The 57,671-nt window shown below is 45.2% G+C and carries 55 protein-coding genes and 5 pseudogenes (2 of these 60 running past the window's edge); 13 read left to right on the top strand and 47 right to left on the bottom strand.

Annotation, left to right across the window (positions count from 1 at the left end):
• From ABHN01_RS04750 to ABHN01_RS04710, 9 genes and pseudogenes are all read right to left on the bottom strand, one after another.
• Nucleotides 1–205 carry the 5' end (the start) of an iron-hydroxamate ABC transporter substrate-binding protein gene (locus ABHN01_RS04750; RefSeq protein ID WP_429874586.1) on the bottom strand. 737 nt of this gene lie to the left of the window's left edge, so the window shows 205 of its 942 coding nt (coding positions 1–205); it begins with the start codon at nt 203–205; its stop codon lies beyond the left edge, outside the window.
• A gap of 68 nt (nt 206–273) precedes the next feature.
• A pseudogene (locus ABHN01_RS04745) lies at nt 274–1,075 on the bottom strand (ABC transporter ATP-binding protein).
• A 98-nt stretch (nt 1,076–1,173) separates the two neighbouring features.
• Nucleotides 1,174–1,629: an SRPBCC family protein gene (locus tag ABHN01_RS04740; protein WP_429874585.1), complete on the bottom strand. Its 456-nt coding sequence runs from the start codon at nt 1,627–1,629 to the stop codon at nt 1,174–1,176.
• A 169-nt stretch (nt 1,630–1,798) separates the two neighbouring features.
• Complete coding sequence (locus ABHN01_RS04735; protein ID WP_429874612.1) at nt 1,799–2,995, bottom strand: PDZ domain-containing protein; 1,197 nt, start codon at nt 2,993–2,995, stop codon at nt 1,799–1,801.
• Nucleotides 2,996–3,397: 402 nt separating this feature from the next.
• Complete coding sequence (locus tag ABHN01_RS04730; protein ID WP_429874584.1) at nt 3,398–4,852, bottom strand: S41 family peptidase; 1,455 nt, start codon at nt 4,850–4,852, stop codon at nt 3,398–3,400.
• Nucleotides 4,853–5,003: 151 nt separating this feature from the next.
• On the bottom strand, nt 5,004–6,209 hold the full coding sequence (locus tag ABHN01_RS04725; RefSeq protein WP_429874583.1) for a murein hydrolase activator EnvC family protein: 1,206 nt from the start codon (nt 6,207–6,209) through the stop codon (nt 5,004–5,006).
• Between the two features lie 47 nt (nt 6,210–6,256).
• A complete protein-coding gene (gene ftsX, locus ABHN01_RS04720; RefSeq protein ID WP_290398204.1) occupies nt 6,257–7,150 on the bottom strand; it encodes a permease-like cell division protein FtsX in 894 nt (297 codons plus the stop codon).
• Nucleotides 7,140–7,826 carry a cell division ATP-binding protein FtsE gene (gene ftsE, locus ABHN01_RS04715; RefSeq protein WP_290398203.1) on the bottom strand — a complete coding sequence of 229 codons (687 nt, stop codon included), beginning with the start codon at nt 7,824–7,826 and terminating at the stop codon, nt 7,140–7,142. The genes ftsX and ftsE overlap by 11 nt, the downstream gene beginning before the upstream one ends.
• A gap of 593 nt (nt 7,827–8,419) precedes the next feature.
• Complete coding sequence (locus tag ABHN01_RS04710; protein ID WP_429874582.1) at nt 8,420–9,292, bottom strand: YitT family protein; 873 nt, start codon at nt 9,290–9,292, stop codon at nt 8,420–8,422.
• 281 nt (nt 9,293–9,573) lie between these two features.
• Here ABHN01_RS04710 and ABHN01_RS04705 point away from each other — a divergent pair, with 281 nt between their 5' ends.
• Nucleotides 9,574–9,834: a hypothetical protein gene (locus ABHN01_RS04705; RefSeq protein WP_429874581.1), complete on the top strand. Its 261-nt coding sequence runs from the start codon at nt 9,574–9,576 to the stop codon at nt 9,832–9,834.
• Nucleotides 9,835–10,186: 352 nt separating this feature from the next.
• On the opposite strand, the gene prfB is transcribed toward ABHN01_RS04705, so the two are convergent.
• From prfB to ABHN01_RS04675, 6 genes are all read right to left on the bottom strand, one after another.
• Nucleotides 10,187–11,285, bottom strand: a protein-coding gene (gene prfB, locus ABHN01_RS04700; RefSeq protein ID WP_429874580.1) for a peptide chain release factor 2 whose coding sequence is annotated in 2 segments (ribosomal slippage) — nt 10,187–11,221 and nt 11,223–11,285 — 1,098 coding nt in all. Because the reading frame shifts where the segments join, the coding sequence is not laid out codon by codon here.
• A gap of 130 nt (nt 11,286–11,415) precedes the next feature.
• Nucleotides 11,416–13,932, bottom strand: coding sequence for a preprotein translocase subunit SecA (gene secA / locus ABHN01_RS04695; RefSeq protein ID WP_429874579.1), 2,517 nt, complete (start codon nt 13,930–13,932; stop codon nt 11,416–11,418).
• A gap of 367 nt (nt 13,933–14,299) precedes the next feature.
• Nucleotides 14,300–15,553 (bottom strand): dicarboxylate/amino acid:cation symporter, encoded by a 1,254-nt coding sequence (locus ABHN01_RS04690; RefSeq protein ID WP_429874578.1) that lies wholly within the window; start codon nt 15,551–15,553, stop codon nt 14,300–14,302.
• A 77-nt stretch (nt 15,554–15,630) separates the two neighbouring features.
• Nucleotides 15,631–16,458, bottom strand: a complete 828-nt coding sequence (locus ABHN01_RS04685) for a GNAT family N-acetyltransferase (protein ID WP_429874577.1) — start codon at nt 16,456–16,458, stop codon at nt 15,631–15,633.
• A gap of 146 nt (nt 16,459–16,604) precedes the next feature.
• Nucleotides 16,605–17,162, bottom strand: coding sequence for a ribosome hibernation-promoting factor, HPF/YfiA family (gene hpf / locus ABHN01_RS04680; protein WP_429874576.1), 558 nt, complete (start codon nt 17,160–17,162; stop codon nt 16,605–16,607).
• A 233-nt stretch (nt 17,163–17,395) separates the two neighbouring features.
• Nucleotides 17,396–17,593, bottom strand: coding sequence for a cold shock domain-containing protein (locus ABHN01_RS04675; protein WP_061971922.1), 198 nt, complete (start codon nt 17,591–17,593; stop codon nt 17,396–17,398).
• Nucleotides 17,594–17,927: 334 nt separating this feature from the next.
• Here ABHN01_RS04675 and ABHN01_RS04670 point away from each other — a divergent pair, with 334 nt between their 5' ends.
• Nucleotides 17,928–18,200: a YqhV family protein gene (locus ABHN01_RS04670; RefSeq protein ID WP_290398193.1), complete on the top strand. Its 273-nt coding sequence runs from the start codon at nt 17,928–17,930 to the stop codon at nt 18,198–18,200.
• Nucleotides 18,201–18,272: 72 nt separating this feature from the next.
• On the opposite strand, the gene ABHN01_RS04665 is transcribed toward ABHN01_RS04670, so the two are convergent.
• The 5 genes from ABHN01_RS04665 to ABHN01_RS04645 form a co-directional block, all read right to left on the bottom strand.
• Entirely contained in the window at nt 18,273–20,285 is a 2,013-nt protein-coding gene (locus ABHN01_RS04665) for a methyl-accepting chemotaxis protein (protein ID WP_429874575.1), read from the bottom strand.
• Nucleotides 20,286–20,446: 161 nt separating this feature from the next.
• Entirely contained in the window at nt 20,447–21,694 is a 1,248-nt protein-coding gene (locus ABHN01_RS04660; RefSeq protein ID WP_429874574.1) for a site-2 protease family protein, read from the bottom strand.
• 426 nt (nt 21,695–22,120) lie between these two features.
• Nucleotides 22,121–22,288 (bottom strand): Fur-regulated basic protein FbpA, encoded by a 168-nt coding sequence (locus ABHN01_RS04655; RefSeq protein ID WP_290398189.1) that lies wholly within the window; start codon nt 22,286–22,288, stop codon nt 22,121–22,123.
• Nucleotides 22,289–22,307: 19 nt separating this feature from the next.
• On the bottom strand, nt 22,308–23,009 hold the full coding sequence (locus tag ABHN01_RS04650) for an LrgB family protein (RefSeq protein WP_290398188.1): 702 nt from the start codon (nt 23,007–23,009) through the stop codon (nt 22,308–22,310).
• The gene (locus ABHN01_RS04645) at nt 23,006–23,368 is read right to left on the bottom strand and encodes a CidA/LrgA family protein (RefSeq protein WP_429874573.1); all 363 of its coding nucleotides are present in this window, start codon (nt 23,366–23,368) and stop codon (nt 23,006–23,008) included. Before ABHN01_RS04645 ends, ABHN01_RS04650 begins: the two co-directional genes overlap by 4 nt.
• Nucleotides 23,369–23,579: 211 nt before the next feature.
• On the opposite strand from ABHN01_RS04645, the gene ABHN01_RS04640 reads away from it, so the two are divergent.
• The 5 genes from ABHN01_RS04640 (at nt 23,580) to dhaM (ending at nt 26,698) form a co-directional block, all read left to right on the top strand.
• Complete coding sequence (locus ABHN01_RS04640; RefSeq protein ID WP_290398186.1) at nt 23,580–23,909, top strand: MerR family transcriptional regulator; 330 nt, start codon at nt 23,580–23,582, stop codon at nt 23,907–23,909.
• Between the two features lie 149 nt (nt 23,910–24,058).
• A complete protein-coding gene (locus tag ABHN01_RS04635) occupies nt 24,059–24,547 on the top strand; it encodes a hypothetical protein (RefSeq protein ID WP_429874572.1) in 489 nt (162 codons plus the stop codon).
• Between the two features lie 199 nt (nt 24,548–24,746).
• The gene (gene dhaK / locus ABHN01_RS04630; protein WP_429874611.1) at nt 24,747–25,733 is read left to right on the top strand and encodes a dihydroxyacetone kinase subunit DhaK; all 987 of its coding nucleotides are present in this window, start codon (nt 24,747–24,749) and stop codon (nt 25,731–25,733) included.
• A 1-nt stretch (nt 25,734) separates the two neighbouring features.
• Nucleotides 25,735–26,337: a dihydroxyacetone kinase subunit DhaL gene (gene dhaL / locus ABHN01_RS04625; RefSeq protein WP_429874571.1), complete on the top strand. Its 603-nt coding sequence runs from the start codon at nt 25,735–25,737 to the stop codon at nt 26,335–26,337.
• The gene (gene dhaM / locus ABHN01_RS04620; RefSeq protein ID WP_429874570.1) at nt 26,330–26,698 is read left to right on the top strand and encodes a dihydroxyacetone kinase phosphoryl donor subunit DhaM; all 369 of its coding nucleotides are present in this window, start codon (nt 26,330–26,332) and stop codon (nt 26,696–26,698) included. The genes dhaL and dhaM overlap by 8 nt, the downstream gene beginning before the upstream one ends.
• 115 nt (nt 26,699–26,813) lie before the next feature.
• On the opposite strand, the gene ABHN01_RS04615 is transcribed toward dhaM, so the two are convergent.
• The 4 genes from ABHN01_RS04615 to ABHN01_RS04600 form a co-directional block, all read right to left on the bottom strand.
• Nucleotides 26,814–27,248: a hypothetical protein gene (locus ABHN01_RS04615; RefSeq protein ID WP_429874569.1), complete on the bottom strand. Its 435-nt coding sequence runs from the start codon at nt 27,246–27,248 to the stop codon at nt 26,814–26,816.
• 356 nt (nt 27,249–27,604) lie between these two features.
• Nucleotides 27,605–28,252, bottom strand: coding sequence for a pre-toxin TG domain-containing protein (locus tag ABHN01_RS04610; protein ID WP_429874568.1), 648 nt, complete (start codon nt 28,250–28,252; stop codon nt 27,605–27,607).
• 72 nt (nt 28,253–28,324) lie between these two features.
• Nucleotides 28,325–28,510, bottom strand: a complete 186-nt coding sequence (locus ABHN01_RS04605; protein WP_429874567.1) for a hypothetical protein — start codon at nt 28,508–28,510, stop codon at nt 28,325–28,327.
• A gap of 210 nt (nt 28,511–28,720) precedes the next feature.
• The gene (locus ABHN01_RS04600; protein ID WP_429874566.1) at nt 28,721–29,896 is read right to left on the bottom strand and encodes a styrene monooxygenase/indole monooxygenase family protein; all 1,176 of its coding nucleotides are present in this window, start codon (nt 29,894–29,896) and stop codon (nt 28,721–28,723) included.
• Between the two features lie 269 nt (nt 29,897–30,165).
• On the opposite strand from ABHN01_RS04600, the gene ABHN01_RS04595 reads away from it, so the two are divergent.
• Complete coding sequence (locus ABHN01_RS04595) at nt 30,166–31,404, top strand: tetratricopeptide repeat protein (protein WP_429874565.1); 1,239 nt, start codon at nt 30,166–30,168, stop codon at nt 31,402–31,404.
• 108 nt (nt 31,405–31,512) lie between these two features.
• Here the strand turns inward: ABHN01_RS04595 and ABHN01_RS04590 are convergent, their stop codons facing one another.
• The 3 genes from ABHN01_RS04590 to ABHN01_RS04580 form a co-directional block, all read right to left on the bottom strand.
• Entirely contained in the window at nt 31,513–32,280 is a 768-nt protein-coding gene (locus tag ABHN01_RS04590; protein WP_429874564.1) for an SDR family oxidoreductase, read from the bottom strand.
• Nucleotides 32,281–32,396: 116 nt separating this feature from the next.
• On the bottom strand, nt 32,397–35,765 hold the full coding sequence (locus ABHN01_RS04585) for a hypothetical protein (protein WP_429874563.1): 3,369 nt from the start codon (nt 35,763–35,765) through the stop codon (nt 32,397–32,399).
• A gap of 487 nt (nt 35,766–36,252) precedes the next feature.
• The gene (locus ABHN01_RS04580; protein WP_429874562.1) at nt 36,253–36,546 is read right to left on the bottom strand and encodes a hypothetical protein; all 294 of its coding nucleotides are present in this window, start codon (nt 36,544–36,546) and stop codon (nt 36,253–36,255) included.
• Nucleotides 36,547–37,030: 484 nt separating this feature from the next.
• Between ABHN01_RS04580 and ABHN01_RS04575 the strand changes: the two genes are divergently transcribed.
• Nucleotides 37,031–38,884 (top strand): acyltransferase family protein, encoded by a 1,854-nt coding sequence (locus ABHN01_RS04575; protein ID WP_429874561.1) that lies wholly within the window; start codon nt 37,031–37,033, stop codon nt 38,882–38,884.
• Between the two features lie 237 nt (nt 38,885–39,121).
• On the opposite strand, the gene ABHN01_RS04570 is transcribed toward ABHN01_RS04575, so the two are convergent.
• The 18 genes and pseudogenes from ABHN01_RS04570 to ABHN01_RS04485 all read right to left on the bottom strand — a co-directional run bounded on the left by ABHN01_RS04570 (nt 39,122) and on the right by ABHN01_RS04485 (nt 54,442).
• On the bottom strand, nt 39,122–39,472 hold the full coding sequence (locus ABHN01_RS04570; protein ID WP_429874560.1) for a hypothetical protein: 351 nt from the start codon (nt 39,470–39,472) through the stop codon (nt 39,122–39,124).
• Entirely contained in the window at nt 39,472–39,870 is a 399-nt protein-coding gene (gene fliS / locus ABHN01_RS04565; RefSeq protein WP_429874559.1) for a flagellar export chaperone FliS, read from the bottom strand. The genes ABHN01_RS04570 and fliS overlap by 1 nt, the downstream gene beginning before the upstream one ends.
• Nucleotides 39,871–39,909: 39 nt before the next feature.
• Nucleotides 39,910–41,958, bottom strand: coding sequence for a flagellar filament capping protein FliD (gene fliD, locus ABHN01_RS04560; RefSeq protein WP_429874558.1), 2,049 nt, complete (start codon nt 41,956–41,958; stop codon nt 39,910–39,912).
• Nucleotides 41,959–41,973: 15 nt separating this feature from the next.
• Nucleotides 41,974–42,312, bottom strand: coding sequence for a flagellar protein FlaG (gene flaG / locus ABHN01_RS04555; protein ID WP_429874557.1), 339 nt, complete (start codon nt 42,310–42,312; stop codon nt 41,974–41,976).
• A gap of 486 nt (nt 42,313–42,798) precedes the next feature.
• Nucleotides 42,799–43,335 carry a hypothetical protein gene (locus ABHN01_RS04550; protein ID WP_429874556.1) on the bottom strand — a complete coding sequence of 179 codons (537 nt, stop codon included), beginning with the start codon at nt 43,333–43,335 and terminating at the stop codon, nt 42,799–42,801.
• Between the two features lie 465 nt (nt 43,336–43,800).
• Nucleotides 43,801–45,026: pseudogene (locus tag ABHN01_RS04545) on the bottom strand (flagellin).
• Between the two features lie 149 nt (nt 45,027–45,175).
• Nucleotides 45,176–45,400, bottom strand: a complete 225-nt coding sequence (csrA, locus tag ABHN01_RS04540; protein ID WP_290398171.1) for a carbon storage regulator CsrA — start codon at nt 45,398–45,400, stop codon at nt 45,176–45,178.
• Nucleotides 45,401–45,402: 2 nt separating this feature from the next.
• The gene (gene fliW, locus ABHN01_RS04535; protein ID WP_429874555.1) at nt 45,403–45,846 is read right to left on the bottom strand and encodes a flagellar assembly protein FliW; all 444 of its coding nucleotides are present in this window, start codon (nt 45,844–45,846) and stop codon (nt 45,403–45,405) included.
• A gap of 11 nt (nt 45,847–45,857) precedes the next feature.
• Complete coding sequence (locus tag ABHN01_RS04530) at nt 45,858–46,433, bottom strand: DUF6470 family protein (protein WP_429874554.1); 576 nt, start codon at nt 46,431–46,433, stop codon at nt 45,858–45,860.
• Between the two features lie 48 nt (nt 46,434–46,481).
• Nucleotides 46,482–47,396, bottom strand: a pseudogene (gene flgL / locus ABHN01_RS04525) (flagellar hook-associated protein FlgL).
• A gap of 10 nt (nt 47,397–47,406) precedes the next feature.
• A pseudogene (gene flgK, locus ABHN01_RS04520) lies at nt 47,407–48,923 on the bottom strand (flagellar hook-associated protein FlgK).
• Between the two features lie 15 nt (nt 48,924–48,938).
• Nucleotides 48,939–49,397, bottom strand: a complete 459-nt coding sequence (locus tag ABHN01_RS04515; RefSeq protein ID WP_429874553.1) for a flagellar protein FlgN — start codon at nt 49,395–49,397, stop codon at nt 48,939–48,941.
• A 9-nt stretch (nt 49,398–49,406) separates the two neighbouring features.
• A complete protein-coding gene (flgM, locus tag ABHN01_RS04510; protein WP_429874552.1) occupies nt 49,407–49,667 on the bottom strand; it encodes a flagellar biosynthesis anti-sigma factor FlgM in 261 nt (86 codons plus the stop codon).
• A gap of 103 nt (nt 49,668–49,770) precedes the next feature.
• Nucleotides 49,771–50,163, bottom strand: a complete 393-nt coding sequence (locus ABHN01_RS04505) for a TIGR03826 family flagellar region protein (protein WP_429874551.1) — start codon at nt 50,161–50,163, stop codon at nt 49,771–49,773.
• A gap of 77 nt (nt 50,164–50,240) precedes the next feature.
• Complete coding sequence (locus ABHN01_RS04500; RefSeq protein WP_429874550.1) at nt 50,241–50,954, bottom strand: ComF family protein; 714 nt, start codon at nt 50,952–50,954, stop codon at nt 50,241–50,243.
• Nucleotides 50,951–52,480, bottom strand: a complete 1,530-nt coding sequence (locus tag ABHN01_RS04495; RefSeq protein ID WP_429874549.1) for a DEAD/DEAH box helicase — start codon at nt 52,478–52,480, stop codon at nt 50,951–50,953. The genes ABHN01_RS04500 and ABHN01_RS04495 overlap by 4 nt, the downstream gene beginning before the upstream one ends.
• Nucleotides 52,481–52,496: 16 nt before the next feature.
• Entirely contained in the window at nt 52,497–53,345 is an 849-nt protein-coding gene (locus tag ABHN01_RS04490; RefSeq protein ID WP_429874548.1) for a DegV family protein, read from the bottom strand.
• A gap of 122 nt (nt 53,346–53,467) precedes the next feature.
• On the bottom strand, nt 53,468–54,442 hold the full coding sequence (locus ABHN01_RS04485) for an ROK family protein (protein ID WP_429874547.1): 975 nt from the start codon (nt 54,440–54,442) through the stop codon (nt 53,468–53,470).
• 207 nt (nt 54,443–54,649) lie between these two features.
• Here ABHN01_RS04485 and ABHN01_RS04480 point away from each other — a divergent pair, with 207 nt between their 5' ends.
• The 4 genes and pseudogenes from ABHN01_RS04480 to ABHN01_RS04465 all read left to right on the top strand — a co-directional run bounded on the left by ABHN01_RS04480 (nt 54,650) and on the right by ABHN01_RS04465 (nt 56,453).
• Nucleotides 54,650–55,018 (top strand): hypothetical protein, encoded by a 369-nt coding sequence (locus ABHN01_RS04480; protein ID WP_429874546.1) that lies wholly within the window; start codon nt 54,650–54,652, stop codon nt 55,016–55,018.
• An 11-nt stretch (nt 55,019–55,029) separates the two neighbouring features.
• Complete coding sequence (locus tag ABHN01_RS04475; RefSeq protein WP_429874545.1) at nt 55,030–55,944, top strand: PAS domain S-box protein; 915 nt, start codon at nt 55,030–55,032, stop codon at nt 55,942–55,944.
• 4 nt (nt 55,945–55,948) lie between these two features.
• A pseudogene (locus ABHN01_RS04470) lies at nt 55,949–56,305 on the top strand (ATP-binding protein); the annotation flags it as partial.
• A gap of 13 nt (nt 56,306–56,318) precedes the next feature.
• Entirely contained in the window at nt 56,319–56,453 is a 135-nt protein-coding gene (locus ABHN01_RS04465) for a hypothetical protein (RefSeq protein WP_429874544.1), read from the top strand.
• A gap of 58 nt (nt 56,454–56,511) precedes the next feature.
• On the opposite strand, the gene ABHN01_RS04460 is transcribed toward ABHN01_RS04465, so the two are convergent.
• Both ABHN01_RS04460 and ABHN01_RS04455 read right to left on the bottom strand, forming a co-directional pair.
• A complete protein-coding gene (locus tag ABHN01_RS04460; protein WP_290398158.1) occupies nt 56,512–57,252 on the bottom strand; it encodes a response regulator in 741 nt (246 codons plus the stop codon).
• Nucleotides 57,249–57,671 carry the final stretch of a sensor histidine kinase gene (locus tag ABHN01_RS04455; protein ID WP_429874543.1) on the bottom strand. The gene runs 738 nt beyond the window's last position, so the window shows 423 of its 1,161 coding nt (coding positions 739–1,161); the start codon falls outside the window, past its right edge; it ends in the stop codon at nt 57,249–57,251. Before ABHN01_RS04455 ends, ABHN01_RS04460 begins: the two co-directional genes overlap by 4 nt.

Here is a 57,671-nt window from a genome sequence, read left to right as displayed (position 1 = left end):
ATGTAGCAGCCATCATCGCAATACGCTTTGGTTTGGCTGGAACTTTAACATCACCATTTTCACCTTTATAAATTCTTGTTTCTTTTTTCGAATCTTTTTCACCAGAACTTGCACCGTCTTCTGATTTATTGCCACATGCTGCAAGTGCAAATATTAGAAGCATTGTCATAAAGCTGATTAAAAGTTTCTTTGTGCGTTTATTCATGATTGTATCCCCCTATATTTGACAATAAAAATCATTCTTAATTAACTGTAAAAAAGAAAGGCGTTTGATTACGCCAAGTTCTCTACTAATTGAACACTTTTGATAAGATCGTACGTTAGACATACGGGCTTCCTTGTTCTCGGATCCACACCAATCTCAGCATCAATACTGAAAACATTTCGAAGCACCTGGCGTGTCATCACTTCCCTCTTTAAGGATGGCACCGTCTTTCATCGCAACCATATGGTGAGCAAACCGCGCCGCATGATTCAAATCATGAATGACCATCACAATTGTCCGCTTTTGATCACGATTCAGTTGGTATAACAGCTCGAGTACCTCTAACTGATGAGACAAATCCAAATATGTAGTCGGCTCATCCAGCAGGATAATATCTGTTTCTTGTGCCAATGCCATGGCGATCCATACACGCTGGCGCTGGCCACCTGACAGGGCATCCACCGCTCGATCTTTAAACTCATAAATTCCAGTTACCTCAAGAGCCCAGTCGATAACCTCGAAATCTCTTCTCGTAAGTTTTCCAAGACCTCTTTGGTAGGGAAATCTTCCGTAAGAAACGAGTTCACCAACCGTAAGTCCTTCTGGTGAATCAGGGGACTGCGGCAAAATTGCCATCTTTTGAGCAATTTGCTTTGTCGGTTCCTTGCTGATGCCTTTACCATCAAGATAAACAACGCCGGATTTCGGATTAAGTATGCGCGACAACGTTTTCAAGACCGTTGATTTTCCGCAGCCGTTTGGACCGATAATCGTGGTAATTTGCCCATCCGGAATGGAGATATCCAGATTTTTGACGATGTCTCGCTCACCATAAGCAATCTTCAAATTCTTAGCATAGAGCCTGGACATCATTCACCCTCCTTTAAACCATAATAAATGTATGTGTACCATTTTTCATTGTATTGAATCATCTGGGTAGTGTCAATAGGTTTTGTTGAAAAAACCAGCTACCGCTTATCACTTTCTGTCATCCGAAGGTCAAGATTCTCCAGTACGATTGGCCAAGCTTGTTCATGCTGATCTCTCGATTCCGCATCGGGGAATCCTGCGTGCGTAAGCCGGAGTATCGTACCGTTTGCATGAGGACTAAGCTCAACGGTAACCAATGTTTCAGATCCCTTTGTTCCCCAAGCCCCAGTCACCCAAGTGATTTCAACGAGCCGGTCTTTCTCAAGCCTCAAAAAACGCCCGTAATGCGGATGCCGTTTCCCCTCAAAAAATGTATAAAAGAAAAAGGCAGTATTTACCTCTCCCTTCATTAAGACTGTCCCAGGTTCTGCAAACCAACGGTCGAATTTCTTCGTCCATGCTTGGAAAAGGACATCGGGTGACGCATCCATCTGTCGCTCGACTGTCAGGCTAAACGGTCTTGTTGAAAGGTCGGGGGCCGTGATAGGCTTCATCTTATTTTCCTCCAGTTCCATGATTAAGAATGTCCCCATTATTATATCATTGCTGTTGATTGCTTAAACTCAGCAGCCCGTTCGTTGAATTAGGAATGTGATCATCGTCCCGGCTGTACAATTTTTCGGACTAAAAAAGAGTGGGTTTTAGAACCACTCTCAAACATCGTTATGAAACTTCTACACTCTTCTTTTCCGTTACTTCATGCACGAACAGCAAACCGAGCTCGTGGTGCTCGTTCTCATAGAGCGATCGTTGGGAAAAACGGATTTCCCCTTTATGATCCAAAACCTCAAGCTTGCAGAAAGCAGCATTAATCTGCAGGGCTCGGTAGAACTCACGCTCATTATTCAAGGTGACTCCGTTCACCTTCATGATGACTTCCCCTACCTGAATGCCCATCTTAGCGGCCGGGGTGCCAGGCACCACACCTAGCACGACAAGTCCCTCATTCCTGCGTGTGAAGAAAGGCTTGCCATTGTCATCACGCTGGCTGTTAATGACCGTAATCAGCTCACGGCCGAGCGTACCGCCAAATATGGAAATAACGGTAAGAAGCGGAAGGCTCGTATAGATACCGACAAGCGTAATGGCTGCGATGAGTACTCCAAGAGCCAGTACTTGTTTTCCGGTCGCTTTAATCGCTTCCTGTGGAAGACAGTGAGAATTGAGCTGGCGGAAGCCTACAGCAAACGGAACGAGCAGGATGGAATATCCGACAACCTGCAGTCCGAAGATCGGCCAGTCTCCCTGGGCTGGAATGGCACCGATCGGTATCAAAAAGAATTGCGGAACAAGCCAGAACCTCGTGGCCTCATGTGCGCCCACATACTGCCCCCTCTTGCCTTTCAGCAGGCGGGGAGACGTTCTTTTTGCGCCTTTCCAGATGATCAGGATACCCTCTTGAATAAGGAGGAGCGACATGAGAATACCAAGTGCATCAAGAGGTGTGTTGCGGATATCCCTAAGCCATATATCGAGAAAATCGACATTTGTCGTTACATGAGGAAGGACAAGTGCGACTACTGAAGCTAGTCCGATCGCATAGGCCGGGTTCAAAAATCTTGTTTTCAGGGTTAAACCAAGTAAAGCGTACATCACACCGATCAAGGCTACCATTCCCATTGGTACAACCACACCGGCTCCGAGAAGCACAGCCGAAAAGATGACCCCGATCAGAAGTCCGGGAAAAAACGATTGAATCAAGTTATCAATGACCGGGTGGACTTTTACTTTAAATTCTTTCCGCTCCCGTTTTACCCGCTTAAAACCAATCACAAAAGCAACAATCACAAACACGTATGATAGTGGATGTAAAAAAAGAGCTGCTATCCCATGAAGCAGTTCCTTTACAAAAATATCCATCACGCAAATCTCTCCTTAATGCTTCTTTTCTCAACGTTGGTTATCGATTCTAAGTATGAATTCCGGCCCTTGCCAGGAATGTAAATTTACACAAGCTTTATATGTTGAATATTTTTAAGTATAACCCGAAAAGAACCGGGAGTGTAAAAAAATGTGCAGCATTTTATAAAGAAAAGCATTTTTTGCGGGATTAGTAGAAATAGAGGATGGTTCTTTTGCGTTTACATGCGGGTTTTGGTGATTTACGTGCCAGTTTTTGTCGATTACATTCGGGTTTTCATCGTTTACATGCCAGTTTAGGGGCATTACGTGCCACTTTTCACCAGTTACGTGCCAAACACCGCATCTCCCGATAAACAAAAAAATTCCGCAGGAAAGAACCTGCGGAACCCAATTTCAGTTTTACTTTTCTGCCGCCATCTCCAAAGCGGTTTGGAGCTGGACGTCGTTTTTCTTATTTCTGATTTCTGTGATGATCTTGCTTTCCAGCTTGCCGGCTGTTTTTTGATCAACTTTGCCTGATGGGCTGAGCTTGTTGGCTTTTTGGAAGGCGGTAACAGCCATTTGTGTTTTTTCGTCAAAATAGCCGTCGGTGCGTCCCGGATCAAAGCCTAGACCCTGTAGCATTTTCTGTGCATTTTTTACTTGCTCGCTGTTCATGTCATAAACAAGCGGTTTGTCAATGGTAAGCGGGCTTGTGTAGAAATAAGCCGGCTGTTTCACCGCATAATTGGGTTTGATGCCTTTTTTGTGGATCCAGTTGCCGTCAGGCGTCAGCCATTTAGCAAGAGTCAGCTTCACGTTGCTGCCGTCTCCAAGATCGATGGTCTGCTGCACCGTTCCTTTACCGAAGGTCTTTTCACCAACAAGCGGGTACCCTCCGGCTTCTTTTAAGGCCGCTGCCATGATTTCAGAAGCGGATGCACTTCCCCCGTCCACAAGGCCGACGATTGGATAATCCTTTTTCTCTTTTAATTGAGAAGCGTAGCGCTCTTTGCCCCCTTGTCGGTTTTCAATCTGGACAAAAGGTTTGCCTGCCGGAATAATTTCCTTCAGCATGCTGTCTACCGCATTCAGGTAACCGCCCGGGTTTCCGCGGACATCAATGACAAGGCCCTGGATCTCCTTGCTTTCGAGTTGACTGAGTCTTTCTTTAAAATCGTTTCCTGTATTCTCAGAGAAAGACGTTATATTTAAAACCCCGATTTTTTTGCCGTTTACTTTTTGAACGTTGGAATACACTGTCTCAATCGGAATGGTATCACGTTTCACGTCGATGTTAAGCGTATCATTGACGCCTTTTCGCTTAATGCCGAGCGTAACGGTAGAACCTTTTTTGCCCCGGATTTTTAAAACAGCCTCATACAGATCAAGACCTTCGAGGCTTTTGCCGTCAACCGATATGATCTGGTCATTCGGCTTCACACCTGAACGTTCGGCAGGGGAATCTTTAAATGGCGCAATTACGGTAACTTTTCCATCCACCATGCTCACTTCAGTTCCGATTCCCTCAAAAGAGGAATCCAATGACTGGGTAAACTGGCTGGCCGTGTCTTCATCCATATATACGGAATAAGGATCCTTTAATGTCTTCACCATCCCGTCGATCGCACCTTCAAGCAGTTTCTCTGAATCTACTTTCTGGTAATACCTCGAGGAGATCAGCTCAAACGTTTTTTGAAGCTTCGCAAATTCCTGCTCCTGATTCACCGGCGCTTTAGTGCTTTTCATGTCACTGACTGATCCAGCGTTGCCCAATGATTGATCTTTATTGGACCAATGCATATAGCCGTACATTCCGCCGGCTCCAATTACAAGCGATAAAACCATAAGAAGCGCAACAACTTTTCTTTTCATTTCGCTCACCTCATTTTTGGCAGAAAAAGGCACCACACCTTCCGGATGCGATGCCAATTTTCAAAGTAAGAGATGGACCTGATGTGTCCGCCCGTAACTCCTACTCTATATTATGAACAGCTTGTATTTTTATGTCCATATATTTCTCTTATTACATATACGGACGAGGGTCAACGGCATTGGATTTGGATGCATTCCATGGCCCCTTGTGAAGCTCAAAATGCAAGTGCTGGCCTGTTGAGTGGCCGGTGTTCCCCATGTATCCGATCAGCTGTCCGCGTTTTACAGAACCGCCCTGAACGACACGCTCTCTCATGTGCCCGTAAACCGTGGTCCACGTTTGTCCATTGATCGAGTGGGTAATGAAGATTACATTTCCATAGGATGAAGAGTAATCTGAACGGATGACAGTACCATCTGCCGCTGCGTAGATCGGAACTGTACCTGGCTTGGCAATATCAACACCCGCGTGGAACTTGTTCCAGCGAGAACCGATCCCGGAAGTAAAGATACCCGCTGCCGGCTTCATGATCATTCCTGATCCGGTATTCGCATCATTTCCGCCTGCGCTTCCCTTCGAGCTGTTTTGCTCCTCAGCCTGTTTGGCTCGAGCTTGTTCTTCTTTAATGGCCTTCTCCTGGCTGCTTAGAAGCTCAGCTGAATGCTCATACTTTTCCACTTCGTCCTCAATTTCAGAATGCTTTTTCTTTAATGAAGACATCAAACGGGTTTTCTCTTCCATCTGCGCATCAAGCTGCTTTTTCAAATCCTGAAGCTCCTGCATTTTGTCCTGAAGAGTAGAAAGCTGATCTTCAACCTTTTGTTTCTTCTGTTCTAAAAGGTCCTTATCCTTCTTTTGCTCTTCCAAAAGCTGGCGGTCCTGATCCGCAATGAGATTTAACGCGACCACACGGTCAAGAAAATCACCGAAGTTTTTGGATCCGAGAACCACTTCAAGATACTGGACAGCTCCGCCGCTCTCATACATGGAGCTGACGCGTTCCTTCAGCAGCTGGTCCCGCTTATCGATCCGCTTTTGAACAAGATCAATCTCTTTCTTCAGCTGATCGATCTGATCCTGTGTGGATTGAATCTCACTTTCTTTCTTTTTGATCTGGCTTTCTGTAGCCATCGTTGATTTATCGATGCGTTCAATTTCTTTCTTGGTAGCTGCCTGGTTCTTTTCGTTGAGCTTTAGTCTAGCGTTAGCGGCGCCTTGTTTTTTCTTGTTCGCCTCTTTTTTCTCTTGTATGCTCTTTAGCGTTTCTGCGCTGGCTGTCGTGGATGATTGGTATGCTGTAATACCGCTAAGAGCGAGGCTTAATGAAAGTGTTAATCCTGCGATCTTTCTGTTCAAATCAAGTCCTCCCCTTTTGTACCCCAGATTTCATGTTTTTTTAAAACTTATACTCTTAAGAATTTGCGTACGGAAGTCATGCTTCCCCATACCCCAATCAATCCGCCGATAATAGCCAGCAATGCTGAAAGCTGAAGTACCATCGGATAGACAGGCATCAGTTTGACAAAAACGGTATCAAGCTGATTATTGACTGAGCCGTGCAGGAATTCATAGCCAAACACTACAACGAGGATTGGTATGACTGCCCCCAGCACTCCCAGCACAAACCCTTCAATGAAGAAAGGCCAGCGAATAAAGCCATTTGTAGCACCAACAAGTTTCATAATTTCAATTTCTTTACGGCGGGAAACAATGGTAAGTTTAATCGTGTTTGAAATGAGGAACATTGCTGTAAAGATTAATCCAACGATTAAAACAATCCCTACATTTCTGGCCACGCTTGTTACTTTAAACAGCCGTTCTACCGTTCCCTGGCCGTAATCAACCTTCTTGATGTGGTCAAATTTCTCTATTTCAGAAGCGACAGATGCGGTATCCTGAGGCTTCTTTGTTTTAATGATGTATGCGTCCGGCAATGGATTTTCTTTTTTCAGAGAGGAGAAGGCTTTTCCTTCATCTCCAAGACTCTTAATCAATTCTTTCAATCCATCTTCTTTGGATTGGAATTTCACTTCATTCACATTCGGAATCTGTTCCATCTTTTGCTGAAGATCAGCATATTCCGTTTGTTTCGTCGTGCGGTCAATATACGCCCGAATCTCTACATCGCCTTCAATCTGGCCTGCAAGATGATTTAAGTTTAATAGGACCACTAGAAAAACGCCGACAAGCAATAAAGTAACCGTTACTGCACTAACGGAGGCAAATGACATCCAGCCATTTCTCCCAAGACTTTTAAATGCTTCTGTAAAGTGACGCTTTAGGGTTCTAGACTTCATAACCGTATTCCCCCTTCTGCTCGTCACGCACGATTCGCCCGTCTTCGATGGCGATTACGCGCTTTTGAAAACTGTTAACAATGTCTTTATTGTGAGTGGCCATGACAACTGTCGTGCCACGTTCGTTAATTTCCTTAAAGATGTCCATGATCTCCCATGCTGTTTCAGGGTCAAGGTTTCCCGTCGGCTCATCCGCAATGATTACCGGAGGATGATTAACAATGGATCGGGCGATCGATACACGCTGCTGTTCTCCGCCTGAAAGCTCATCCGGAAAAGAACGCGCTTTGTTTTTCAATCGGACCAGGTCGAGAACTTCCATGACACGCTGGCGGATCACTTTTGGAGATTCCTCAATAACTTCAAGTGCAAAAGCAACATTTTCGTATACTGTCAGCTTCGGCAGCAGTTTAAAGTCCTGAAAGACTACTCCAATCTTTCTGCGCATCTTAGGAATATTGCGTTCCCTTAATTTTGCTAGATCTGTGCCCTGTATGAGGATCGAACCTTTTGTCGGCTTCTCTTCTCTGTACATGCACTTGATGAACGTAGATTTACCGGCTCCACTCGGCCCTACTACATAAACAAATTCACCTTTATCTATGTAGATATCGATCCCGTTTAAAGCCATAACTCCATTGGGATATGTTTTCCATACGTCTTTCATTTCTATCAAAATTCATCACTTCCTTAATTTCAGAACTCCGTATTTCCCCAGCCGCCTGTTAAATTCGACAATCTATTTCAACCCATTTATACAAAATCGGTGTTTTTTCCCGTAATTCCTATTATATCATCGGAAACTGTAAATTTTATTACAGTTTCATTTCAAGTTTCGACGCAGTTTGCGAATAACAAGTGACTTTTTCACTATCTTTACAGTTATACGACGAAAAAATTACGACATTATTCGCATATTTAACGAGGTGGCGGGGAACCCCTGGTATTTTAAAACCTTCACTTCTGCAAAAACTGCTTCTTTTTGCTTAGCCAACAAACATACCCATTCGCAGGTTCTTAACTTATCCTGTCGGTACAGCACACAGATTTAGGCAAAATCCATCATTTCTCAGTTTTTTAACCCTTTTGAGTGGGAGGATTCAACCGCCTATTGTAAAGGAGATTTCTCTGCTACACAAATAGCAGGCTCCTTTCATTGCCTGCCATCCCTCCTTACTTTGAAAAATACACTTGAGGATCTCTTTCAAGCCTCAGTATGTGAATGGCAAATAACCGGCGAGCAACAAAGCTCACCGGCAACTATTTTTATTACGCACGCTTGAATCCTTCGCCCAGGACTTCATTGGCGTTCAACAGGATAATAAATGCTGATGGATCAACGCTCTTAACGAATTGTTTCAGCTTGGTCACCTCATATTGTGCGACCACGCACATGAGCATCGGCCGTTCATCCTGCGTATACCCGCCGAACGCATCGATTTTGGTCACCCCTCTGTAAATCTCGGTAAGGATGCCCTGGCGCATATCTTCCTCCTGATCGGAGATGATCAGCGCCACCTTCGAAACTCCAAGCCCCATTTGCACGACATCGATCGTTTTTGCCGTCAAGAACATGGCGATCAAGGCATAAAGAGCTTTCTCAAGACCAAAAACAAGGGCAGATGTACAAACAATTGTCCCATCGATAAACAGGATGCATGTTCCTAGAGAGACGCCCGCATATTTGTGGACGATCTGTGCCAGGAGGTCAACACCGCCTGTTGAAGCTTTTCCCCGGAATACGATGCCAAGTCCGGCTCCCACACCTAATCCTCCGAATAACGCACCAAGCAGCGGATCATTGGTTGCCGGGCCCCAATCACTGAAGATAAAAACGAACAACGGTAAAACGACTGTTCCGACCAGCGTTTTGGCTCCAAACTGTTTTCCGAGAAAAATAATTCCCGCAAAAAACAAAGGAATGTTGAGGGCCCATTGGACAATGGAGGGATCCCAGCCAGCCACCCATTTAAGGATCGTGCTGATTCCGCTCACCCCGCCGGAAGCAATCTTGTTCGGCAGCAAGAAAACAGAAAAAGCGAGTGCTACAAAGGCCGAACCAATCACTACAAATATATATTCCAAGGCAAGTTCTGCCCTTGGCGGCAAAACACCATTACGTCTTCGCAAAGCTGTCATCATTGCTACATTACCCTACTTTCTAAACCCCTCAAGTTCTTAAAATGGTAAAACCCGCATCATTATATCACTACTATTCTGCCCTGTGAATGCGATCCCAATGACGCGGTAAAGGAATAAAATTGAAATAAATCATCCGCGGTCAGACAGCTCCCCGCTACCACACAGCATGGCGTCTTTAGCTTCATGGCGTACAGTGGATTTGTCGAAATATTCTTTACAAATTCAGACAAGTTTCAGTTAAACTAGTAACAATATAACGAGGACTTGAAGGAGATGAACCGATGGAAATCGACGAAAAAAAGCTGTATCTGCTCCTTTTACAGCGTATGGAGGAAGCACTCGGAAGACTGGATCGTTATCAGGCCAAGCTTGATATCATTGAAGCCAATTTCAATAAGCTGGAACGAGGGATGGACAACTATCATTCCGCCATACTCGAACGTTTTGAACAGATGGAACATTATATCTCCTACTTGGAGCATGAGATCCAGGTGCTGCAGCGGCATGTTCCGGCACACGAGGAGATTTTACCCCTACAATAGTGAAGGTATACATAGTAAACGATGGACAATGGCCTCTCAATGCTCCATAACGCATCAGGCGAAAAGGAGATGCAGCTTATCCTGGCAAAAGAAACAGGTAAGTTTAAACGAGGAAATGAACGCAAGACATAAAAACGATCCAACCGCCCCGGTTGGATCGTTTTTTTGTGTGATTTAGATAGAAAAGATAGAGATCTTGGACTGCAGGGGCCTCGTATGCTGCCATTACTTGCAGTTCGACATGATTTACTTGCGATTCGACAAGGTTTACTTGCAAAACGAGTCATTTTCAAAAACAAGAAATACAAAAGTCTGGCCCTTTAACAGGACCAGACTTCATCTTCTCTTCATATTAGATTTTAGAACGCAGGTACGCATCGATAAAGCTTTCGATATCGCCGTCCATAACTGCTTGAACGTTTCCCATCTCGGTGTTCGTACGGTGGTCTTTTACAAGGCTGTACGGGTGGAAGACGTAGGAACGAATCTGGCTTCCCCATCCGATTTCCTTTTGTTCTCCACGAATTTCCGCCAATTCCGCCTGTTGTTCTTCAATCTTTCGCTGAAGAAGCTTCGCTTTTAGCATTTTCATCGCACGGTCACGGTTTTTGATCTGTGAACGCTCAGTTTGGCATGAAACAACCGTGTTTGTAGGAATATGCGTAATCCGTACGGCAGAGTCCGTCGTATTAACGTGCTGTCCGCCTGCACCGCTCGCACGGTACGTATCCACTTTTAAATCCTCGGTTCGCACTTCGATTTCAGAATCATCATTGATTTCGGGAACAACGTCACATGAAACGAATGATGTATGACGGCGTCCGGATGAATCAAACGGAGAGATCCGGACCAAACGGTGAACTCCCTTTTCTGCTTTTAAATAGCCGTATGCGTTGTGGCCCTTGATGCTAAGCGTCACGCTTTTCACGCCTGCTTCATCTCCTGGCAGGTAATCCAGCGTCTCAACCTTGTAACCTTTTCGCTCCGCGTAGCGGGTGTACATGCGGAGAAGCATGGAGGCCCAGTCCTGTGACTCGGTTCCGCCAGCTCCAGGGTGAAGTTCAAGTATGGCATTGCTGCTGTCGTAAGGCTGATTTAAAAGAAGAGAAAGCTCAAACGTATTTAACCCGTTGGAAAGTTCTTTTAAATCGCGCTCCAGTTCTTTCTGCATGTCAGCGTCGGGTTCTTCCTTCAGCATTTCATGTGCCACTTCAAGGTCCTCATAACGGCCGTTTAAATCCTCAAACTGGTTCACTTGATCTTTCAGCCCGTTCGCTTCGCTGATCACGGTCTGAGCCGCGTTTTGGTCATCCCAGAATTCCGGTGCACTCATTTTTTCATCGAGCTCTGCTATCTTTGCTTTTTTGTTATCGAGGTCAAAGAGACCCCCTGAAGTCCGCTAATCGCTTAGCCATAATGTTCAGTTCTTGCTTAATCTCTACTAATTCCATTTCTGCCACCTCGTGTTTTTGGTTGTAACCCAATCGTGAGTATCTGCTGTTTTGCTGTGAAAAACACAGCAAAGAGAGTCTTAAACCCCGACTCTCCTGCTTCTTCCATTTATTATATCACCCGGCGGGATTAATTCTCCACTGCGCCATGACATTGTTTATATTTTTTGCCGCTTCCGCATGGGCAAAGAGCATTTCGGCCGATGTCCTGCTTTTTCTTCACAGGCTGGCGCTTTGTTTCCTGCTTATCGCTCGGAACAACCGCTTTACCTTCAGCGACTTGTTCACGCTGCATGTTCTGCTCTACTTGAGCTTTCATGATGTACATCGCTACTTCTTCTTCGATGGCAGCAATCATCGCTTCAAACATTTCAAAGCCTTCGAACTGATACTCGCGAAGAGGATCGTTTTGGCCGTATGCACGAAGGTGGATTCCTTGGCGAAGCTGTTCCATCTGGTCGATGTGATCCATCCATTTGGAGTCAACCGAACGGAGAATGACCGCTTTTTCAAATTCACGCATATGTTCAGGCTCGATCATCGATTCCTTCTCAGCAAACGCGCGGTGCGCTTTTTCTTTTAGCACCTCGATAATTTCTTCCTGATCGAGTCCTTCAATCTCTTTAACTGTCAGGTCATCTTCATTCAAGAAAGTAGCCACAGCATAATTCACAATCTCAGTAAGATCCCATTCTTCTTGAACCGTTTCGTCAGCCGTATGAGCTTTAACGATACGTTCGATACAAGAGTCAACCATTCGAAGAACGATATCACCGAGATTTTCCGCATCAAGCACTTCCTGGCGCTGTTTGTAGATGATCTCACGCTGCTGGCGCATGACATCGTCGTATTGAAGAAGCTGCTTACGAGCATCGAAGTTGGAACCTTCCACCCGTTTTTGCGCAGATTCAACCGCTTTGGTCACGAGCTTGCTTTCGATCGGCGTATCTTCATCCATTCCAAGGCGTTCCATCATATTCAGCATGTTATCTGAACCGAATCGCCGCATCAGTTCATCTTCCATGGAAATGTAGAACTGAGAAGAACCGGGATCTCCCTGACGTCCTGAACGTCCACGGAGCTGGTTATCGATACGGCGTGATTCGTGGCGTTCCGTACCTAGGATATGAAGGCCGCCAAGCTCACGCACACCTTCTCCGAGCTTGATATCCGTACCACGGCCCGCCATGTTGGTGGCGATGGTAACCATGCCGATCTGGCCGGCATTTTCAATGATTTCCGCTTCACGCTCATGGTTTTTGGCATTCAAAACGTTATGCGGAATTCCTTTTTTGCGGAGCATTTGTGAAAGCAATTCAGAGGTTTCAACGGCTACCGTACCCACAAGAATCGGCTGGCCAGTCGCATGGCGATCCTGAATCTCTTTCACGATGGCACGGAATTTTCCGGCCATGGATTTATACACGTAATCAGAATTATCTTGACGTGCGATCGGGCGGTTCGTCGGTATCGCGACTACCTCCATGTTGTAGATGTTGCGGAACTCCTCTTCTTCCGTCTTCGCAGTACCGGTCATTCCGGAAAGCTTGTTGTACATACGGAAGTAGTTCTGGAAGGTAATCGTAGCGAGTGTCATGCTCTCGCGCTGAATCTCCAGTCCTTCCTTCGCTTCAATCGCCTGGTGAAGGCCTTCGCTGTATCGGCGTCCCGCCATCAAACGTCCGGTGAACGGGTCAACGATAACGACCTCGCCCTCCTGAACCACATAATCTACATCAAGGATCATGATAATGTTGGCTTTTAGCGCCTGGTTGATATGGTGGTTTAACGTAACATGAGAATAATCATATAAGTTATCGATGTTAAAATATTTTTCAGCCTTCGTAATTCCCTCTTCCGTAAGCTGAACATTCTTCGTCTTCACATCGACCGTGTAGTCTTCTTCTTTTTTCAGCGTGCGGACAAACATATTCGCCATCATGTACATTTCCGTAGACTTTTGTGCTGAACCTGAAATGATCAGCGGTGTACGGGCTTCGTCAATAAGAATGGAGTCAACTTCATCGACGATCGCATAGTTCAACGGACGCTGAACCATTTGTTCTTTATAAACAACCATGTTGTCACGGAGATAGTCGAAGCCATACTCGTTGTTCGTACCGTACGTAATGTCCGCAGCATACGCTTCCTGTTTTTCCTCTCGTGAAAGGTTGGAGATGTTCAAGCCAACTGTAAGGCCAAGAAAGTTATACAGAGGACTCATCAATTCGGAGTCACGGCGCGCAAGGTATTCATTGACAGTGACCACGTGAACGCCTTTTCCTTCAAGAGCATTCAAATAAACTGGCATCGTCGCTACCAGCGTTTTACCTTCACCGGTTTTCATTTCTGCGATATTGCCCTCATGGAGCGCCGTTGCCCCCATGATTTGAACAGGATACGGACGCAATCCGAGTACACGGTCTGCCGCTTCTCTAACAACCGCAAACGCCTCAGGAAGAAGGGCATCCAGTGATTCCCCTTTGGAGAGGCGCGCTCTGAATTCCTCCGTTTTTTGACGAAGGTCATCATCGGAAAGACCTTTAAGCGCTTCCCCCAGTCCATCTACCTGATCGGCGATCTTCTGGTATCTATTTAAATTTCGATCGTTCGTACTTGGAAAAATTTTTTTAAGCAATCCTATCATCTGCTAACGCTCCTCTGTTCAGGAAATAAGTGCTATTACTTATTCTATCAGTTTGTGAATTTCACGACAAGAAAGCTGAAGCCTCTTCAGCTGTCAATTGGATTTTTCGTACGTCCTTTCACAAACTTCTGATTCTAAGTATAAAGAAAAATGGAATGAATGGTGAAATTGTAAAAGAATTTACAAAAAGCTTTATAAAGCCTAAATCCGTTAAACTCTACACCTCTTCGAAGTTTTATTGCAAAAACTGTATGCCGATTGGCTGAATCGGCAGAGTCTAAGTCCCTCATCCTTAAGGATGCACTCCCTAAAGCCCTTTTAAACGGTCCAAAAAAGCACAGCCTAAATGGCTGTGCCCCCTGAACTTTTATGCCCCTTTTTGTTCGCCAAGTCTCATGACGGTTTCTTTCATTCTATTCTTGCCTTCAACGAGGCGTGCTGTCATCATACTTGCCACGTTATCACCCGTCGCATTCAGCAGGGTTGCCGGCGGATCAATGATCGTGCTGATCGCGGCAGCAATCGGCAAGGCTTCAACCGGGAATCCAAAGAGTGAAAGAATCAGCATTTCACCGATCATCCCGCCTTGCGGAATTGCCCCCATGACCATACCTACAAGCAGCGAAACAACGAGAACGAGGACATAGGTGCCGATGCCGGAGAAATCATGTCCAAAGATCCCAAACAGGAAGGTGATCTTCAGCACACCGCCCATGACAGACCCATCTTTATGAAGGGTTGCACCAAGAGGAACAGCCGTTTCGCTAATATCATTCGGCACACCCATTTTCTTAGAGGCTTCAAGGTTAACAGGAATGGAAGCAGCTGAACTGCAAGTGGCAAGAGCCGTCAATGATGGAGAAAGCATGTTCTTCCAGAAGTGGCGGACACCCGCTTTACCACTGGCCATATAAGCATATAGCGAGAAAAATCCAAAGAAATAGATAATAGCAAGAGGATAATAATACAGAACGGCGCGCAGATAAGATCCTAGAAGTGTTGGTCCAAACTCCCCGATCAATGCTGCAAAATACGCCCCCAAACCGATCGGTGCATAATACATCACAATGCTGACCATCTTCAGCATCACTTCGCTTCCTGATTTAAGGAAGTTAGCGAATGGTTTCCCTTTTTCACCGATCATTGAAACAGCCACACCCATCAATACAGAAAATAAAATTAGAGCGAGCATGTTCGAGCGTGAAAACAATTCGGAGAAATCAGATACGGTCAGTGTTTGGACGATCTGGTCACCGAGTGAAACTTTCTCTGCCGCCTCCTCAGGCTTTACAAGCTCGATGTTAACTCCTTTTGACGGAGAATAAATTTTAACTCCAGCCATTGCGACGACGGAAGCAATGACTCCTGTAAAAAGGAAAACAACCATCATGGAGCCCATGACTTTCCCTATACGCTTGACCCCGCCCATGGAAGCGATCGCGGATGAGATGGAAAAGAAAACGAGCGGTACGACGATCATAAACATCGCATTCAAAAATATATCACCAAACGGTTTTAATACAGCTGCATCCTTACCTTGCGTAAAACCGATGATGCTTCCGATTACGATTGCCAGCAGAAGAATGAGCGGAAAACGATAGGTCTTTAAAATACTCTTCATAGTTAATATCCCCTTTTTCATGATCATGTGAAATTATAGGCATTATTGCAGAAAAACACAATGAGTGTTCACCCGATTCATCCATTGGACAAACGGTAATAATCCTGTGTGTAGTACACTTTAAAGCCGCATGCTTCATAAAGCTTCAGGGCATGGTTATTTTTCGCTTCCACTTCCAGGAAAACCGAGTTCCCTTGCTGGTGCTGATCGGCGATAATGGTTTTCAGCATCTTACGGCCGATCCCTTTCCCCTGTTCGGATGGAGCAACTGCAAAGCCATAGATCCAGGCCACCCCTGAATCGGCAGCCACCCGGACTTTTCCTGCCGCTTTTCCATTGTTCTCAATAATGTAGAATTGCTGCCTATCGTCGTTCTTTATGCTTTGGTTATACTCATGGGCCTTATCGGGATGGAATCCAAAGCAATCCACATCGATCTGAACCTCAAACGCAAAGTCCTCGGGACGAGATTGCCTTAACGTGACCCCCTCTTCCAGCTGAGTCGGCCCTTCCTGCCATCTCATCTGATGCTCTGAAAAGGCAAAACGGCAAGGAACCTTTTTTAAATATCCCTTTGCAGTATGTGAAGTGGAGGGAACATTCAGCAGGATCTGTTCGTATCGCTGGAATTTGGCAGCCTCCGCCGCTTCCTTAAATAAGGAGGTGAAAATCCCTTTCCGCCTATGTGCTGGAGAGACCATGCCGCACATTTCCACTTTGTTTCCGAAACCGTATAGGCCGATAAATGCAGCTAATTCACCTGCCTCATAATGAAAAAAGTCCTCCTTTCTTTCATCCGTCCGCTGTTCAAGCATGTCCCAGTTCAGTTTCAATCGCAGGTTTTCGAATGATTCGCATTGCCGCTGAAGTTTTTTTATTTGTGACAGCTGTTTTTCTGTAAGCATGCAGATCCCCCATTTTTATCTTTCTATACTCATTTCTTGCTGAGCAGCCAAAGTCCTTTTTTGAATGGAGATGAAAAGATGGCATTAAAAAACCGGCGCAAAAGACAATTGATGCGTCCCTTGGCCGGCTGTTTTGTTTTAGTTGATTATTCCGGGCTGATCAATCCATATTTTCCATCTCTGCGTTTATACACCACATTTGTTGTACCGGTTTCCGCATGATTATAAACGAAAAAATTATGGCCTAGCAGATCCATTTGCAGGATAGCTTCTTCAGTATCCATCGGTTTTAAATCAAATCTTTTTTCACGGACGATTTCAAACTCGTCATCTTCCTCGTCATCCACGACTAATGTTGTTGTTGCGTCTGCACTGTTGGCAATCATTTCATGAATGCCTCCGTTTTGTTTGGAACGGCGGTTCACCTTCGTTTTATGTTTACGAATCTGACGCTCTAATTTTTCAATTACGAGGTCAATTGCAGCATACATATCCGTATGGCTTTCCTCAGCACGGAGCAGCAACCCTGTCATAGGGATGGTCACCTCAACAGATTGGTCATTGTTGTAGACCTTCAGGTTGACATGCGCGTCAGTGTTCGGAGTTTCGTTAAAATAGCGTTGAAGTTTAGCAACTTTCTTTTCTACATACTCCCTTAAAGCCGGAGTCACCTCAATGTTTTCTCCACGAATGTTAAATTGCATATCTTAACTCCTCCTTCCGTGATGTATATATATTTCGATATACCCTTTATCAATTCCTCTGTAAACTTTAAAATATCTTGACAAAACATTTACATAATCGACAAATGGTGCCTGGCACCGCTTTTACACACTTGTGTAATGACGGTGCCTAGCACCCATTACACAATAAAAACATAAATAACCCGGCATTCTAAGAATGCCGGGTTATTATCCGATGTATCGGCTAGTTTAAATTATAGTTTAGTTACGTTAGCTGCCTGAGGACCGCGAGCTCCATCAACGATTTCAAACTCAACTTCTTGGCCTTCATCAAGAGATTTGTAACCTTCAGAGTTGATAGCTGAGAAGTGTACGAAAACATCATCTCCGTCTTCTCTTTCGATAAAACCAAACCCTTTTTCTGCATTAAACCATTTTACTTTACCTTGCATGCACTTTCACTATCCCTTCATCATGACGATCTGTATAGGAGCCCTATACAATCATAGTATTACACATTTAAAAATTTGTTGTCAAACTCTTCATTTAGCGAATATTGAGAAGTTTTGTCGAATAATCTTTTTCAGCAAAAATTCTTGTAAAATACTAAATAAATACGTGCCATTTTGTAATGGTACACCTGATCCGGACAAGAGCACCAATCAATTATTATTCACTTCTACTTTGGGGTGGACAACATATATTGTATGGAGCAGGCGGTGCCAGGCACCGCTTTTACATATGTGTGAAATCTAGGTGCCTGGCACCCGCATGGGGGTTGAATAGATGTTTCAGGTGTTTGAGAAGGTTGTTCTTGGAATGGCTCTGATTCGAATGGTGTCCGGCCTGTGTGAGGTATCTGCTGCATTTTTAATGCTTCGCTTTAATTCGGTTGAAAAAGCACTGCTGATCAATTCCACCTTGTCCATTATCGGTCCGATCATTTTTTTCTCTACCATGTCCTTGGGTCTTGTCGGCATTACCGCCAAGATCAGTACTGGAAAGCTGTTATGGGTGCTGGCTGGTCTTGGGCTGATTGTATATGGGATTAGGAAATGAAAATGAAGCACAGCCTTTACACGGTGTAAAGGCTGTGCTTCGTATTGAAAAGTCATTTTAATATCCGATGATTTACGGTGCGAGGCTAAAGTGTTTGATCTGATCCTGTAAATGGCTGCTCGCCGCGTTCAGTTCATTTGCTGATTGAGCCACACTGTCAAGAGCGCGTAATTGCTCATCCGTTGAGGCGCTGACTTGTTGTGAGGCGGCTGCAGATTGTTCCGCTACCGCTGCGATATTTTGAATGGATGCTACAACTTCTTCCTTAAAGGATCGAACAAATTCAACCTCTTTTTTAACGCCGGAAATGGATTCAACAATTTGCAGGACCGTACTTGAAATAAGGCGAAAAGCCTGAATGGTGTTCTTCACACTCTCTTTTTGCTCAACAGAGATATTTCTTGTGTTCTCCATCTCTTTTACTGCACGTTCTGTCTCAGTCTCAATCCCTTCAATCGTTCGTCGGATACGTTCCGTTGCGTGTTTGGATTGCTCAGCAAGTTTTCTTACTTCATTTGCTACAACGGCAAACCCTTTGCCGCTTTCGCCAGCTCTCGCAGCTTCTATGCTGGCGTTGAGGGCGAGCAGATTCGTTTGATTGGATATGTCCTTGATCGTTTGGACCACTTCTTCGATTTCCTGTACTTTTTCCGAAAGCCCACCGATAACGATGCCTATGGTTTCTAGCACGCTGCCCGTCTCTTTCGATTTTTCATCCAGCAGGGTGATCTTGGCTATTCCTGTCTGATTCGCTTCAAAAGCCTGATCGGATAAGCCCAGCATCTTGTCTGTCTGGCTATGAAGCTCTTGTATATGGTTTGACAGTTCAAGTGTCCTGTTATTGGTTTCTTCTGCATCCTCGGCCTGCTTCGTTGCCCCTGCAGCAATTTCTGTCACGGCAGTAGCCACTTCATCACTAGTAGCTATCGTCTCTTCAGCGACAGCGGTTAGATTTGACCCTGAATCGGTCACTTGGAAAATGGAAGTTTCCACTGAACTGATCAATCTTCTTATATCATCCACCATTTTGTTGAAATGAACGGTTAATTGAGCAATCTCATCTCTTCCTTTTTCCTGCAATTTTATCGTCAGGTTCCCTTCAGCAACCAGTTCCATTTTATTTCGCATTTCAATTATCGGTCTAGCGATGCTGCGCGAAAGAAAATACGTAACAATCAACGAAGCAATAACGGATAGCACCGTAATCAACAGCATGATTTTCCCTTGCTTAGCAGCATCGGCCATTAATACCTTTTGGTCGTATACGACTCCTATTTTCCAATGGTTTTTATCGATCGTCTGATAAAGCAGGTTATACTTGCTGCTTTTGCCTGAGTAATGAACCAATCCGTCATGGCTTTCCAAAACCTTCTTTACATAACTTGTTTTAGAAAGGTTTTTCTTTTGCTGTGCCGGATGAACTAAAGCAATACCTTTCCCATCCAAAAGTATGGGATACCCTTTATACCCGACATTGGTTTTATTGATCATCTTGGATAAACCAGCCAAGCTTAAATCAAGCCCAACTACTCCCAGGACCCTGCTGCTTCCAGGCTCAACAATGCTTTTGGCAACTGTCACTACATATTCTCCTGAGCTTGCGTCAATATAGGGGGCCGTCCATAAAATTTGATCCGGCTGTTTCACAGCCTTCTGATACCATGGCCGCGATGTTGGATCAAATCCAGGCGGCAGATCAATTTTAGGCGTCGTTTTAAATTGCTTTGTTGCAGCCCCGACATATAAAACGGCTGCGTTTTTATTCAATTGAAGAAAAGCTTGATAATCCTCGTCTACCAATGGCCACTTTTGACCCAGGCCTTTCTTTTCATCTTTTTCCAAGGTTTGAAGATAACTGATTACCCTGCTGTCACGGCTGTAGCGTTCAATGGTATCCCCATATAGTGTCAGATACATTTCAGTTGTTTTCTTTAAATGACCGGTAACCCTCGTTGCCTGTTGTTCAATACTGGATTGCATTTCCCCGCTCGTTTGCCGGTAGGTAAACAAAGAAACGGTGATTAGCGATAATGCTACTAATATACCGATGGATACCATTAGTTTAGACTGTAATTTTTTAAACATCCTCTGATCCCCCTAAAGCTGCAGATAGTTTTGTTTTCCTTTTTATCGGCTGCTAGAGGTAAAGTTTATATGAAAATTCAGAGAATTTATTAAATAAAAAGGGTGCCAGGCACCGCGTTTACACAAGTGTGTAATGGCGGTGCCTGGCACCTAAAAAAGGCCTATCTCGTCAACAGCTCGCGGTGGACTTCCATGATGGTATGACCGTATACGGCAAAGTAGGACAATACACCAGCAAGTGCAAGATACAGGATCAGCACTGTAATTTTCGTTTTCATGTTCGCGACGTAATAGTTTTTACGTCGGCCGACTTCTTCCTGCTGTTTATCCGCTTCCTCTCTTACAGCAGATAGGTATGCTTCAACGACCCGTTCAGGACTGCCGGCCTCCGGTTCTTCCCAATGATCATCTTCTTCGGGATCAATGGCTCTTTCAGCGAGGAGCCGGGCTTTCTCCCGTTCTTTCATCACTTCCTCTTTATAAATAAAGAGGAACCATTTCTCCCGCTTTGCGAGGAGTTCCAGCTCTGTCAGCAAGGCGGCTTTTTTCAGCCGTTTCTTATCATGGAAGAAAGGAATATTCCATCCGGCAGGAACCTGGCGCATCAACCGCTCCTGCTTCACCCTTCCCTCATCGATAAATGTGTCGACGATATACGGAAAGTTAGGGAGCTCCCTGTATTCGTCCATTTCCTTCACAAGGGAATGGACCTTTTCTTCCTCTTTACGGTAGATTTCCAGTGCCTGGCTGCTCTCCTGAAGAACATAATCCTCACGTACCCGTTTCCACCAAGTAGCGATTCCGAACAAGAAGATTAAAAAGATGATCGGATCGGGTGAAATAAACATATACGGGATCATAAAAATGAGCCCGATCAGCCATAATTTTGTAGAGAGGACTCCAACAATCCGGCCGCCGTCCAGCGGAGATACCGGAAACAGATTAAACAAGTTCAGCATGGCGCCAAGAAAGACGACCAGCCCCCAGAACGGAGACCCTTGAGTCTCATACAAATAAACGGCCGGCAAAAACGACAGCAAGCCGAACAGCGGACCAGCATAGGCCACAAATGCCTCATCCTTCGCGTTCTTCGGCATTCCCTTCATCCCAACAACCGCACCCATGAACGGGATAAAGATGGCTGGAGATGTCGGTATACCCTTTCGTTTCATCGCCACCAGGTGGCCCATCTCATGAACAAATAGCAGGTACACGAGAGCTACAGCAAATTTCCATCCATAAAAAACGGCATACGCACCGAGGGACACGAACATGGAGATAAGCGTCGCAAATTTTCCCAGTTTTAATAATCCAAAAACCCATTTTAATTTTCCAAGCAAAAACACACCGATTGCGGCAAGAACCGTCCAGAACTTAGACTGGTTCTTCTTCTCAGCTCTTTCAGCCATTCATCATTCCTCCAATAATCTATGCGGCAAGAAGTAAGAATCTGTAAGTTCATCTAAACAAACCATACCACATATACGAACCAAAGTGGAAAAAGTTACAGACCCAAAAGGAAAACCGCCCAAATCCATGCGGTTTTCATTAGATAGATATTCTTAAACAAAGCCACGTATTGAATCAAGCTTTTACGATGACTGCTTTGTCCAGGTGAATGTTTGATGACTTTATTTCGGGAGCTTGATCCACGCGTTTAATAAAGAAGGCGAGAAGGAAAAAAAGGATGCCGATGATTAAAATCACCAAGTATGAGTCATTAACCCCCTGGATGGAGGCTTCCATGATCAGATGAGCTTGTGTTTCACCTGCTTTTGAGCAAAAAGTGCCGAATCGAGGGGTCCCTTTAGACGGGTAGAAGGGAAATCGCGCGATTACATACTTGTGTAATGGCGGTGCCTGGCACCACCATCGATCAGCTTGATTGTCTGGTATTCCTTTAAGAGCTCTTCTATGCTCAGTTCGTGCAGGTGGCCGTTCTCTGATTTATAGTAGCCTGCATCGATCAGCTTTGTGATCAGGGTCTGTTTTTTCTGTTCCATGCTGAATGATCCCCTCCTTTTATAAATACGCCGTTATTATCATGCCCGCTGGAATGAAAACCGAAACCAGAATGGCAGTTGTCGTCATGCCGACGCTTCCCATGGCACCTTCTTCTTCTCCCCACTGAAACGACCGGTTCGCTCCGAGCGCCTGTGCGGAAATCCCCATCGCGAGTCCGCGGGCTGTTTTACTTTTAATGTTGCATCGGTCAAGCACCCGGGGACCGACGATGAGGGAGAATAATGCAGAAACCAGCACAAATAAAATCGTCAAAGAAGACGTTCCTCCCAATGTATCTGAGACAGACAGCGCTACCGGCAGCGTGGCTGCTTTTGGAAGCATGGAAGCGACCACGTTCCCTTTAAAGCCGAGCAGAACAGCGAATGCGCCAGCAGAAGCTACTCCAGCTATTCCCCCGCTGACAATCCCCACCGTAATCTTCTTTATATTTTTTTTAATGAGCGGATATTGTTTATAAACAGGAATAGCAAGCGAGACTATGCCTGTTTGAAGAAGAATGGAAAAGATGCTGCTTCCTTGTTCATATGTTTTTACATCCATATGAAGAAAAGGCAGCAGGAGAAACAGAAGCAGCGTGACCGTATATAACGGATTGAGCCAGACATTGTGATTGCTTCTGCGGTAGACTTTCAGGCCAAAAGCATACGCAAGGCCGGTCGTTACAATACTCATCATGGCGTTCCCTAACATCATGCTCATGAATCTCTCCTCCTCTTTCGTTTTTCGTAATATTCAACAGAAAATCCTGTGCCAAGCAAAATACATAAACTGCTCAATGAAAGCACGATCAGGACCTTCCATATCTGGACATGAACGGTTCCCCAGTTCAAAAAGAGGCCAACAACCGGCGGGATAAACAAGAGCGTCATGTGCCGGAGATGATAGTTCGCGGCACCTTCCACCCATTCCAGTTTGACAATCCCTGTCAGAAGGCCAGCTAACAGCAAAAACATCCCGATGATACTTCCCGGCAGCGGCAGATGAAAGAACGCCGACGCTGCGTTACCGGCTCCTAAGGCCATAAGGATGATCCCAAACTGCCAAAGCAATGTCTTCACCGCGATCCCTCCTCAGTTACCCGGAACGGTTAAGGCTATTATAAAAAAGGAAAACAGGAAAATCCCCTAACCTGTAAGATTACCTTACGCACTTTTTTCAGATGGCAAAAACTCATGTGAGAAAATCTAACATACTCCTTTTCTTTAGCGTAAGAAAACATTATAGTAATGGAAAGAACTTCGTGCCACCACTGACAAAGGAGTGATGTGGGTGTCTAATGAGAGTTCATCATATAAAGAGAAAAAAGTGATTTCCATCGGCACGGTTAAAGAATTAACGGGGTTATCGGTCAGGCAGATCCGGTATTATGAGGAGCGGAATTTAATCTTTCCTGCCCGGACAGAAAAAGGCACACGCAAGTACTCCTTTTCAGATGTGGAGATGCTGATGAGCATAGCAGACAAGAGAGAAGACGGGGTTCAGACGCATGAGATCAGGAAGGAGCTGAAAAAAGCAGAGGAACGAACAAGAAAAGAGCAGTTGCGGGATACGATGATCAGGGGGCAGCTGAACGCGCATTTCAATATGATAAAAAGGTAGAAAAGAAGCCAGTTTCTCAGGTCAAAACCTGAAAGAACTGGTTTTTATTTTTGCCGCGGTGATACGGGAGAATTTCAGGGAAATTTTACTATACTTGTACACAAAGTGAACGAATAAGGAGGTGCCTTTAATGGCGGCAGAACTGCCCTTTGGCTCACTCTTGTCCTGGCCATCATTTGGATGCTGCCATACCGATTCCAGGCATGGGCAGATTTAGTGGACGCCAGCAGCTCGTTAAAACGCTAACCTTCATCGTCGGGCCGGTCTCTTTAATGTCCCTTCGCCATAAAGTACCAAAGCTGGAACGCCCATTCCTGCTCCGTGCGGCCAAAATCGTCACACCGCTCGCTTTTGTCGGTGCGACACTCGTCATCTATTGGAGCAAATGGAAGGTCGTTTCGTTCATCATACCGATCATCATCCTGTCTCTTATTCTATATTTCGTTTTTGCCTATCGTGAACCATCGCATACGAAAGAAATAGTTAAGCTCCACCTAAAATCCGGATGGTGGCTCATTATCTACTATTTATTTCTGCTCGCCATGTCCTACGCCGGAAGCCCATGCCCCTTGGGACACCCTCGTGGCGGGCGTTCTCTCTCTCCTATTTTATTATTGGGGCGTACATGCCGCGCTTGATGATCCGGTAATTGAAACGGATGATGTGGAAAGCACCGACTAATTTCACCCTGAAGCTTTTCTATGATTCAAACAAAAGGGCGCGGGGAATAATAAGAAAGCGTTTTAATTCCTTGACAGTTTTCTAGATTTCAGGCGAAAGTTATAGTAACGGGTTCTTATCCGTACTCGATTTCAAGCAGATAAGGAGAGATGAATGTTGGATAAACTCATGCAGGATCCCAATCAATTCGTATCAGACATCGTTGACGGACTCGTATGCTCCCACCCCGATCACTATGAAAAAGTGGAAGGCGTAAATGTGATAAAAAGAAAAGGCGGTACCCCTTCAGGAAAGGTCGGACTCGTTTCCGGCGGAGGAAGCGGACACGAACCCGCTCATGCAGGCTATGTTGGGGAAGGCATGCTTAGTGCGGCGGTCTGCGGGGAAATATTCACCTCACCGACACCGGACATGGTGTTCGAAGGGATCAAGGCGGCAGACGGAGGTGCTGGTGTCCTGCTGATCGTCAAAAACTATTCAGGCGATGTGATGAACTTTGACATGGCCAAGGAACTGGCAGAGCTCGAAGGCATCCAGGTAGAGACAGTGATCGTCAATGATGATATCGCCATTCAAAACCATGATGACAGACGCGGTGTGGCCGGTACGGTGTTCGTTCATAAAATTGCCGGTGCTGCAGCCGCTTCAGGAAAATCGTTAAAAGAGGTAAAACAGGTCGCCGAAAAAGCGATTCGCCAAGTGCGGTCCATCGGAATGGCCCTCTCCCCCTGCTATATGCCGGAAAGCGGAAAACCAGGCTTCGAGCTGCCTAAGGATGAAATGGAGATCGGTATAGGGATCCATGGAGAGAAAGGCATTGAGCGGAAGCCCATTGCTTCGGTAAAAGAGATCGTCGCTCAGCTGCTGGATAAACTCACCTCAGAAGTGACCGACAAACGGATCGCCGTCATGGTGAACGGTATGGGAGGAACACCAGTGTCCGAGCTTTATCTGACCTATAAATATGTGAGTGAACAATTGGAACAGCAAGATTATAAAATAGAGCGCAGCTATACAGGAAACTATATGACAGCACTAGAGATGCACGGATTTTCCGTCACACTGCTTGCCGTGGACGATGAATTACTCGGGTACTTGGATGCCCCGTCAAATACGATCGGATTTCCAGTGAGAGGTGAATAAAATGAAACTAACTGCAGAAGCATTACAACAAGCGCTGCTAAACACAGCAGATCAGATCGAACAGCAAAAAGACGAACTCACTGACCTTGACCGGGAGATTGGAGACGGTGACCACGGCATTAACATGTCACGCGGTTTTCAGGCGGTAAAAAAAGAACTGCAGGGCAAGGATCCTTTTGAAGATCTCGGTGAGCTTTCCAAGCTTGTCGGCATGACGTTGATCAAGACGGTCGGCGGTGCATCCGGTCCCCTTTTCGGCACTGTCTTTGTAAAATTCGCGTCCAAATGGAACGGAAAAGAAACGGTTGAGGGTGATCAACTGTACCACGGTTTTCGTGAGGCCGTTGAAGGCGTTGCCGCCCGCGGAAAATCACAAACCGGCCAAAAGACCATGTTGGATGTTTGGGAGCCGTTTACTGAAGCTCTAATGGGTGAAGAACCGCTTGAAACGGTCATTGAAAACGCATTGGCAGATACGAAGGAATTAAAGGCAACTAAAGGACGGGCCTCCTATTTCGGCGACGCCACCAAGGGTGTTCAGGATCCGGGTGCCCTATCCAGCTCCATTCTGCTTCGCCAGATTGCGGAGGTGCTGAATGGTTAATCTCATTCTTGTATCTCATAGCGAAAAATTGGCGGACGGTCTCAAAGAACTCCTCGCTGAGATGGCATCAGATGTGGAGATTCATAATGCGGCGGGCCTGGAGGGGGGAAAAATCGGCACAGACGTCTCCAGGATTGAAGAAGCTTTCTCTGCCATCACCGACGACGCCATCATCTTAACTGATATTGGCTCCGCGACCATGAACGCCGAGATGGCACTCGAGCTCTATACCGGTGACCGTACCATTCAATTTGCGGATGTTCCGCTTGTTGAGGGCGCGTTCCTCGCCGCTGTTCAGAGCGGACAAGGACAGTCGGTGGAGGAGATTGTGAAGGCGCTGGAGGGAGAGTTTTCTAGGTAGAATGATAAGGGAAGCCCTGGATGAGTTTATCCAGGGCTTTTCACTATTTTTTAAACGTAGACAAAAATCATGTACTATCGAAATTAAGCACTACCTTTTTTGAACGATTACCTTTTTATACTTGAGTAAGAATGGAAACTAGTGGACTATCAACACTGGCAGTTCCAAAAAAGTAAATATTATTACCTAAGAAGAGTTCATAATAATCATTGTTCGAAGGTTCTTGCTTTTTAGTTAAGCTTAGTTTTATTTGCGAAGGTGCATCAGGTAATTTTTCAAAATTAAAATCTTCTAACAGTTGCATAAGGAATATCATAGGTTCTGTTTTATCGCAGCTGCCCGGCGTTTCATCATCAGCTACCCAATTTGGAGAACCTCCAATTTTATTATTAAATAATTCTTTATCCATTTCTTCTATTAATGTAATCTTCTTGAATTTTACTTTTTCTTTATAATCATTTTTAATAGCTCCGTCCGCAGTTTCAAAAACTTCTATTTTAAAATTTTTCTGATACAAGCATCTCTGGGATAAAGTATCCTTCATGAGCACAAGAAATACATGCAAAAACTGCCATACTTAATTTATTCCATCTAGGGAAAAGCGATTTGAAAGAAAAAAGATTGGTCTTCCCCACATAATTGACACTTGGGTATATTAAGAGATTTAGGTAATTTAGGCTTTCCACCTAAAAAAGAAAGGTCGCTCTGACTCTGCGTCTCTTCCCCATCACTTATTTTTATACGATAGCAGTCACTCAAAATTAACACTCCTTAATCTAAAACTATTATTAGGGGTTAGAATAGATTCTTTTAATTGTCTGACCATCAATACGGACCTGATAAAGTATTTCAAATGGTCTTGTAGATCCACTATGATATTTAGGGACTACCCTCACAAAAACCTCTTTACCTAAAATCGACAACTGTGTGCCCCGTGGTTAATAGAGAAATAGATCTAGGAAACAAAGGAGACTCTTTAATACCAGCTAAAGCTCTTTTGAACGCATTCTTAATAACATCCGGATGCAGCACCTTCATCATCCCGCGGAAAGCGTCGACGGCTTTGTCTCCCATCTTTAAAACCTTCGAGCCTTTAATGATGGCTTTGCCGCCCAATCCCGCTAGTTTTGCAGGCGGAAAGATGGTGAGTGCTGTCCAGCCAACAGCCTGTAGCTTGTCCCATCCATCGAGTTTTTCACCGGTTACCGGGTCATACTCGGCAAAAATACGGACGACGTCGTTTACACCGACGAGCTCCATGCCCCATTCCTTTGCCTTGCCAAACCAACCCTGGTCAGCTTCACGAAACTGGGCTTCGGTTCGTTTCACGACTTCCTGTGCATTGTTAAGCAATGTCTTATAATGCTCGAGCTTTTGAATAAGGCTATGATAAAGTCCGCCGGCACTTGTATGGTTTACATCCCAATATGTCGCATGGAGGATATCATAGTTCCATATTAGCGCATCTTTTATGTCGTCGCACTGATCTTCTAATTTCTCTATATCATTGGCCAGAGCTTCGACTTCATCGGGCTTGACGTTTATTTGACTCATCGAGTTTCTCCTGCCTCTCCATTTCATTTGCCATTTCTCTTAGCCGGGCGGCTTCCCTTTTTAACGCTTCCTTCAATTGTTCTCCTGTACTTGCCGAAGCAAAGTAGTGCTTGCACTTTCTGACATGATTTGCAGGTATGTACCTTTGCTTTTACTTCCCCACGTATCCCCTTTTGTCAGCACACGGTTTCGACCCCATCTAAGCTGGTCGAGCTTTTGCATCGATTCATTCACTTTGTGCGAATACCAATCCAGCATCCTGCCTGCATCCTGTATTTTTGCTTATCAAAAATCATAACATCACCGCCTGCTCTATCTCTGTCATTCTATTGTAAAAAAGAAAAAGGGATGGAGGTACTAGACTAAGTTACTAAAATTTGCTAAAACAGGGTGATAAGACTAGACAAAAGGGTGCCAGGCACCGAGATTACACAAGTGTGTAAAACCGGTGCCTGGCACCCTCAATCTTTAAACCTTCGTGAGAAATGCTTCGTGAGCGGTGGATGGGTTTTCGAACCAGCGGGCGATTTTATCCGCTTTTTGCTGATCTTCTGCAGCACTGAGCAGCATCTGAACGATATGGCCGGGAAGAGGCTGAGTCATCGCGTTCGTCCACTCTGTCACCTCTTTAACAAACGGCTTGATCCGTTCCCAGTATAAACGTCCCATCTCTTCATCCCAATTATCCGCATGCTTATGTTCGATCAGCAGGTCAGATAATTTTTCCGCACAATAGGATGAGAGATTGCTTCCCTGTCCGGTGATCGGATCGTTAAGAATCACGCTGTCTCCACAGCCCAGGTACAGCCTGCCGTTCCTGTTGAGATAAGGGATACGTACTTCAGGTGTAATCGCGATCTGTAAGAAGCCGTTCTCATCACATAGGGCAAACTCTAAATCCACTATTCGCTCATGGATGTGCGGGAAAAACATCTCAACGGCTTCTCTCATTTTAATCGTGAATGCTTCAGGTGTCTTAATGCCTTTAAACATATCCAACGGCCCCTGTGGAACGGCTGTAATGAAGAGGATGGTAACAGGACCGTACTCCGTTTCAGACGGAATCTCAAACATCTCCCCGAGTTCCGGGATCACCGTCACATTGACCCCAAGAGGAGAGATGGGCTTTACTCCTTTAAAATATCCTACGATACACTTACGCTGTGGGGTTTGAAACGGGGTAAGTTCTTTTTCAATCGGAAACGGGACAAGAGGGCCGTTTTTCCCTGTACAGTCAATGACCAGATCAAATTCGTCACGGAATTCTTCAATGTCCTCTTTTTCCACCTTCCTCTGCTGAAAGGAAACACCCGCTCTTTCCAAATCTTCAGCATAGCGAGAGTAAGCCAGGCGCTGATCGACGGATAAACCTGTTTTTTCAAGCATCCCTGCAAACAGCTTTTGATCCCCGACCGTGATATGAATACTTTCAATCAATGAATTGCTTTCCCATTTCGGCATATGAAAACGTTCCTCGCGGGCACGTGTCGGCCCGAAATGTACCTGCGTGGACATGATCCGGCCGCTGAGCAGCTGTTCTGGTGTACGATGACAAACCATGATGACTTCAAAATCATCCTTTAAAGCGTAAGCCAGCTGCAATCCGGCCGTTCCGCTTCCTACGATCCCAATACGCTTTTTCAAAAGCTTCAACTCCTTTTTTAAATTTCCCTATGCCTAACTTTCTTCCTTCAAGGCTCAAGTCCTTTTTCACTTTTAAAAACAGTAAATATGAACAGGTATCGACAGATTATTTCCTAGGAAATTCGACTTATTCCCCATTCTTCCGAACCCTGTTACCATTTACAGACAAATAAGGTTGTAATTCGGTAAAATTATGTATATTATAGGAAAAATCCGTTTTTTTCTATGATATGATATAGAAAAAAATAGAATAGATGAAGAGGTGAATCATGATTAGAGGGGAGAAAATAAAATATTTCAGAGAAAAAAACAAACTTACCCAAAAAGAGCTCACTTCTGGCATATGTTCAGTTCCCTACCTTAGTAAAGTCGAGAACAACAGCATCGTCCCTTCTCGGGAAATTCTTATTTTGCTTTGCAAAAGGCTGAATATAGAATACGATGAGCTGCTGCAATCCTCCTCAACCGATGGCATCAAGAAGATGATTTTTGACTGGTATGAAGATATAAAAGCGAGAAACCGGCCGGCCTCCTACGAACATTATATAGCGATTGAGAAGAAGATTAAAGGCATCTCCGACATAGAACTCTTAACGATGTTTCACCTGGCTGCGACTCGCCATTTTCTTCTTATAAGGGATTTTAAACAGGCAGAAGAACAGCTGGCTTTTGCTGAAAAATACATGGCGTATATGCCAAAAGAGATTGAAGCATACTATTTTTACTTTTCAGGTTTGAATGAATACTTAAAAGGACGCTTTCAAAAAGCGCTGGAGCTGTATTTAAAAGCAAGCGAGTATGTGAATGAGCCGGAATACCATTACCAGCTTGCACTCATCTACAGCCGGTTGGGCAAGATCACACTTTCCATCTTTCACTCCGAGCGGGCGATGGAAGAGTTCAATAAAAACATCCTATTTTTTAAAGTGGTCGATTGCTATATCCTGTTGGGCATCAACTACAACCGGATCAATGAACATGCTACTGCCCTCTCTTATTTTAAAAAGGCGCTGAAAGGCATAGAGTCCCTGCCGGACATCGGCCATTTAAAAGTACATATCTATCATAATATGGGGATTGTCTATCATAAGCAAAAGAAACCGTGGGAAGCGATCGATTACTTCCTAAAATCACTGAATGTCCGCAATGAACTGAAAGGCGGGGAGCTTACGATCTACCTTCTCGCCAGTAACCTTTTTCAGCTGAATGAAGTTGAGGATGCCACCCGCTGGATTGAAAAGGGGCTCGTGCTCTTAAAAGGGGAATTGAATGAAACCCATTGCTTGCTGAAGATCCTCCAATTTCAGGTGCAAAAAAGGCGTAACGAGGAGGACTATAAAATCTTTCTGGAGGAGACCGCCCTTCCGATCTTCAAGCAAAAGGATGAATTCATGTACATCCGTATGTGCTATGAACAGCTCGGAGATTATTATTACCGAAAGAAACAATACAAACGCTCAAGCGAATACTACTGTGAAGCCAACAGCGTCGAGAGCTCTTTCATTTAAAAAATAGGTGCGAATAACCAGGTGCCAGGCACCGCCTTTACATACTTGTGTAATAGCGATGCCTGGCACCAAACAAAGTTCCCTTTCCAACTGAAAGGGGATGAAAGATCACTTCATAAATTCGGGATTGCTTTTCAGGAAATTCTGCCAAGCTGCCAAAATCCCCTGCTCAATTTCTTCTCTCGGTGCGCTAAGACGCTCTTCTGTTCCGCCGTAGCCAACCTCCACTTTTTCTTTTTTCAGTCCATCAAAAATGGTATCCGCAAAATCATCCACCGGAGCGCCGAACGTATGCAGCCCGACACCGCCTAGATCCGTATTCACCGCTGGCGGCAGAATTTCCACTACCTCGATATTCGTGTCTTCGAGCTGATGTCTCAGTGTCAGCGTAAAGGAATGCATGGCCGCTTTCGTAGCACTATAAATCGGAACCCAGACACCAGGCTGTATCGCCAGCCCTGACGTTATGTTCATGATGGCTGCCCTTTTTTGTTTCTTCAGGTGTGGAATAAACAGCATGGACAAATGGATAGGACCTTCAATATTGATCGCCATCTCCTTTTGATAATAACTCCAGTCATGGTCGGCGTTTTGCAAATTGACGCGCTGCTGAATGCCTGCGTTATTTACGAGTACATTGAGATCTGGAAATTCACTGGATGCCCATTCAAACAGAGAGATGCGTTCGTCTTCTTTGGAAACATCACACACTTTTGTGTGCAATTCCGGGTACTTCTCTTTGGCTTCTGCCAGTTTTTCTTCCCGTCTGCCTGCTACAATGACCTTGTTTCCTTCTTTTAAAAACCGCTCAGCGAAGGCCAGTCCGATCCCTGATGCTCCACCTGTAATCAAAATGGTATTTCCCGTTATATTCATTGCTGCTCCTCCTGACTGGGAATTTTAGGTTTATTTTATCAATCCCTCGCCTTTTACACAAACCATTGAACGCTTAAAAAAGAGACAGCCCCCTTAGAGGAACTGTCCTTGTTTCATTATTTCCAGGCGCCGAACCACGAACTCCACTTTTGCAAAATTTGTTCCTTCAGTGATGGTGACTCAACACCCTTCTGTTTATTATATTCATTGGAACCGGCAAACCCGATCAGCAGGATTCCCGCGATCAACAGGTAAACCCACCACGGCATGTTGCCCCAGTATGGCCGGGTCTGTACGAGTACGTTGACCAGCAGCACGATCAGGCCGCTGAAGAAGTAGCTTTTTTGTTTCGAAACAAAACCGTAAAGGATAGAGATGACGGCCAGTGTCCCAAGGATGATCGCATCGATGATCTTGTAGCTGTACATCGCATCGATCATGAGGATCAAAGAGATGACGCCGATCAAGCTGTATTGGACATACATGTTGACCTTTTCGGTGAGATTCCAGGTCTTTCTCGCCAGCAGGCAGCTGACCAGGATCCATGGCAGCACATACAGCTCAGTCATGAGATAGTCAGGGAAATCAATCATGTCGATGATCGTATAATAGGTTAATAGACTAACGAGCAGTGACAGCGTTTGAAGCACTTTTTGGGCGATGGGAACGACTCTGATCCTTCTCGAATGCTGATACAGCACTACCGCAATCAGCGTAAGCCCTGCGATGAACACCCATTCCACTGCCTGCATGCAGCCGGTCCATACATAGACGAGCCCTGCAATTCCGTACATATCCACTTTTTCATCGTTTTCCTGTTGATACAGTTTTTCATATAAGAACATGCCGACAGCTGTGAACAGGATACCGATCGCATACCACACGCCCGCACGGATCGGAGAAGAAAGACTGTAAAAATCCAATAAATGGGCCATCCCGATCCAGAAAAAAATCAGCGGGAAGGCTGCGGCTGTTCTCCAATAGCCTTTAAGAGAATGGAAAAACGCCATAAACACAAAGATGATAACCATAAAAAACCAAAGAGAGATCACGTCTCCGCTGTAATAGGAATCCGCCAGATATTCGGCCATCACCAAAATGGTGAACGGAACAATATACCATCGGAGACGTTCCTTCCACACTTTTGAGACAGCAAAATAAGCAGCCAGCAGCAACAGACTGTAAACAAGACGGTTCTCGTTAGGAAACCACTCATTGACCATAAATCCGAATGCAGCGGATAAAACCGTCAGTCCCGCGTAAAGACTGTATTTTCTCTCTGCTTCAAACGCGGAGCGCCACACGTATAAACCGTTTAGGACGGTCAGTAAGAGATAAGGCAGTGTTTCACCTGATGTAATAAAGTTATAGAATACGGCATAAAGCAGAGCTGCCTGGCTCACAATCACCGCCGGAAGATGGCTTTGGCGTTCCACCCGTTTTAACGCTTCATAGGAAACAAAGAGAAGCACCGAAATCGAGATCAGGGTAAGACGTTCGCTCAGCGGATCGGCCGCTAAGTGAAGCAGCGAATAAAAAACAAAGAACAACCCAGCCTGCACCACTCCATAACCAACGATCTTTTTAAAATAACGTGTTCCGACAAACATCATAAAAGTAAACAGCAGACTGCAGACGAGACGGATCCAGTCGGCTTCCGTACTGAAGGACGAAATAAAACTGGCCAGAGAAACGAACATGACACCGATCAATGCGTACTGACCGAGAGTGCGGTCACCTTTTTTCCAATAATGCAATGCAGCAAGCAGTACTGTGCCTATTCCTATCGCGAGCGAATGATCCGGATCAGGTATAAGCGCCATTCCCAATGAAAAGCCCGCAAAAAATAGAAAGACCGTAGCGCCTGCGGCGAACACTTTTTGAGTCATGCCATCTTCTGTTGTATAGTGCCTTGCCGCAAGTCCGGCCAGCAGCAGGGAAAGAACGACCGTCTGCCAAAACTCAGGAATCAACAGTGTCAATCCGAAACCTACGAGCAGGAATACTCCGCCCACATACAGACTGGGGCGGCGGATCGGCTGGATGAACTGGCCGATCACATACGTGGCCAATCCGGAAATCCCGACCGCCAGCGGCCAATACTCCATGCTGGACGAGCTGGTGAGATGATATACCTCCAACGCAGCACAGAAAATATAGAAAGGGGCGAGATACGTAAAGAGACGGAAAGCCGTGTTATAGCTTAAGTAAACAAAGTTCCCCGCGATAACGAGGTACCCGAGAAGCATCCATATGCTCCCCTCTCCGCTTGAAAGCATCAGCCCCTTTCCCGTCACGAGTAAAAACGCAAGGGCAGAGACAGCCCCGTTGGCGATCTGATAATACTTTTTCAGATTGCCCTTCGAATAACGGGCAACAGCGAGCAGCACAACAGGAACGATCGGGATAAGAACAAGGCTCAGACCAGCTCCCACCGCTTGTTCAACGAGCTGATAGAGTCCATACGAAATGAAAGCCATGAACAGGAGCTCATATTCAACCCGCTTGTTCACCATTCTCATCGCCAAATACAGTACAGCGGTTAAAACCAGGTTGAAGCTCTGAGAAAGCGGCTGTTCGAAAGAAATGATAATGAATAACGTCGATAAGATCAGATTGCTTTGAATAAAAATAGGCATTACCTTTTGATAGATATCTGCATCCTTCGCTTTTCGTACATGATAAAGATAGATATAACCCGCATTTCCAAGGGCATATGCAAAATAGAACACGTTTTTCTCAATGCCGAACGCCAAAAGAACAAACGCATAGCCGATGGCTGAGGCGATCAGCGTTAACCAGGCGAACAATTTGGATGAAAACGACTTCGTGAACAGCCAATAGACCGGCAGACAGATCAGACTGGTTACAGCCCCCAGCACATATTTTCCATCCCCTGAAAAACTGAGCCAGCTGCCGAACAGCTCAAAATATCCTGCCGACAGAATGGTGATCGGTACGAATAGCGCAAACAGTACAAAGAACGCAAAGGCAGTTTTCATAATGTGAAGCACCCGCTGTGACAGTGCACCGAGCCCTCCAAAAAGCGCAGCGATCCCGCCCACCAGCAATGTTTTCGTGAGAGAACTGAAAACATCCCAGTTGCTCGTTGCGAGGGTAAGCCCGCCGAGAAGAAGAAGCACGACGCCTGCTGTCATGAGCAGCGTCAAGTTTCGTTCCCGCTTTTGTTCCGCAGTGAGCGGCTTTGGTGCCGGTGGCGGAGGAACAGGTCTAGGCTTTGGTACAGGCTGAGCCTCAGGTACCTTATTCGTGAGGCCGGGCTCTTCGTTTTGAACATGTGGTGTTTCCTCCAACCGCTCCGGTTCAATAGCCGCCTGTACATAGAGCTCCTTCCCTTCCGCAAACCTCCTCTGGTCCTTTTCATAACGGTTGATCCCTTCAACCACCCTCAAATAATCTTCATATTTTAAATATCCTTTTTCCTTCAGCTCAAACAAGTCCTTGATCAATTCTGAACCCTTCATGCTACACCCCACTTTTGCATCAAATATTGCAGCTGAATATTGATTCATTCTATGTACCAACCACATTATACATCACTTTTGGAAATAAAAGGGTAGCTATGCAGAGATTTCTACAATAAACGAGCTTTAGAGGATACCCTCTAAAGCTTGGTTATTACGTCTATATTTCTCCAGCAAAGAGCGTTCCTTATGAGCGAAATATCCTAACGCCTTGCTACAAACCTTCCAACTCGATTCACTGCCTTTCCAGGACTGCTCCAAGAAAACTTTCTCCCCTATCGGTCGATCCAGCTTCCTCCTCCAAATAAGGCGGAGAAAAAGGAGACGAGCGAAAAGAGACCACACCATATAATAGGAATTAAGCTGACTGCAAAAAACAAAAACCGAAAAAATGAACCTAAACAACCCATTTAAGTAACCCTTTCTATTCTGTTAAGCCAGTTAAAAGACATTGTGATTTAACGGTCCTTCAAGATTAATGCTTTTTTTAACCTTTTTTCCTCTTCAAGCTTTTTTGCTTCCTCGAGCTTTCCTGCCTCTCAATCTCATGCGCTTGCTGTCTGAGCCTGGCCGCTTCTCTTTTTAACGCATCTTTCAACTGTTCTCCCGTACTGGCTGATGAAAAATGGGTGCTTGCCGCTTTTGACATGGCCTGCTTATAGCTCGCTTTGCTTTTGCTCTCCCTGTCTTGGGCTTTGGTCTGTACATGTGCGCGGTCACGTCCGAGGCTATCCAGGTTGTGCATCGACTCCGATACGTTGCCGGAATACCAATCTAGCATTTCCGCCTGCATCCTGTATTTTTTTGCTTGTCAAAAACATTTGATCACCGCCCGCTTGTTCTCTCTCTTCCTATTGTAATGAAGGTACACGCTCATATGAACTAGCTGTTATTAGTAAAATTAGGTAAATTCCCGGAAGTTTGTACCTATTACCGTGCGACATATTTCCTATTCCAGCTCCATGAGCCAATTATTCCTTGATTCAGTAAAACCAATTGAACTATAGTTGACCATAGGCTAAATTTCCCCGCGATCAGGAATTTTTTTACATGAAATTTTGTCGAAAATAGTAGAAATGTTTTGTTTTCAATCTACTGGAAAACCACTAAACTATTATGGGAGATAAAAAGATGTGCTTCATATGGAGGGAGAACAACCATGTTTTACATTGCATGCTGCCAGCAGCGAGGAGTTACTGCAGATTTTGAGGCAGCAAGGTTACTATATAATAAGAAGAAAGATTTCTGGGTAAGGGGGGAGCTGGATGCCTGAACCTACCCAGAAAAACAAGCGGTATATGCCGGGGATTGATGGACTGCGGGCGTTCGCTGTTCTCGCCGTCATCGCCTATCACTTAAATCTCGGATGGGCACCGGGCGGATTGTTGGGTGTCGGCATCTTTTTCGTGCTATCCGGCTACCTGATCACAGATTTAATCATCGCCGAATTCCATCGAACAGGAAAAGTTAACTTTAAACAGTTCTGGATCAGACGGGCACGCCGACTCCTGCCAGCCTTGCTGTCCATGCTGGCTCTCGTTATTCTTTGGGTCCTTCTTTTCGAACGTTCGTTTTTACTGGACCTCTGGGCTAATGTGCTTTCTGTTCTTACATACGTAAGCAACTGGTGGCTCATTTTTCACAAAGTGTCCTATTTTGCCCAGTTCGGGCCTCCCTCTCCGCTCAACCACTTATGGTCGCTGGCGGTGGAGGAACAGTTCTATCTCATATGGCCGCTCATACTGTTACTCGGCCTTCATTACATAAAAAATAAACAAGTGATTCTAAACAGCATACTGGCCGCAGCCATCATTTCAGCTATTGCGATGGCTGTCCTGTATACACCGGGAGAAGATCCTAGCCGTGTGTATTACGGCACCGATACGAGAGCTTTCGCACTGCTCATCGGAGCCGGACTTGCCATCGTTTGGCCGAGCAGAAAACTGTCCACCCGTCTCCCGAAAGAACAGCGCAAAGCACTCGATATTGTAGGAATACTCAGTCTCTTTGGCATTCTGCTCTTGATCGGATTCACCAGCCAATTCGATAGCTTTTTATATCGTGGCGGAATGGTCATTCTTTCCATTTTCACGTTGTTTGTCGTAGCGACTCTTGCCCACCCGTCCAGCCGGCTTGGCATGGTGATGGGATGCAAGCCGCTTCGCTGGATCGGTGTCCGGTCGTACGGAATCTATCTATGGCACTTTCCGGTTATAGTTCTATCCAACCCGGCACAGGAAAATGTTCATCCATCTGCATGGCTCAAAATCACTCAATTTGCATTAATCATTATTTTGGCCACGCTCTCTTGGCACTTTGTTGAGGAGCCGATCCGCCATGGGGCACTGCAACGATGGAGATCGAAATTAAACGTAACCACTCATTCCTGGAAACGCGCGACCCTCGTGCAAAAGTCTATCCTTGGCTGCTCTGCAGCGGTCATCGTCGTCATCTTTTTCACGGTTGTCGTCCCAACGCTTCACAAGCTCGAAGAAGGACAGGAAAAGAAAGCCGTGCAGGCCATCATGAACCCTGAACCTGTAAAACCGAAAGAGAAACCGAAGCATGAACAACCAAAACCGGAAGAGAAGCCAAAACCGGATTCTGGTCAAAAGCCTGATCCAAAACCAGCACCTGTCCCGCCGCCTAAACCGGCGGACGAACGAATCTCAGTTATCGGTGACTCGGTCATGGTGAACGTAGCACCTTATATTAAAGAAAAATTCCCCAAGGCAACGGTTGACGCCAAGATCGGCCGCCAGCTGAAGGATGCTTCAGATGTCATCGATCACATGAAGGCAAACGGAAGCCTCGGGCACACAGTCGTCATCGGGCTTGGAACGAACGGATCTTTCTCCAAAGATCAGCTCGTGAGCGTCCTCGATAAGGTCGGAAAAGACAAAGAGATCGTACTGATCAACAGCCAGGTTCCCCGTCCGTGGGAAAAGGAAGTAAACACAACGCTGGAGGAAGTCGCGTCCTCACATCCTCATACGAAGCTTGTGAACTGGAACGAGGCAAGCAACGGACAAACCTCATACTTTTATAATGACGGTGTCCATCTCAAGCCAGAAGGCGCATCCGCCTATGCAAAGCTTTTAGAAAAAGCCGTAAACTAGAATAATAGAAGAAAAAGAGAGCAACTGCTTAATCGCCGTTGCTTTTTGCCGGTGTTTGGTGTTTACTTGCAAATCGAAGACCATTACTATCGGTTCGACACGATTTACTGACGAAAACTCGAACTTTACTCACGGTTTTTCACCGTTATCTCACGGAAAATCCATGTTTACTCCCAAAACACATCATTTTCACAAATGGAGACGAAAAACTCCGGCTCATATACAAGCCGGAGTTACTTAGTTCTTTTTATCAAAAAACATGCCGTCACCCGAAACAGCCGCGTATGGGTTAGCATACTGTAGGGAGCTGGTTTTCTTTTGATTCATCAATGTGATGTCACGGCGAATCTCAGCGAGCTGGCGGTCGAGCAGAGGCTGAACCATCTCATCCAGTTGAAGGATGGTAAGCCCCATCCGCTTCTCTTCTTCTGTAAAAGTGACCGGGATTTCGCTAAGCAGTCTTTCCCGCTGATCCAGCAGCTCATTCAACCGCTCAATGTAGGGTTCACGCTCTTCCTTTGGAAGACCGCTCTTCACGTGACCATCCAGGTTGTGAGTGATTTCGAGCAAAACACTGATGGCTCCCATTATACTCTCCCCCCTTGGCCATACTGCTGACGGCGATGGATCTGGATAACTTCCTTCCATGTATCACGGAATTCGGTCACAAATCCCTCCACCTCACCCAAAATCTCCACGCTGCTTTGAATGTTCGCCTCAATCAGGCGGCGATGGATATAATCATACATCGGCATGAGAGTCTGGGAAACCGGAGCATCCATGTTCAACGTGACCATAAGCTCCTGGATGATTTTTTGTGCTTTTAATAAGTTGGTGTTCTCTTCAAGGTTTTTATTGTGAATGGCCTGCTTTGCCTGGCTAATAAACTTCAGACAGCCATTATAGAGCATCAATGTCAGTTCTCCGGGCGATGCCGTTTGAACCGAGTTGTTCTGGTACGACTGATATGGGTTTGGTAAAGACATCATGTCACTCCCTTAATGTATTGCTTGTTATTGGCTGAACTACTGTGACAGGTAGGCACTCTGCTGGTTGGAACGCTGAATCGCTTGCTCCATCGCGGTGAATTGGCTGTAATAGCGGTTCTCGATTCGAGTCAGCCGCTCATTGAACGCATCGATACGGGTATCCAGATCATTCAGTTCTTTCCCGATGACAAACTGGCTGTTGACCAGAAGGGAATTTCCCGCTTTATCCTTAATACTGTTAACCGCCTTGCCCAACGTATCGTACACTCTTTGCATGAGGCCGTTCTCACTGCTGACACTGCTCGTATTGGTGAAGAGCTTTTCAACTGAGGCAGGGTCATCTTCAATCGCCTTCTTCAATTTCGCCTCTTCAAGCACAAGCTTTCCGCCTTCAAGGTAATTACTTGAAGTGGTAATGCCTATCTTGGCTAACTGGTTATATTTTGGATTAATCGAACTATCTGTCACGGCGGCAAACATGTTCTGGCGCATTTCATTTAAAGCGGATGAAAGAATCGGATCACTCTTGATCAGCCCGCTCTTGGCCTTCTCATCCCAAAGCTCAGCCTGTTTATCTGTCATCGCTTCCCGTTCTTCATCTGACAGCGGATCATATTTTCGGTAACGTTCTTCTGAAATCTTATCTTTCACCTTTGAGATGGTCTCATTGTATTTATCGACAAATGCTTTAATATTTTTTACTACGTCATCCGCATTATTTCCCACGGCCAAGGAAACCGAACCCGTATCAAATTTTTGTTTTAAAGTGAAGGTCACTCCGTTCATGGCGAAGGTGTTGGAAGTGCGCTCCGTCTTAAGCCCATTGATGGTGAACACAGCATTTTCCCCACCGCTTTCAGTCACATTACCATCAAACCGTGCCGCCCATGTTAAGAAATCACCCGTTGTATTGATTTCATCACCGTTCGGATTAAAGTTTCCTGTGTGTGACCGGGTTAGCGTCATTCGGTCGGTTTGAGTATCATAAAAAGCAGTTACTCCAACATTGGATGAATTAATTTGATTAATGACCGTGTTTAATGACGTAGATCCGTTCACTGCGAACGTCTGTTTAACTGCTTTTCCGTCTGTATCATAGGTTTGAATGCCAAACGTCAAATAATTCTCTTTGTAGGTTGCTGATATTTCAGCGCCTTTTTCTAGATTATCGGCAAATGAGAGTAGGCCTGTCTTCTCGTCGACATATACATTCTTTGAACCGGTAGTGAGCAGGCTCTTATCACTGACCACTGTGTAATTCTCAACTGCTCCAGCTGATGTTTTTACTGCAACAGTCGTTAACGAACCAGACACAATTGAAGTTTTGGAAAGCTGGAAATCCTTCGTTTCGCCAGGTGCAGTAATAGTGTCTGTATGATCAGGTGTGAAGTACGTGGCCGATACTGAGCTGTTCGCCGCAAGCTGCTCACTAAACGTCAGCTTGCCGTCTTGACCGACAATAACTTGTCCAGGTGATTTAGGATCACTGAAGGAACTGACGACCTCATAGTCCTTCCCGTTTACCTTAACGGTACTGCTTAACAGCAATGAACTCTCTAAATTTTTTCCCTTTAATTGAATCGTATCGGTAGCTGTTCCAACGGTTTGTGTTTCTTTTTCAATACTCCCTTGTTTCCAATCAAATCCTGTGCTTGAGCTGTCTGCATAGCTGGCAAACTTCGTCATTTGATCATATAGGCCAGCATTGGCATCTATTTTCTCTGTAGATGATTTTGATAACGCTCCGGCGTTAACCTTGGTTGCTGCACTTGCCAGCTTTTCCACTGAAGAGATATTATAGGAAGCTGGATTTGCTGATGAACTGGCTGTTGCCGTGATTCGGCTCTCATCTGAGGTAGTTACCGTTCTTGCACGGTAGGAAGATGTCAGTTTCATGGAAAAGGACAAATCCTTCAGGCTTGAAAGAAGGGTATTCATCGATCGATAATCATCTTTTTGCCATTCCAGTAATTGTTTCTTTTGATTTAGTTTATCGAGCGGCAACCGCTGGGCCTTCATCATTTCTTTTACCATGGAATCAACGTCCATACCGCTGGCAAGCCCGCTAATGCGCAATGTACTCATTCACTTCACCTCTCATTAAAATTTTTTATCAATAAAAAGTCCAACAAAATCGAGCATGGAGGCATACATGTCCAGAAACTTCTTCGACGGAATCTCTCGGACGATTTCCTTTGTATTGTCATCAATAACCTGCACATAATAATCGTTTAATTTTTCGTGGAGAACAAATTTCGATGATGTATGAGTGGGCAGAAGTAAATCGTTCACTCCACTAATCATTTTTTCTAAATCTTTTTTAGCTACTTTTTCTGACTGTACTATTGATTCAGACTGCTTGTTTTCTTTATTAACAGTTTTCCGGTCATTATTAGCAAAAATATTGGTAATCGTTGATAGCGTGCCTTGAACTTCCACTGATAAAAGCCCTCCTGCATACCGTAAATTCAGTTATTACTAATATCGGTTACTTATTAGAACTTTTAATGATTTCCAGTAATAACTGGACTAATCTACCATCGAATTATAAAATATAAATAGGAACATTTATTCGCATAAGTGTTGAAGGAGGATAAATTATGGAGGAATTCTTAAAGCGAGATATAATGCTTGATTTCTTCACTAGCTTTAGGCTAACAATGTTCACCCGTTTTGCAGATTATTTTATTTCTACTCGTTCTTCGAGTAGTTCCAATTGTTTGATAGACTTAGCGTATAATCATGAATTTCTCCTCCTAAAATAGAAATAGCCCTAACTCCTTCAAGGAATTAGGGCTCATATAGGCTTATACATAGTAATAATATATTCTTATTTTCACATTTATTACCTACTGGATAATTTCAAATTCATCCATCAGAAGACTGATTATTACATTTTGTAACAAATTTTGAAATTTAGCAATCTTACCGAGGGATTTCCTTATTTACCAAGCGTTCTTCGCCATCAGATAGTAATCTTTCAAACAATTTGTAAGAAAGAATACTTGTAATCATAGGGGAATATCCTTCCCCTTCAGAAGGTATTTGGAATAAACCAAGCTTATGTTTTTTGTCCTTTTCTATTTCCATAAAATTCTTTATAGTCTCAGGGTCAACATGGAAAGCAGTTTTATCGCGAATATATTTTAGTACCTCACGTTTTATAGCATTTGCTTCTTCCGAGAAAAGATAATCCCAATCATTTTTTGTAGACTTGTCCCAAGTCTCGTTTTTACTTATAACACCTGAGTGAACTGAACTATGGAACAAGTGTATTGCTTCCCCAAGTGAGGCATGACACATTGCAATTCCAATGATTTTTTCGTTTTCTTGTAGAGAATCACTTTTAAACCATTTTCTAAAGGTCGCTGAAAACTGTACACTGCCTAATATTTGTAGAGTCACAACTTGTTTTTTATTTTTCGGGTCAAACTGTTCACTAATGTATAGACTTGATTCCAATTGAATCCTCTCCCTCCAGAGCTAAATGAATGGGACTTTAAAACAAAAAAGCATAAGACCCCAAATAAACTAGGGTCCTATGCTTTGTTAAATTAACGAAGAAGTTGAAGAACTCCTTGTGGTTGCTGGTTCGCTTGCTTTGCGACTGTATCTTTCGATTACAGAATAGACTATATCTTCACCCTTACATTGTTGTAAGGGGCTGGGCACTTCGAACAGCGTTTGCTGCCCTACGAGATTCATAGCCATAGCTTTCGCATTAGACCGTGTTCTCTAGTCGTTGAACCTTCTCCAGCGTTTCCGCCCAGAGCTTGGCTGCTGATTATCCATTGTTTCATCCTCATCATTTTCATACCTTCACGCTGACCGTTTCCAGTTACGTTGTGGTTGGTGAAGCTTTAGGAAGTTCCAGCAATTCACCCAGTTATCCTCTAGCTCGTTACCAAGCTAGACGCCCTCTAATCATTATCTCAAGAGTTGTAAAACTCCTTGAGGCATTTGATTCGATTGAGCCAACATTGCTTGTGCTGCTTGAGACAGAATAGAATTCTTAGTTTGGTTCATCATTTCTTTCGCCATGTCTACGTCTCTGATACGTGATTCAGCTGCTGTCAAATTCTCTGAAGATGTGCTTAGGTTGTTGATAGTGTGTTCTAAGCGGTTTTGGTTTGCACCAAGTTTAGAACGTTCAGCAGAAACCTTATCAATTGCTGATTGAATAGTTGTTACAGTTGCTGCAGCATCATCATGTGTTAAAACGCTAAGAGTTGTTCTGTAGTTGTGCTACTTGTACCGTCTGTAACAGCTAATTTAGCATTAGATGTACCTGTTGTTGAAATACCTAAAGCTACTGCTCTCATATCTGAGATATCTAATGTTAAGCTTTGGTTTTCGTTTGCTCCAATTTGGAACTGAAGTGAAGCCCCAGCATCAGCCCCACCCGTAACTGCTACAGATGATTGATTTGTGGCAGTTGCTACAGCTGTTCCACCAACAGTAATAGTTTGAGTAATACCTTCAGCTTCTAATGCATCGTTGATAGCTCTTTCCACATCAGCTGCCGCAGAAAAGGCACCTGTTGTATCTGTATCATTAAAGTCACCACTGACAGTGATAGTTTTGTTTGTAGTGTCGATAACCGCTGCTTCAGCAGTGCCATCAGCTACAGTACCTGTTTTAAAAGTATATCCTTCTAGAGCTCCACCAGTAGTGTCAAATGTTAATCCACCAACTGACACTTGACCAGCAGCTACAGCAGAAGTAGTAGAATCTTTACTACCATTGAGTAATTTTTGGGTATTAAACTCAGTAGTATTACCAATACGGTTAATTTCGGATGTCATTTGGTTAATTTCTTTTTGGATTTCTTCACGGTCAGAAGTAGTGTTTGTATCATTACCAGCTTGTACCGCTAATTCACGCATACGTTGAAGAATATCATGAGTTTCATTAAGAGCACCTTCAGCTGTTTGAACTAAAGAGATTGCATCTTGAGAGTTTTTAGATGCTTGATCTAAACCACGTACCTGCCCACGCATTTTTTCAGAAATTGCAAGCCCTGCAGCATCATCTCCCGCTTTGTTAATACGAAGTCCAGAAGATAATTTCTCCATTGATTTAGATTGTGCTTCAGAAGCACCATTCAATTGACGGTAAGTATTAAGCGCCGCGATGTTGTGATTAATTCTCATTATTTATTTCCTCCTTGAAATGTTTCCCGCCCACATCCTTGTGGTTGGTCATGTTATCAAACAAAAAAGACGATTGCGGCCGTCAATCCTCTTGATTGTTTGCTCACCACTAATATCGTCTATCGAATGGGAATGTTTATAGTAAAATACTACTTATTTAATGTTTTTAATTGATCCATAAGGTTAATAGAAGTATTAGCAGCCTCACTGTTTTCCTCTTTAATGGACAGATAGATTTCCTTGCGGTGAATTTCCACCTGCTTTGGTGCATTAATCCCGAGCTTTACCTGGTCACCTTCAATCCCAAGAATGGTGATCTCAATATCATCACCAATCTGGATCGCTTCTTTTATCCTGCGAGTGAGTACAAGCATCTCTAAACACCCCGCTTTTCTTCTACTGAGGCGAAAATAAGATGTCTTGACGTATACTTTTTATCAATCAATACCACTTGTTTACCAAGACTTTCTACTTTATTAATGATGACTGGCGCCTGCAAGTTGGCTGTCGATTGTTTCAGGTCTTCACGCAATGTAACAATAACCTGCACAAACACATCCTTCTGCTCTTTTATTGCTAATCCATTAACTACAGATTCAGGCAATGTAAAATCATATCCAGGAAAATATGTAAACGGATCTGCCGTTACAAATGCAAGCCCCGATGTAGATACAGATTGCATCACAGAAAACGGAGTATCTTCGAACGGAAGGATAACAAATCCCCTCTCTTCTTCAAATCCCGGAATTCCGTGTTCAAACGTTATGACATCCTCTTTTTCAACTTCTATATCACCATGAAATTTAGTTTTCAGTTCCATGTTTCACCACTTTACTTTTTTTGGTCAATCTCCTGGCCTGTCACATCAATTATTAAAGAAGGCCATTGCTTCATATCAATTTGCACCTTACCAGGTTTATAGCCGTGAATAGGTTTGTTTATCCTTGATTCAATGATCGGCCTGTTAACCTGCCAGTCAATATTAACTTTAGGAGGTTCATAGTTTGTTTTTACACTAAAAGGAGACGGAACAAACCCAATGTTGAATTCCAGCATCGGATCTTCTCCATTTTCCTTCGCCTGATCAGCAATGGGCTGGCCGCCGTTCTCAATCCTCATCAATTCATCGCCTTGCTCAGCCATTCTGGACAGTCCATCCAGCCAGTCGCTGTATCCTCTTTGTGCGAACTCCTCAATCCTCTTCGATATGGGCTTTAAGTCCATGTCTGCCCAGGCCTGTGACTGGGCAATCGTAAGCGTTCCAGGTGTTGTTTCAATGCTCAGATCGGCTTTTGGCTGCTGGATTTCAAGATCTGCCGGCTGCTGTTCGAACTCCTGAACAGGCTGTGTGGTGGTAATTCCGATTTGCCCTTTGGTTGATTCCATTCTAAGCTGAGGAACACTCATTTTAATTCCCCCTAAAAAAGAGAGAGCTATCACATAGATAGCTCCTACTTAGCGTAAAAAGTCCAATAATGATGGCTGAATAATGCGGGAGCCAACACCCATTGCCGCCCGAAGAACGCTTTCCTGTGATTTCATGTCAGTGATCACACGTTCCACATCAGCATCTTCATTGTCAGAAAGGATGCGGTTTGCGATCACTTCCAGCTCATCCACCCGGTCTTCCATTAGTTCCAGACGATTGTTCTTCGCACCCAGTTCAGCTCTCTCTGCAACAATTTTATTAATATGACCATCGAGCAACCCTAGGAAGTTACCAAATTCTTTCGTATAGCCTCCAGGAGTGCTTTGAGAGTCCAGTGCCTTTTCCAATGCGGATAGATCACTGAACAATCCATCTCCAGGATTCGTACCGGTTGTAAAAATCTCTGAACCTTTCACATTGACACCAAGCTGGATGCCTTTGGAGAGTTCAATTTTCACATCGTTGCTGTTGGTCGAGACTTTTGTCACTTCTCAATTTGTCAACGTAACCTGTGCATTCGTCGTATCATTCCCGTTAAAGATATATTTTCCTGCAACCTGGGTGTTCGCAATGGTAACTAAATGCTCTTTCAGCTGCTTGATTTCCTCACCTATTGCCGCTTTCTGGTTTTCTTCATACGTTCCATTGGAAGCCTGGACCGTTAGTTCACGAATACGCTGTAAAGCACTCGTTGCTTTATCAAGAGCATCATCTGAGCTTTCCACCCAGTTGTATGCTTCTCCAAAATTGCGCTTGAACTGTTCTACTTCAGCCAGGTTTGTACGATAGGCCATCCCTTTCATCGCGACAACCGGATCTTGAGATGGCCTCGTAATCTTCTTTCCGGTGGCAAGCTGATCCTGGTATTCACCCATCTTGGCATAGCTGCTGCTTAGGTTACGCAGCATGTTTCCTGACAGCATGCTTTGTGTTACACGCATAAAAAGTCACCTACCTTCCTACCATACCCATTCCATTAATAATTTTATCGAGCATCTGATCGACCATTGTGATCATTCGGGCAGACGCATTGTATGCATGCTGAAACTGAATCATATTGGTCATCTCTTCATCCAATGAGACTCCGCTCACCGATGGGCGCCGCTGATCGACGGAATCCGCGAGAGTATCCGAGTTCGCGCTCATTCGGTTCGCCTGCTGGGCATCAACCGCCATCTTTCCGATCGCTGCCTCATACTTTGATTTTAGATTGGTGCTATCTTTTACACCTGCTAGATTTAATGCATTGCTTCCATCTCCAGCTGCTTTGCTTGTAGCCGCCGCGATGTTTTTTAGGTCATCCGTAATTTCTGAGGACACTTTAAGGAGCTTGGCTGCACCTTTTGCAGGAGTTGTACCATCACTTTTCACTTGATCATTTGCTGGTGTAGAAGGATTATCAAGAGCAAAGAAGTCGTATGGCGTTTGAGTTCCAGTGGTGCTATTAATATCGTTCAAACTCCATCCTTTACTGTGCACATCGTTAAATGCCTTCGCAAAATCAAGAGCTAGATTATCCAGCTGATCGAGCATAGCCGGATAATCATTATTATAAGCTGAAGTCATTCCCTCAAGCTTGCCTCCGACAGCAGTTGATGCCAGTGCGGTTCCACCCAAAGAAAAGCCGGAAATATTACGTTGCTCTCGTCTGCAGACAGGCTTTTAAAAGAAAGCGGACTGCTGTTTCCATCTACTAACGTACCTAATGATGCTCCAGATGCATCTGTAATCTCAATCGTGTACTTCCCTTCAGCGATCGGGGAAGCTGTAGTACTGCTCGAAGTCTTCGTCACCTTCACATTAACGAGCTGGGAAAGACGGTCCACCAGCTGGTCTCTTTCATCATACAGATCGTTCGGAAGATAGCCGTGCGGTTCTATCTCACTGATCTGCTGGTTAATGTTATTAATCTGTTCCGCGATCGAGTTGATCTCTTTAACGGAGATATCCACTTGACTCTTGATGTCATCACGAATGGTTGATAGCGAGGTTGATAGATAGTTAAAGGTCTCTGCTACAGCTACCCCGCGCTGGCGCACAACCGAACGGGCACCATCGTCTTCAGGATTGACTGCGAGATCCTGCAGGGATTGCCAGAACTGATCGAGGGTCTTGGACAAGCCGTTGTCACTAGGCTCGTTCATGATATCTTCCATTTTTTCAAGTGCTTCGCTTCTGGCTCCCCAGTAACCGGATTTCGTGTTCTCTCCGCGGAACTGCACGTCCAGGAAGCTTTCCCTCACACGCTGAATCGAACCAGCCTCCACTCCAGTCCCCATCTGCCCCGGAATTTGCGGGCGGTTCATGGCTGGTGCAGGGTAAGACTCGGTCTGGGTGAAGTTTACACGCTGGCGCGAGTATCCGGGTGTGTTGGCATTGGCGATGTTCTGCCCGGTCACTTGCAGGGCATATTGCTGGGTTGTCATCCCGCGGCGGGCGGACTCCAACCCATGAAACGTTGATACCATGAATGTTCCTCCGTTCTAGGCTTTTGAATCAAACAGAGAAAAGCTCCCTGCTCCCGCGTATTCCTTTGCATGCGGTCGGCTGTACGTTACTTTTTCAGGCTCCGGCATGAACATGTTCAGTGACATATTCACAAACTGCAGAGACTGATGGATCAGCTGCTGGTTCAGTTCGTTGCGTTCCTTCAAAAGCATATATTCTTTTGAAAGTTCATATTGAAGTGCTTCAAGCTGTTCCTTTTCACTTGGTCCAGCCTGATCAATCAATTGTGGCATCGTGAGAGTGCTTGTTCCATTACGCATTTCTTCAAGCTCCATCAAGGTCTTCACATACTCATTCTCTTTAAGCATCAAAGCATCGAGCACCTTTACATCACCTGTTTTTAAGATCGCTGTTTTCTGTTCGGCGATGCTGTTGAGCTCCCGGTGGACGTGGAGCAGCTCGTTTAATAAAGATGTCATGTCCGTGAGTGCCATGAGATCCTCCTAGTTCCAGAACTGGTAGAACTTCCAGGCGATCTCTCTTGAGTCTGGCTGATACTGTCCGGAATTGATCTGGATTTTAATTTCATGTATTTTATCCTGGCGGCTTGCTGGAAATTGCTGTGATGATTGAAGATCTTTTGCTTCAGCTGAGATTTGGATTTCGTCGCTCTGCTTCATCTTTTCCTCGTTCTTTATGGAATATTGTTGGTTCTGTTTCATGTAGGGGTTAATATTGACGTGATTAAAGCTATTGATCTTCATAGGATTCACCTCTTTTTCGCAGGATCACTCCTGCGTTTCCTATTTCTTATATCGGTTTAAAATATAAACACTGAAGCTGTTCATATAAAAATAGGACTTTCGATTAATCAGTATAGTAAGACCTTCCTAGATCAACCAGCTTTTTTTTCGCTTCAAATTCATCGGTTTTCAGATCACCCATGATCTTCTTTTTACAGGAGCTGCACAGTCTTCCGTCCTGGGTCGGCCCTTCACAGGTTTCACATGGATAATAAAAATTCGGAAACCCGACCACACGGATTCTTCCCTGGCGGATGAACTTCGTGATCTTCTCTTCATCCACCCCGGTGTGCTGACGAACATCAAACAGGGTGGCTTGACGGTTCTCCCGCTTCCTCATGTATTGAAACACTTTTTCAAACATCTGCTCTTCTTCCTTAAAGCATGTATCACATACTGGACGAAGGTGCTCAACATATAAGTTTCCACAGCTTGGGCAATTTTTCAATTCTCCCATTCCGATATCACTCCTCTAATATCTCTACCGTAATTATCGGAAGCTGCTTCAACTAGTTTAATGAGGCATAAAAATTTTCAGCGAGCCAGTGTGAGTGAGGCAATACTCCCAGCCCCCGCCTCCTTCAAGACGATAGCCGCCTGTCGGATCGTCGCTCCGGTCGTGTACACATCATCCACAAGGACAATACTCTTTCCTTTAACGAGCTCTTCATCAACGCCCAACATGAAAATCCTTTCTCTCATTTCCAGCCGCTCTCTCCTTGACTTTTTACTCTGTTTCTTTTCATGCAATACCCGATTCACGGCATGCACCACTTCCACACCCAACAATCCTGCCAGCAGCTGTGCCTGGTTAAATCCCCGCTCGTAGTGCCGTTCGAGGCTTAACGGCACCGGAACGGCGACACACCCCTTAAATTCTTGCCGATAAACGCCTTTTAACTCCTGCCTAAACCCATTCACAAGCTCCGCATCACCCCTGTATTTCAGACGGCTGATCAGCTCCTTCAAAAAATCATTGTAGACATACAATGACCGGTTCTTAGCGAGAATCCCTCGCCATTTGTCGTCTTCTTCCCACCTTAAACAGTCGTTACAGCGATTTTCCTGTCGATATTTCTCGGGAAATAAAGAAAAAGAGCGGCCGCAAATCTCACATACTTCTCCTTGAATTCTCTCGAAAGAAGAACTGCACACCTCACAAAAGTGCACTTCACCAGCCAGCCCTAGAACAGAACGCCAATTGACAGGATCATAGAACCCCTTATCACAATACAGACAATAATTCATAGTTCCGCCTCCTTGTTCATCCCCTCAATATGCCTTTTAGCATCGACCATTGCATTCGTCCTCCCATAATGAAAAAACAAGACATCGCCTGCTGGATCGTCCTTGCTTCGTCCAGATCGGCCGGCGATCTGCACGAGAGCACTTTCCGTGAAGATATCCTCTTCCGCACGGAGCACGGCTACATCCGTAAAGGGAACGGTTACCCCGCGCTCAAGGATAGTCGTCGTCACTACTATTGAAACCTCGCCCTTCCGAAACTTCATCACCTTCTCTTTACGCTCCGGATCCTCTGCATGTACACCTTCAATCCCTGGGAAACCGGCCTTCAATAGAGCCACCACCTGATGAAGAGCGGCAACGGACGGAACAAACAAAAATCCCTGCCTCTTTACCTCCAACTGATGGCTCACCCAGTCCACTACATTGCTTGGCAGCCTGCCTTTCTTCAGCCTTTTCTTCCAATTTCCGCACCAAACAAACCTTGGAACAGGCAGCGGAAACCCATGAAATCGAACGGGAATCCTTACATGTGCTAGATGACCAAGCGACGCACTTTTCTTCATCTTCCTGCTTGGTGTAGCACTCAGATATACGAGCAGGGCATTTCCCTTTTTCGCCTGATGAACTGCATATTCCAATGACTGATCATAGGAATACGGGAAGGCATCCACTTCATCATCGACCACAAGGTCAAACGCCTCTCGAAAGCGATACAGCTGGTGGGTTGTTGAAACAATCAACTGAGCTCCCTCCGACTTCTCTTCGCTTCCGCCATACAGACCTGCCAAAGTAACACCGGGAAACACTTTACGCAATCTTGGAAGCAGCTCCAGTACCACATCTGTCCTTGGAGTCGCCAAACAAACCCTCTGTCCAGCCTTCAGCGCTTTTTCCACTCCATGAAAAAGAACCTCTGTTTTTCCTGCACCGCATACCGCCCAGATCAGCAGCTCACCCTCATCACCAATCCGGGAAACCATTTGATCTGAAGCTTTCTTTTGAGCGGCCGACAAATCACCATCCCACTCAAGCGCTACGTCATCCACCCGCCAGTCCAACTGAGGTCCGCACCAGCGGACGAGAGGTGTACACCGGCTGATCCGCCCCATCACAAGGCACTTCCTGCAATAAACACATTCAGTCTCCTTACACCGAAAACAGGAGAAAGAAGCAAACAGCCGCGGCTTATCATTGCCACACCTTTTGCATAAAAACGAGCCTCCAACATCAACTGCTATTCCTTTTACATACGTTAAGCAGCCATGAAGGTAATGCTCATGAATCATATCCATCGGGTAGGGAAGTTCATCAAATGAGAGAAGCTTGCCTGATAAAAAGGCTTGAAGTTCAGGGGAAAAGGGGAGATGCCCGCAAAAATCAGGGGGATCAAGGACAGGAAGCTTGTAAAAGGGAACAGGGGCAGCACTGACATCCGGCGGCTTAATGGCCAGTGTTTTTCCATCAGCAAAAAAAGAGACGAACCTCATGGCGCCGTCTCCTGTTGATAAGGAAGTTTCATCTTTCATTCCTCCGTTTGGTTATTTAATTTTTCATCCAGGTGATGCCGATCGAGCCTTCACCAAGGTGGGTGCCGATGACAGGACCGAAGTAATCGATCGCGACGGTTGCATTTGGGTATCTTCCCTGAATGTCGGCTGCGATTTCTTTCGCCTCTTCTTCCCGCTGGGCATGGATCACACTCACTTGCAAACGCTCATCGGGTGTTACCGATTGTTCCATGAGCTGATGAATGCGTGCGATCGCTTTTTTCTTCGTGCGGATTTTTTCGAAAGGTACGATCTTTTTATCCTTAAAATGAAGAACAGGCTTGATCTGCAGAAGGTTTCCGACGAGAAGCTGAGCCGCGTTCATTCGGCCGCCGCGGTGAAGATGATTCAGATCATCTACCACGAAGTAGGCCGGAATGCCGCGTTCTTTGATACGGTTCAGTTCCTCCATGATTTCCTTTCCGTCCGCTCCCTCATTCGCCAACTCCACTGCTTTGTATGTGTAATAAGCCTGCGGAGAGCAGCTGATCTCGGAATCAAACACATGAAGCCGGATGCCTTCCACCATGTCTGCAACGCTTAGGGCGCTTTGATATGTACCGCTGATGCCGCTCGATAGGGTGATCATGATGGCTTCGTCATAATCCTGTGATAATCGTTCGAGTGTGTCAGCCAGTTCGCCGATGGACGGCTGTGATGTTTTAGGAAGGGCACCTCTCTTGCCGACCATCTCGTAAAAATCATCTTTGTTCAGTTCCACTTCTTCTTTATACGATTCATTGTCAAAAATAACGCTGAGCGGAATCATTACAATGTTTTTTTCGTTTCTGATATGTTCTGGAATATATGCCGTGCTGTCTGTCATTATCGCTACCTTGCTCATTGTAATTTCCTTTCCTGACAGTATTTCGTCCATTGTCTCATCTACGTTAGTAGTTTACACGAAACAGGCGCCGTTTTCATTAAAACGGCGCTTTCTTTTTCTATATTTACTTTCGCTAACCTTCATCCATTTCCTGCCTGAACCTTTTCCTCTTTATTCATCAGCTGGCAAAGAGCTAGAGCCCCATAGAGCGGTGATTGATCCTTTAAGCCGGCAAGAACCACCTCGGTAGGACACGGAACCAACTCTTCCAGCATGCTCTTTATTTTTCCAAGGAACCAGTTGCCCGATTGAGCGACTCCTCCGCCGATGACAACCATTTCAGGATTAAGAAGAGCAGCAGCGTTTATGATGGCGATCCCCATATGAAGAATGCCCTCCCGGATCGTACCCTGGGCGAGCTTGTCTCCTTCCTCCGCGAACTGAAACACATCAGCGGCTCTCAGTTGGTTGAGGTCTTCCTCGGACACTCCCCCCTCCAGCCGCTTTCCTTCCCGATAATGATGGGCGATAGCCACACCACCCATTTTGCTGCTTAAAAAGCCGTAGCCTTCCTTGATCGGAACAAACGAACCGGATGCTGCTTCTGGATCACTGATCATGTGGCCGACCTCACCTGATGCCCAGTTTGCTCCGCGATAGACCTTGCCATCAATCAGCAGGCCTGCCCCAATGCTTGTTCCAACCATGAACAGGAGGACATTTTTCTTTCCCTGTGCAGCTCCGTAATAGACTTCGCCCAGCAATCCGGCATTTACATCATTATCAATATGAACAGGCACACCCAGCCGTTCCTCCGCTTCTTTTTTCAGCGCATAATCCTTCCATTTCAAATTGGGGGCACGAAAAACAATGCCCTCCTCGGGATCGATCACGCCGGGTGCTGCGATTCCAGCCGAAACAATATCCCCCCAGCTTACGTTCTCTTCCTCTGCCATCTCCTTAGCTTGTTTCGCTAATTGTATAAGAACACCGGAATCCACAAATTCCTGTGTCGGAAATTCTCTGCTCCCTAGCATTGTGCCATCTGCTTTAAAAAGGGCAGTCTCCACGTTCGTTCCGCCAATATCTGCTGTCAAATAATATCCTTTTTCCATTCAGCCCACCACTCCTGTTTTTCTTACTTATTACCCCAGGCGGGATCGAAAAAAACAGGACTTGGGCCACAAGGCTGATACCATTTGCAAAGAAGGGCCAATGGACCCGGGAAAATATTTGCAAAAAATTGTGATTAAAAGAAGGAAAACGTCGAAATTGTAAGGAATTAGTAAATTATATTCATGTATAGGAGGTCCTTTCATACTATGCAGCATAATCTATATATCGTTGCTCTATCCGTCGTCGTTTCCGTCGTCTACTCTTTCGTTGCTTTAGATTTTGCCCGCAGAAGTAACCGGAAAACAAATCATTCCCGCCGCTTTTGGCTGTTCAGCGCTTCCCTGACGATGGGTATTGGGATTTGGGGTACGCATTTTGTCGGGATGATGTCGCTCAACATGTCCTTGACAGCCGCCAATCATATTTCCGCCATCAGCCAGTGCATGCTCATCGCTGTGGCGCCGGAGCGTACGGAGCCTTTTATTTTACCCAGTCCTTTCATAAAAAGAGCAGTGTCTTACTTTCTTTTTCCTTCATGGGGTCCTGTATCATTGCCCTTCATTATTTCGGTATGAAAACGGCGGCAATGAACTCAAGTCTTCACTATGACGTTCTTGTATCCAGCCTCGCTGCTGCAGCTGCCTATCTATTTTCAGGCATCGCTCTCTACCGACAGTTTTCTGTTCCCCATCCCTCATCATTCAACCAGGTCATCAACAGTCTGTTCTTGGCTGCGTCTTTGACCGGTCTTCACTATATCGGTGAAAAAGCGATGCTGATGAAGTCTCATCACCTTTTTCTTGCCATGCATGATCCAAGTCTCGGAAGCCTCTCTTTAATCGCCACAGCTATTGTGATCGTAGCCTCCTTGTTCATTACACTGCTGTATGTACTTGGAGCAATGAATGATCAGCAGTTGAAGCTGAAATCCTTGCAGCTGGATGAAAGTGAACAGCGCAACCATTCCCTGATCGCTCTGAATCCGGACGGCGTCTATATGATCGGTAAAGACAGAAGGTTCACAGGGGGCAATCATGCTTTGGAAAAGATCACCGGCTACTCTGCACATGAACTGGAAGGTACTCTCTATACCTCTCTCCTGGCCTCATCGGAAAAAGAAAAAACAGAAGAACTGTTTCAGCGGACCCTCGCCGGTGAACCGATCAAACGGGAGGTGCTCATCAAACATAAAAACGGGACTGTATTTGAAGCAGAGATCACGAACATCCCTTATTTCGTGAATCACAAACTGACCGGCATCATCGGTACGGTTAAGGATTTAACAGAAATGAGATGTATGGAGAGAAAGATCCATCAATCAGAAAAATTAGCCGTTGTCGGGGAGCTGGCTGCCGGGGTCGCCCATGAAATCCGAAATCCTCTTACCTCCCTTAAAGGGTTCACACAGATGTTTCTTGATCACCCCTCGATGTTCAACTTCAGAGAGTACTTACACATCATGCTGGAGGACATAGAATCGATCCAACGAGATTACCAATGAATTCATGGTGCTGGCCAAGCCGCACATGACGGTCACCACAGTGGTTGAGTTCCTTCCTTTGATCAACCAGGTCATCCGGCTTCTTACCGGACAGGCCAGCCTCAACAATGCACAGATCGATACTCAGTTTTGCATCGACAGAGCGACCGTTAAATGCGAAGAAAACCAGTTAAAGAAGGTTTTTGTCAATGTGATCAAGAACGCGATCGAAGCGATGCCGGGCGGCGGCAAGGTAACGATAACGGTTACATCAAATCCAAACAAAAATTTGCTGATTCAGATCAAGGACGAAGGTATGGGGATTGCCGATGGCGTGAACCAGCTCTTTCATCCTTTTTTCACGACAAAAGAGAACGGCAAGGGGCTTCGGCTTGATGGTCGCCCAAAAGATTTTGGACAACCATCAGGGGCATCTGCACTTCACGAGCACCGTTGGAGAAGGGACAATCGCCGAGATTTCGCTCCCGGCTGAAAGTGTGAAGGGGTTTCCAAGCCCTACCGCCAGTTAAGGAGCTGAAGGATAAAAAAGAGCCCGGCTCCATAAAGAACCGGGCATCTCAATCGTATTTATTTTACTTTTACCCAGCCGTTCTTGATGGCTTCAACCACAGCCTGGGTTCGGTCGTTCACGTTCATCTTTTGGAGAATGTTGCTGACATGGTTCTTAACCGTCTTCTCGGAGATGAACAAGTCTTCTCCAATTCCGCGGTTGCTTTTTCCATCAGCCAAGAGCTGCAATACTTCACATTCACGGCGGGTCAGAATATGAAGCGGTTTGCGATACTCCACTTCAGTAAGACCGATATTGTTCGGGTTGTTGGCATTGTTCTTCGTCGATGTTGATAAACGGCGGAACTCATTTAAAAGATTGTAAGTGATCTTCGGATGAAGGTACGCTCCGCCTTCTGCGACTACTTTTACAGCCTCGATCAAAGAATCAGCATCCATTTCCTTCAGCAGGTAGCCAGAAGCCCCCGTCTGGACGGCATGGGATACATACGTTTCATCATCATGGATGGAAAGGATGATCACTTTCGTTTCGGGAGCCTTTTCGACCAAACGGCGTGTTGCTTCCACACCGTTGATGTGCGGCATGTTGATATCCATCAGCACGACATCAGGATGATGCTCATTTACGATATCTTCAGCCTCAGAACCGTCATCTCCCTCGGCTACGACTGAAAATTCATCCTCCATATCCAGGATGCGCTTTACGCCCTCCCTGAACAATCGATGGTCATCAATAATTGCAATTCTTGTTTTATCCGGTGCCGCTGCACTGGATTCATAAACATTTAGACTTCTCATTCTGAACCCTCCCGCTCTCGTATAGGTATTTGAATATAAACGCCGGTTCCGATATTCAAGCGCGAGCTGATTTTCAGTGTGCCTTCAAGCAGTTCTACGCGCTCCCTCATTCCGATCAGCCCAAACGAATTGGTCTTCTGCGGAACACCTGCATCGAAACCTTTACCGTCATCTTTTACAAATAAGGATACATTGCGGTCCGTAAATTCGATCTTCACCGAGATATGTTTCGGATCGGCGTGTTTGCATGAATTCTGGACAGCTTCTTGAATCAATCGAAATAACGCTATTTCCATCTTCGTATGAAATCTCCGCTCATTTCCCATGGGTACGAGCTCGATTTCAATTCCGGTACTTTCCTGGACGTTGCGTAAGTATTTTTTTAATGTAGGGACGAGTCCAAGGTCATCGAGCGCCAT

Source organism: Fictibacillus sp. NRS-1165 (genome assembly GCF_050468105.1).
Taxonomy (GTDB): Bacteria; Bacillota; Bacilli; order Bacillales; family Fictibacillaceae; genus Fictibacillus_C; species Fictibacillus_C terrinigri.
The sequence above is the reverse complement of the archived record's forward strand: the minus strand, read 5'-3'. Positions and strand labels throughout refer to the sequence as shown.

Coding starts and splice junctions, on each gene's coding strand:
- ABHN01_RS04530 (WP_429874554.1), bottom strand. CDS start 46,433: ATGAGTGTTCCTCAGCTTAGAATGGAATCAACCAAAGGGCAAATCGGA.
- ABHN01_RS04730 (WP_429874584.1), bottom strand. CDS start 4,852: ATGAAAAGAAAAGTTGTTGCGCTTCTTATGGTTTTATCGCTTGTAATT.
- hpf (WP_429874576.1), bottom strand. CDS start 17,162: ATGCAATTTAACATTCGTGGAGAAAACATTGAGGTGACTCCGGCTTTA.
- ABHN01_RS04655 (WP_290398189.1), bottom strand. CDS start 22,288: ATGGAACAGAAAAAACAGACCCTGATCACAAAGCTGATCGATGCAGGC.
- ftsX (WP_290398204.1), bottom strand. CDS start 7,150: ATGAAGTCTAGAACCCTAAAGCGTCACTTTACAGAAGCATTTAAAAGT.
- csrA (WP_290398171.1), bottom strand. CDS start 45,400: ATGCTTGTACTCACTCGCAGGATAAAAGAAGCGATCCAGATTGGTGAT.
- ABHN01_RS04610 (WP_429874568.1), bottom strand. CDS start 28,252: ATGAGTCAAATAAACGTCAAGCCCGATGAAGTCGAAGCTCTGGCCAAT.
- ABHN01_RS04590 (WP_429874564.1), bottom strand. CDS start 32,280: ATGAATATAACGGGAAATACCATTTTGATTACAGGTGGAGCATCAGGG.
- ABHN01_RS04570 (WP_429874560.1), bottom strand. CDS start 39,472: ATGGGAGCCATCAGTGTTTTGCTCGAAATCACTCACAACCTGGATGGT.
- ABHN01_RS04490 (WP_429874548.1), bottom strand. CDS start 53,345: ATGAGCAAGGTAGCGATAATGACAGACAGCACGGCATATATTCCAGAA.
- ABHN01_RS04665 (WP_429874575.1), bottom strand. CDS start 20,285: ATGTTTAAAAAATTACAGTCTAAACTAATGGTATCCATCGGTATATTA.
- ABHN01_RS04650 (WP_290398188.1), bottom strand. CDS start 23,009: ATGAGCATGATGTTAGGGAACGCCATGATGAGTATTGTAACGACCGGC.
- ABHN01_RS04675 (WP_061971922.1), bottom strand. CDS start 17,593: ATGCAAGGTAAAGTAAAATGGTTTAATGCAGAAAAAGGGTTTGGTTTT.
- ABHN01_RS04690 (WP_429874578.1), bottom strand. CDS start 15,553: ATGAAGAGTATTTTAAAGACCTATCGTTTTCCGCTCATTCTTCTGCTG.
- ABHN01_RS04485 (WP_429874547.1), bottom strand. CDS start 54,442: ATGGAAAAAGGATATTATTTGACAGCAGATATTGGCGGAACGAACGTG.
- ABHN01_RS04475 (WP_429874545.1), top strand. CDS start 55,030: ATGAACTCAAGTCTTCACTATGACGTTCTTGTATCCAGCCTCGCTGCT.
- ABHN01_RS04660 (WP_429874574.1), bottom strand. CDS start 21,694: ATGGCTGAAAGAGCTGAGAAGAAGAACCAGTCTAAGTTCTGGACGGTT.
- ABHN01_RS04685 (WP_429874577.1), bottom strand. CDS start 16,458: ATGCTTACAGAAAAACAGCTGTCACAAATAAAAAAACTTCAGCGGCAA.
- secA (WP_429874579.1), bottom strand. CDS start 13,932: ATGATAGGATTGCTTAAAAAAATTTTTCCAAGTACGAACGATCGAAAT.
- fliW (WP_429874555.1), bottom strand. CDS start 45,846: ATGGAACTGAAAACTAAATTTCATGGTGATATAGAAGTTGAAAAAGAG.
- ABHN01_RS04505 (WP_429874551.1), bottom strand. CDS start 50,163: ATGGGAGAATTGAAAAATTGCCCAAGCTGTGGAAACTTATATGTTGAG.
- ABHN01_RS04735 (WP_429874612.1), bottom strand. CDS start 2,995: ATGGATATTTTTGTAAAGGAACTGCTTCATGGGATAGCAGCTCTTTTT.
- ABHN01_RS04500 (WP_429874550.1), bottom strand. CDS start 50,954: ATGAATTATTGTCTGTATTGTGATAAGGGGTTCTATGATCCTGTCAAT.
- ABHN01_RS04465 (WP_429874544.1), top strand. CDS start 56,319: ATGGTCGCCCAAAAGATTTTGGACAACCATCAGGGGCATCTGCACTTC.
- dhaL (WP_429874571.1), top strand. CDS start 25,735: ATGAAACTAACTGCAGAAGCATTACAACAAGCGCTGCTAAACACAGCA.
- flgM (WP_429874552.1), bottom strand. CDS start 49,667: ATGAAGATCAATAGCTTTAATCACGTCAATATTAACCCCTACATGAAA.
- ABHN01_RS04705 (WP_429874581.1), top strand. CDS start 9,574: ATGGAAATCGACGAAAAAAAGCTGTATCTGCTCCTTTTACAGCGTATG.
- ABHN01_RS04710 (WP_429874582.1), bottom strand. CDS start 9,292: ATGATGACAGCTTTGCGAAGACGTAATGGTGTTTTGCCGCCAAGGGCA.
- ABHN01_RS04605 (WP_429874567.1), bottom strand. CDS start 28,510: ATGCTGGATTGGTATTCGCACAAAGTGAATGAATCGATGCAAAAGCTC.
- ABHN01_RS04580 (WP_429874562.1), bottom strand. CDS start 36,546: ATGCTAGATTGGTATTCCGGCAACGTATCGGAGTCGATGCACAACCTG.
- ABHN01_RS04460 (WP_290398158.1), bottom strand. CDS start 57,252: ATGAGAAGTCTAAATGTTTATGAATCCAGTGCAGCGGCACCGGATAAA.
- ABHN01_RS04480 (WP_429874546.1), top strand. CDS start 54,650: ATGCAGCATAATCTATATATCGTTGCTCTATCCGTCGTCGTTTCCGTC.
- ABHN01_RS04740 (WP_429874585.1), bottom strand. CDS start 1,629: ATGAAGCCTATCACGGCCCCCGACCTTTCAACAAGACCGTTTAGCCTG.
- dhaM (WP_429874570.1), top strand. CDS start 26,330: ATGGTTAATCTCATTCTTGTATCTCATAGCGAAAAATTGGCGGACGGT.
- ABHN01_RS04585 (WP_429874563.1), bottom strand. CDS start 35,765: ATGAAGGGTTCAGAATTGATCAAGGACTTGTTTGAGCTGAAGGAAAAA.
- ABHN01_RS04575 (WP_429874561.1), top strand. CDS start 37,031: ATGCCTGAACCTACCCAGAAAAACAAGCGGTATATGCCGGGGATTGAT.
- ABHN01_RS04495 (WP_429874549.1), bottom strand. CDS start 52,480: ATGAAAGATGAAACTTCCTTATCAACAGGAGACGGCGCCATGAGGTTC.
- ABHN01_RS04670 (WP_290398193.1), top strand. CDS start 17,928: ATGTTTCAGGTGTTTGAGAAGGTTGTTCTTGGAATGGCTCTGATTCGA.
- ABHN01_RS04515 (WP_429874553.1), bottom strand. CDS start 49,397: ATGGCACTCACGGACATGACATCTTTATTAAACGAGCTGCTCCACGTC.
- ABHN01_RS04595 (WP_429874565.1), top strand. CDS start 30,166: ATGATTAGAGGGGAGAAAATAAAATATTTCAGAGAAAAAAACAAACTT.
- fliS (WP_429874559.1), bottom strand. CDS start 39,870: ATGTCTTTACCAAACCCATATCAGTCGTACCAGAACAACTCGGTTCAA.
- fliD (WP_429874558.1), bottom strand. CDS start 41,958: ATGAGTACATTGCGCATTAGCGGGCTTGCCAGCGGTATGGACGTTGAT.